Origin of the sequence: Actinoplanes sichuanensis (assembly GCF_033097365.1) — a bacterium.
Classification (GTDB): Bacteria; Actinomycetota; Actinomycetes; order Mycobacteriales; family Micromonosporaceae; genus Actinoplanes; species Actinoplanes sichuanensis.
Genome location: NZ_AP028461.1, coordinates 6,774,256 through 6,830,546, shown reverse-complemented (window position 1 = coordinate 6,830,546; position 56,291 = coordinate 6,774,256). Strand labels below are relative to the sequence as shown.

Genomic DNA, 56,291 nt, shown 5'->3' with positions numbered 1-56,291 from the left:
ATGGCGTCTCAGCCCTCCCGAACCGCGTCGACGACGCGTCTCCGGTCGTCGTCGGTCAGAGCGGAACCACTGGGCAGGCACACCCCGCGGCGGAACAGATCGGCGCACACCCCGCCACCGCGGGTCACACAGTCCTGGAAGACCGGCTGCAGGTGCATCGGTTTCCAGGCCGGCCGGGCCTCGATGTCGCGGCTGTTCAGTGCGGCCAGCAGCCGGTCCCGGTCGCCCTCGCCGCCGGTCAGCACGCAGGTGAGCCAGTAGTTGGGTTCGCCGTAGCGGGCGATCGGCATGAAGGTGAGATCGGGCATCTCGGAGCGGTAGAAGTCGAACGTCGCCTTCCGGGCGGCGATCATCCGGTCCAGACGCTGCAACTGGCCCCGGCCCACCGCGGCGAGCAGGTTGCTGAGCCGGTAGTTGTAACCGACGGCCCGGTGCTCGTAGTGCGCGACCGGCTCGCGGGCCTGGGTGGACAGGTGCCGGGCCTGCTTGGCGACCCGGCCGTCGTCGGTGACGAGCATCCCGCCGCCACCCGTGGTGATGATCTTGTTGCCGTTGAAGGAGAGCACCCCGGCCAGCCCGAACGACCCGGCCGCCCGCCCGCGATAGGTGGCACCGAGGGCTTCGGCGGCATCCTCGATCAGCGGTACGCCGTACCTGTCACACGCTTCGAGAAGGGGGTCGTAGTCGGCGCACTGGCCGTACATGTCGACCGCGATCACCGCCCGGGGCAGGTTCCCGCGTTCGGCCCGGGCCCGTAGTTCCTCGGCCACCAGTGCCGGGTCGACGTTCCAGCTGTCCGGGGTGGAGTCCACGAAGACCGGCCGGGCGCCCAGGTAGACCACGGCGTTGGCGGTCGCGGCGAACGTGAACGACGGCACCAGCACGGTGTCGCCACGCCGGACTCCGGCCGCGATCAGGGCCAGGTGCAGCGCGGCCGTGCCACTGCTCAACGCCACCGCGTGCCGTACGCCCACCCGCTCGGCCACCTGCTCCTCGAAGGCGTCCAGGTCCGGGCCGACCGGGGCCACCCAGTTCGAGTCGAAGGCCGCCAGCAGCAGTCCGCGCTCCAGGTCGGTGACGTCGGGCGGGGACAGGTAGATCCGGGTGCCGGTTCGGGTGTCAGTCATGGACGCGGGTCCTCACGGCCAGGATCGGCCAGGCCGGGTGCAGACCCTGCCGGCGGATACACATCGGGGAGTCGCCGGCGTGCATGGCCGGGCGCAGGGTGCTGGAGAAACTGCGGTACCCGGCCTCCCGGGCGACTGTCACGTCGCGTTCGCGGAAATCGACCGCCGGGTGGCCGTACGGCGCCGCGAAGTCCCGGACCTCGACGCCGAGCTCGTCCTCGATCTCCCGTTTGGAGTCGATGATCTCCCGGGCCGCGGCCTCGTCGTCCTGATCGGACAGCCGGTGGTGGGTGACCGTGTGCGAGCCGAAGTCGAACCCGGACGCCACCAGTTGCCGGCAGTCGTTCCAGCTCAGGTTCCCGGGCCGGCCGACCATGCCGGAGGTCAGGAAGAACATCGCCGGCACCCGCATCTCCAGCAGCATCGGCGCGGCCACGTCCCGCCAGGTCAGGTGGGCGTCGTCGAAGGACAGGCAGAACACCGGTCCGGTCAGCGGCTGGGCACCGGACAGGTATCGCATCGCCTCGTCCCAGCCGACCATCGGGCCGATCCGCTGCAGGGCGCGCAGATGGTTGCGCAGGTCACGGGCGTACTCGGCGGGCACGTCGTGATAGAAGGGGAAGTAGAGGCCCGGCGCGCTGGGCAGCCGGCGGCGCAACCCGGCCGGGGCCAGGATCCGTCCCTGCAACCGGGGCCGGGCCCGTAGGCGACTGCGTAGCCCCAGCTCGTTCAGGCGTCGTCTGATCGCCGTCTGCATGCGATCGGCACCCTCCCGCTCGTTCGACAGGTCGCGGCCACGGGACGTCGTCCCGTGGCTCCCACCCACCTTCGCAAATACGTGTGGGGAAGCATCAGTAGCAATTGTCATAAGGAACGCGAGTATTATTCGCGTCAATTGTGAATAGCCCGATCGGCTTCTTGCGGAATGGACTTATGGTTGAGCATCATCAGGCCCGCCGGGCAATGATTCGATCGGGGACCCTTCATGTTGCGACTGCACCGGGTGCAGCCTGACGCCGCTCTCTGGGCGGACCGGGCGACCTACCCGGATCGGCTGATCTTCCACACTCCCGAGTGGCTCCGGTTCGTCGCCGAGTGCCAGAACGCCGAGCCGCTGCTCGCCACGGTCACCGCCGACGGTCAGCCGGTCGGACACTTCACCGGGCTCCTGAGCAGGCGTTTCGGAATGCGGATCCTGGGCAGTCCGATGGCCGGATGGACTACGTCGTACCTCGGATTCAATCTGCGACCGGAGGTTCCCCGGCGAGCCGCGCTCAGTGCCCTGATGCCGTTCGCCTTCGGTGAGGCGGGCGCCGCCCACCTCGAGATCCGCGACCGGGGCCTGACCCCGGCCGATCTGGGCGGCCTCGGCCTGCGCTGGGACTCCGCGCCCACCGCGGTGATCGATTTGAATCCGACCGAGGACGAGTTGTTCGGCGCGATGGCGAGTGCATGCCGCAGAAACATCCGCAAGGCCGAGAAGTCGGGCGTCACGATCGAGGAGGCGGACGCCGATCCCGCATTCGCCGACGAATTCTACGATCAATTGCGGGACGTATTCGCCAAACAGAATCTGGTACCCACCTATTCGGTGGAAAGGGTTCGGTCGTTGATCCGTCACCTCGGGCCGGCCGGGCGGATCCTGCTGCTGCGCGCCCGGGACGCCGAAGGGCGGGGGATCGCCACCGCGGTGCTCCCGTGGCATCACCGCGCCATGTACTTCTGGGGTGGCGCCAGTTACCGCAGCGGGCAGCATCTGCGGCCCAACGAGGCGATCATCTGGTACGCCCTGCGGTGGGCCAGGGCGCGCGGGGTCACCGAGTTCGACTTCGTCGGTGGTAACGCCTACAAGCAGAAGTACGGCACCACCGAGGTCGCCGTCCCGTGGGCCCGCCGATCCCGGTCGCCTCTGGTCGCACATCTTCGGGACGCCGCGAAGCAGGGTTTCGCCCTGAAGCAGCGGACCGTCGCCCGCCTCACCGTCGCTCGCTGACGTCCGGTGAAACAGGCGCAACTTCTTTCCGAAATAGGCCCGCAATCGTTCGATGATTGAGCAGGTAGTCAGCGGTGTGAGCGGGCCGCGAGTAGGTGCTTAACTGCTGATATCCGCTCTTCGGCAACATTGACATCGGCTGGAAACACTTTGAAAGAACTGCAAGAACTTGCAGTCGATCATCGAAATCAATAGTGTCCGAAACCGTGGTCCGGCCGGCCATGCCCGCGGTGATCTCCGTTCCCGGCGGAGTTCGCCGCGGCATTCGACCCGCATTGAGGCGACCCGGAGGAAGACGTGAACCAGGACCGGAGCGGCCCGAGTTCGAGAAGATCGCGGAGGTGGGCGGCGGGCGCGAGCCTCGCCGTTCTCGCGCTGACATTGTCCACATTGTTCGGTGTGTCGGCTGCGGCGGCGGACGCGAAGGCGGCGGCCGATCCCCGGGCCGCCGCCGATGTGAAGATCGACGCCGCGGTGACGACGGCCGTCCAGGGCGGAAAGGAGACGTCGTTCTGGGTGCTGCTGCGCGGCGACACCGACCTCACCCCCGCCACGAAGGTGACGGGCAAGGCCCGCGCCGCGGTGGTGCTCCAGACCGCCCGCGACGGAGCCACCCGTGACCAGCGCGGTCTGAAACAGCTTCTGACCAGCCGGAAGGCCGATTTCGACACGTACTGGATCGCGAACACGGTCCGGGTGACCGGGGACGCCGGTCTGCTCGCCGAGGTCGCTGCCCGCCCCGAGGTCAAGGCGGTACTGCCGGACACCCCGATCACCCTGCCCGCCCCGACCGCGGGCGCGGTGCAGGCCGCGGTCGACGCCGTCGAATGGAACGTCGACCGGATCGGCGCACCCCGCGTCTGGACCGACCAGGGTGCCCGCGGTCAGGGCGTCGTGATCGCCAACATCGACACGGGCGTGCAGTTCGACCATCCGGCACTGGCCGCGAACTACCGCGGGCGGCAGGCCGACGGCACGTTCGCGCACGACCACAACTGGTACGACCCGACCGGCCTCTGCACCGGCGGCGCCCCCTGCGACAACAACGGGCACGGCACCCACACCATGGGCACGATGGCCGGAACCGGCGGCATCGGCGTCGCGCCCGGCGCCACCTGGATCGCCGCGAAGGGCTGCGAGACCAACTCCTGCTCGGTCGGCGCGCTGCTCGCCGCCGGCCAGTGGATCGTCGCCCCGACCGACCGCGACGGCCGGAACCCGCGCCCCGACCTGGCGCCCGACGTCGTCAACAACTCGTGGGGCGGCGGCGCCGGATTCGACCCGTGGTACTCCGACGTGATCCGGTCCTGGGTGGCCGCCGGCATCTTCCCGGCCTTCTCCAACGGCAACGCCGGGCCGGGCTGCAACACCTCCGGCACCCCCGGGTCGTACACCGACACCTACGCATCGGGCGCCACCGACGTCAACGACGCGATCGCCCCGTTCTCCAGCCGCGGCACCGGCCAGGACGGCGGTGTCAAACCGGACCTGACGGCGCCCGGCGTGGACGTCCGGTCGAGTGTGCCCGGTGACGGTTACGCCGCCTACAGCGGCACCTCGATGGCCTCACCACACACCGCCGCGACGGTCGCGCTGATCTGGTCGGCGGCGCCGGCACTGCGTCGGGACATCACCGCGACCAGGACGATCCTGGACGAGACGGCGATCGACACGAACGACACCGCCTGCGGCGGAACGGCCACCGACAACAATGTGTACGGCCAGGGCCGGCTCGACGCGTACGCGGCGGTCCGGCTCGCCGTGAGGCCGTCCGGCAGCCTCAGCGGGATCGTGCGCGCGGACGGCGTACCGCTGGGGGGTGTGCCTGTGGAAGTGACCGGAACCGCGTCGCGGACGGTGACCACCGCGGCCGATGGCGCCTATCGTTTCGGCCGATTGCCGGCCGGCGCCTACCGGATCCGGGTCGCCTCGTTCGGCTACGGGACGTTCGAGACGGACGTGACGATCACGGCCGGTGACGCGCTGACCGTCGACCCGGTACTGACCGGCGGCCCCTCCGGAATCGTGTCCGGCCTGATCAGCGGGGCCGAAAGCCCGCTGTCAGGGGTGACCGTAGCGCTGACCGGAACCCCGGTCACGGTCACCACCGGTACCGACGGGCGATTCCGGCTGGCCGCGCCGAACGGCGCCTACGAACTCACCATCCGCCCGACCGGCGGTTGCTTCGCCGCCGAAACCCGATCACTCACGGTCAGCGGCGACGTCACCGTTGACGTTGCGTTGCGCCAGATCATCGACGGGTACGGCTACCGCTGCACGCCCGCGGCCGAGGAATACCGCCCCGGCACCGACCGTCTGGCGATCACCGGCGACGACGCCGTCACCGAGATCGCCCTGCCGTTCCCGGTGACCCACTACGGCGTCGCCCGCACCCGCGCCTGGATCAGCACGAACGGCGTGCTCGGGTTCGGCCCGGTCAGTGCCGTCTACCAGAACACCACCCTGCCGGACGGCGCCGAGCCGAACGACGCGCTCTACGCCTTCTGGGACGACCTCGCCGTCGACGAGCAGGCCGGCATCTACACCGCGTCCACCGCCGACACGTTCGTGGTGGAGTGGCGTGACGTGCGGTTCTTCGGCTATGCCGGACGCATCTCGATCAGCGTGATCCTGCACCCCGACGGCACCGTGACATACCGCTACCGGGGCCTGTCCGGCGACCGGGCCGCGGGTGTCGGCGCCACCATCGGCGTGGAGAACACCACCGGGACGGCGGGTCTCGCGTACTCGGTGAACACCGCCTCGGTGACCGACGGCCTCGGTGTCACCTTCCGGCCGGACCCGGACCGGATCGCCGCGACCTTCAACGTCACCGCGGAGACCTGGTGGGGCCAGCAGGTGTACGTCGTCGGCAACCGGCCCGAACTGGGCGGATGGGATCCGGCGCGGGCGGTCGCGCTCGACCCCGGCGGCTACCCGGTGTGGTCCGGCGGGCTGAGCCTGCCACCGAACACGGCTGTCGAGTTCAAATACCTGAAGAAGGATCCGGACGGCACGGTCACCTGGGAACAGGGCGACAACCGCACCACGATCACCCCGCCGACCGGTCGATACGTCACCCACGACACGTTCCGCTGAGACCGGCATGGCACGGCCCGTCCGCCAACGGGCTGTGCCATGCCCCTCGAGCGATTGGCTTCTCGCCGCAGGCTTCGTTAGTTTCCTGGAAAGGTTCCGGAGAATGGGACGAGGCGATGTCCGGCCCATCGGTCACAGCCATGGTGGACGACGAGACCTGGGTCGTCGAGTTCACCGTGCGCGGGGTCTGGGAGCGCACTCTCTGGATGGCCACGTTCGGGCTGCTCAACAAGTGCATGTCCCACCATCCGGCCGGGCTGCTGCTCGACCTACGCGGCCTGCACGACCCGGGCGCGATCAGCGCTCCACTGTGGCTGACCGCCGCGACCCACGGCGAACGGATGGAGCCGATGGTGCGGGTCGCCGCCTGCCTGCCCGACCGGACCGACCTGTCCGCCCGGCTGGGCAGCGTCGTCGCCAGCCGGCTGGTGCCGGCCTTCCCCTCGGTGCGGCTGGCCCGCTCGTTCCTGACCAGCAGCCGCCCCCGGATGGACCAGGTCCGGCTGCACCTGCCACCGGATTCGGACGCCGCCGCCCGGGCCCGCCACATGGTGACCGCCGCCTGCGAGGAGTGGGGGATGGACCCGCTCGTCACCCGGGCCCGGCTGGTCGTCTCCGAGCTGGTGGTGAACGCGGCCGAGCACGCCGCCACCCCGATCGACGTGCTGATCTCCCGCCGTGACGCGGGCGCGCTGTTGCATCTGGCCGTGGTGGACGGTTCGCCGGTGCTGCCGGCGATCCGCCTGGAGCTGGAGAATCCGTTGACCGAGCGGGGGTACGGCCTGCGCATCGTCGACGCGGCGGTCAACGGCTGGGGTGCCCTGCCCACCAGAGCCGGGAAGATCGTGTGGGCGCTCCTCAGATCCTGAGAAATCCGGCCGGCACGTAGAGACCCTGCCGGTCGGCGCGCACCGCCGCCGCGGTCCGTGACTCGGCGCCCAGCTTCACCATGATGTGCTCCAGATGCCCGACCGCGGTCCGCGCCGTGATGTGCAGGGCACTGGCGATCGCCGCGTTGCTGCGCCCCTCCACCAGCAGCCCGAGCACCTGCAACTCCCGCGGGGTCAGACCGTGCGTGTCCGGCGGCGGCCCGAAGAGCACCATCGCCCGATGGTGGCCGGGCGGCTCCGGCGGGCAGGCCAGCGCCGTGACCTGCAAGAGTGTGCCCTGCCCGGGCGGATCCTCACCCGGCACCAGGAACCGCGCCCACGTCCGGCCCGGCGTCAGCAGCGTCCCGACCAGACGCAGCACGGCGGTGGTCACCCCGAGTTCCCGGGCACCGGGCATCCCCGGCATCTCCTCGACCCGCCCGGACCGGGTCAGCACCACCCCGGCGTGCGCGTCGCGGACCATCCCGGCCAGCGTGGTGAGTGTCCGCAGCGGATCGACGACGTGCGCCATCAGCGGCGTGAGCATGACCATCAGGTCCAGCGCCTCGTCGCCGAGCGGCTCCGGGGACTCGGTGTGCGCGCCGAGCAACCCCAGATAGCGGCCGTCCGCGGTGACCAGCGGGATCGACACGCCCTCGGAGAGTCCGGCCGGTGCGAAGAAGTCGTTCCACACCGGCAGATCGGTCACCGGCACCGGTGAGTCGAACACCCGGATCGGCCGGCGCCCCTGATGCATGCCGACCCGCATGACGTCGGCCATGAACGCGGTGCTCGCCAGATGACGCAGCAGCCGCGGCTGATGGCCGGGTGCCGCGACCGGCTCCTGCACCCAGCGCTCCGGATCGAGCAGGCTGAGCCAGGCCGCGTCGTGCCGCAGCACCGGGCGAAGCACGTCGATCAGCGCCTCCGCCCGCTGCCGGACGCCGGACGGCATCGCCGCGATCCGCAGGATCTCGGCCGCGATCCGTCCACTGCCGGGAGGAAGCCCCACACCTCCATCATGGTCCGTGTCGCGTACGGCGGACAGGCACCGGGCGGGTATCGGTCAGCCGGCGCGGGCCGCGGTCGGGTATCGGTCAGCCGGCGCAGGCCGCGGCCCCCGCCACGTGTCCCAGGAACGTCCGGAGCCCGCACAGTCGCAGAATCATGTCGACCGACGGGTGAGCGGCGACGATGCACACCCGCCCCGCCCCGGCCGTCATACCCAGTGTGTTCAGCGCCCGAAGCCCCGCGTGATCGCAGAACTCGACCCCGGACAGATCCAGCCGGATCAGCTCCAGACCGTCGTCGCCGACCAGCCCGCCCAGCGTCCGGAGCATCGGCGAGACGGTCCGGATGTCCAGCTCTCCGGACACCCGGGCCACCACCTCGCCGGGACCCGTCAGCTCCACGGTGACGGTGAGGTCTTCCTGTTGGTCCTGCACGCGTCCTCCCCACCCAATCGACGCCGCCTCCCGCGACGCTACCGAGACAGGCCGGCCCGGGACATCGGAAGAAACTCCCACCCGATACGGGTCGGTCGGCGGGGCAGGACGCCATCAGTACGAGTTCACGCGGCGTTCACCAGATCGAGAATCGTCTTCGCGGCGGCCGGCGAGCCCACCTTGTCCCCGTACGCGCCGTACGGCACCACGTAGACCGGGGTGTCCCGCTGGGTGCGCCGGTTCTCGGCGAGCGGCCCCACGTCGACGGTGTCGTATCCGAGGCTGTCGAGGAGGTCGGTGACCGTCTTCTTGGCCGCCGCGTCGTCTCCCGCGATCGGCAGCGCCGACCGGTCCGCGGCCCCCGCCGGCCGGGCCAGCGACCGCAGATGCTCGAACCAGATGTTGTTGAAGGCCTTCACCACGCGCGACTCGGGAAGATGCCCCTGAAGCAGCTCGCCGGTCGTGGTGGAGCCGTTCTCCAACTCCTCGAAGGTGCCGTCGCGCTCCGGGTAGTAGTTGTTGGTGTCGATGACCACCTTGCCGGCCAGCGCATCCACCGGGATGTCCCGGTAGGCCCGCAGCGGCACGGTCACCACCACGATGTCACCGGCCGCGGCCGCCTCGGCCGGAGTCGCCGCCCGAGCCCGCGGGCCCAGCTCGCCGACCAGTTCCTGCAGCGTCTCCGGCCCGCGGGAGTTGCTCAGCACCACATCGTGCCCGGCCGCCACAGCCAGTCGCGCCACGGTGCCACCGATGTTCCCGCTGCCGATGAGTCCGATCGTCGTCATGTCTGTCGCGAACTCCGGAACCCGCCCACCAGATTCCGGCGAACCCCGTTTTCGTGACGGTCGGCACGTATCGCTTGCCTCTGGGTATGACCATGGGATAGCACGTCGGCCAGCGAGGAGAAGTAAGTTGTTCGTGTTGTTCGGACTGCGAAGCAAGGACCACCCGATGGGCGCGCGGGTGGCCAACTGCGAGATCTGCGGCTGGCAGGCCCCACAGCACCTGCTACGCCGAACCACCAAGTTCACCCTGTTCTTCATCCCGCTGTTCCCGGTCAAGCCATCCAGCTACTACGTGGTCTGCGGCCACTGCCAGGGCTTCCGAAAGGCCGACCCGAGACTGGTATCCGCCTGATCCAAGCCCCACCAGCAACACGAGCCGCGTCCCGAGGTGCCGGAGCGGGCGCAGCCGCGGGTGCGGGTGGGTCCGCTGCCGCGGGCAGGGTGCGGATGCGGGCGCAGCCGCAGGGCGCGGTTGTGAGCCCAGCCGCAGGCCCGGGCACAGGTAAGGGTCCGTAGGACCAGCCGCGGGATGCCGGTAGGGGTGCGGCCGTTGCCTCAGGCGAGGGTGTATTCCCAGCCGCGGGTGTGGACGGGGATCCAGCCGTTGGCGTGGACGCAGGCACGGACGCGGAATCAGCTGCTGGTGCAGGCCCAGGCGCTGGCGCTGGCGCGGACCCGGGAGCAGGTGCTGGCGCGGGCGGGTGTGAGTGCGGGCATTTGTGTGGGTGCGGGCCAAAGTGCGGCTCGGGGGCGGGGCCACGCGCGGGCCCCGCCGCGAGCCCGAATCTCGCCCGCCCCGATCCGGGCAAATGGTCGAAGAAAATGCAATCCTGAAACAAGTAAATGATTCCAAAGCCGATTTGACGTCGATCACCGATCGGTGACCACTGAAAACACGGACCCTCGCGACGACACCGAGTAAAACCGTGCCCACCATCCTGCGACGACCACCCCCATTCATTAAATTTCCACCGAGAGACGAACGAGACGGCCGCCAATCGCCATTTCCGTTCGCCGGCGATTGTGGCCACCGATCCGATGCACCTCCCAAAGGCACAAAGGACGCCGCAGGGCCTGGCCGCCGACGAGGTGAAGCAGGCGATCCACCGACCGGGTTTGCCGGATCCGGCAGCCGAAGGATTGGGGCCGACAGCGGAGGGATCGGGGCCGAAGGCGGATGCGTGGGGTTCGACGGTGGATCGGTTCGGTTCGACGGTGGATCGGTCGGGCTCGTCGGTGGAGGAGTGGAGGACGACGGCGGACGCGTCGCGGTCGACCACGAAGGACCTGGGGTCGACCGCAAAGAAGCTCGGGTCGAAGGCGGAGGAGTGGGAACCAGGGGTGGACGCGTCGCGGTCGACCACGAAGGGGCTGGGGCCGACGGCGAAGGAGCGGGGGTCGGCGGTGGCAGGGCTGGGGTTGACGGCGAAGGAGCGGGGGTCGGCGGTGGCAGGGCTGGGGTTGACGGCGAAGGAGCGGGGGTCGGCGGTGGCAGGGCTGGGGTTGACGGCGAAGGAGCGGGGGTCGGCGGTGGCAGGGCTGGGGTTGACGGCGGAGAAGCGGTGGCCGACGGTCGTTGGGTTGAGGGCGACGGCGAAGTAGCTCGGGATGACGGCTGTTGGGTTGTGGCCGACGGCGAAAGGGGCGGGTTCGACGGTGGACCGGCTGGGGCCGACGGAGAAGGAGATGGACCTGACGGGGGAGGGGTTGGGGCTGACCGCGGAAGGGCTGGAGCCGAACGGTGAGGCTGTTGGGTTGCCTGGATCTGCGGCAATCCGGCAGGTGTCGCGCATCGGGGAGTCGCCCGCCGCGCCGGCACGGTCGGGCTGTCGGATCCTGCTGAAGCCTCGGGGTGTGCGACGGCCTCTCGCCGTGTCGTGGCCTCGGAGCCGACGCATCCTGAGGCAGGTGCGTTTCCGCGAAGCCGCCGCAGCTTTTCAGAATGACGGCGCTGCAAGCCCCACGCACGGTGTCTCTCATGTTCGCGGCGAAACTCTTCGGCCGCCGGAGAATATTTCCGAGACTGGGTCCGGTCACGCATAGAAGCAATTTCCGACCTGCTGAACAGTGAACCCTGCCCCATGCATGAATTCTTCCCCCTCTCGCTCCGAAAGTGTAAGAAGTCGATCATGCCAACCTGCCTTCGAGTGTCCTCGCCGTCAGTTCTTGACATGATTCTCATTCGAATCGACAACGAGAATCGACAACGAGAATCGCATGATCGATCTTGGTCGTGGTTCATCGAAACTGAGAGGTCTCGGCCCAGGGTCATTGCATGTTCCGGTAGCTGCTGGTCACGGCCGTGATGAGGTCGTTTGAACGGCGGTCGGCGCGGCGGTTGGCGCGGGCGATGTTGGTTTCGCCGTTGATGCGGTGCCAGCCGATCGCGGTGTTACGCAGTGTCGCCATGACGGCGGGTCCGGTGCCGGTCCGGGCTTGATGAAGATCTTCACGGAACGTGACATCTCGGACGTTGTGGACCTGGTTCTCGATCAACCACTCCGATCTGGCCCACTTCTGCAGGTCAGCGGGCTGAGCGTCGGCAGCGGGAAGGGACGTGACCAGATAGGCGGTCTCCCGGCTGGTCTTGCCGCCGGTGGTGCGGGTCCGGGTGATCCGGACGGCTTGCCGGGCGTGCGGGAACGCGATCCCGCCCGGGGTCTGCAGGGTGACGGCCTTGACCGTGCGGGTCTCCTTGCGGCCGTGACCACGCTCGCGGGTGCGGTCACCGACCGGGATCTGCGCCCAGGGAACGACTTTGAGCTGGGCATGAAGGCCGGGCTGGTTGCCTTTGGCCTGCAGTAGCAGGTGTGCGCCGCGGCGGGTGATCTGCTCGGCGTGGCCGGTCTGGGTGTGCAGGGCGTCGGCGACTATCAGCACCCCCGGTAAGGCTGCCCAGCAGGTTCTCCACGGCGTCGAGCAGTGGTGTGAACGACGGGATCTCGTTGCTCTTCGTATCGACCGTGACCTGGGCGAGGACGATGCCGGTGCTGGTGTCCAGCGCGGACAGCAGATGCGTTTGACGGCCGTCGGGCAGACGGGCGCCGCGCAATGTCTTGCCGTCGACGGCGATCACGGTCCGGTAGCGGCGCGGCCGGGGAACGGCGAGCGGTGGTGTGCGGGTGCGGAGCCAGCCCGCCAGGACGCTGCCGACCAGGGCATCGTCGAGTCGGGTCAATAGTCGCCATACCGTGGTGCCGGCAGGCAAGCCCCGGTCGAACCCGAGCCGTCGCTGATCCGGCTCGTCCAGGTCGTACAGCCAGTCGGCGATCGCCGTGAACGAGGTGGCGCCGGCCAGGACGGCGCAGACCGCGACGGCGAGCAGCGCTGCCAGCGGATATCGCACCCCGCGAGGATTCCGCGGGTCCGGGACCAGGCTCGCGGCGGCCAGGAGCCCGCCGTGTTCACCGTCGGTGACCGGCGGCGGTGGCGTGTCGATGCCAGGGGTTGTCACGGTCAGTACGCAGATCAGAGATGATGCCATCGGCGGGTGGAGTCCTCGGTGGTCGTGCAGCGTCAAGAACTCCATGATCACCTTGGGGGCTTCACCCGCTCCATCCGCCTCCATATAGGCCGATCACTCGACATCATCCCAGCTCAGAGCGCCTGCCCGCGAGAACGCAACGGCCCTGGGTCTCGGCCTCCGGCCCCGCTCGGCCTGAGCACGGTGTGGTCTGGTTCGGCCGCGGGCCGGTTCGGGCTTGGTCCGGGTCTGGTTCGGTGCTGGCCCGGTTTCGGTGCCGGCTCGGTTCGGGTTGGCTTCGGGGCGGTTTGGCGCGGTGTGGCCTGGTTCGGTGTCGGCCCGGTTCGGGGTGGTTTGGGCCGCGGTGTGATCTGGTTCGGTGTCGGTCTGGCTCGGGTGTGGCGCCTGGAGGTGTGGGTGTCGAGTTCGGCGCTAGGGCTGGATCCAGTCGAAGGTGCGTTCCACGGCTCGGCGCCAGTTCTTGTACTCCAGGTCTCGGACCGCCGGATCCATGGCCGGCATCCACTGGCCGGCGATGTGCCAGTTGCGGCGTAGGCCGTCCAGATCCGGCCAATAACCGACGGCCAGGCCGGCCGCGTATGCCGCGCCCAACGACACCGTCTCCACGGCCAGTGGGCGGACCAGCGGCACGTCGAGGACGTCGGCGATCATCTGCATCAGCAGGTTGTCGGCGGTCATTCCGCCGTCCACCTTCAAGGTGGTCAGGGTGAGGCCCGAGTTGGCGTTCATCGCGTCGACCACCTCTCGGGTCTGCCAGGCGGTCGCCTCCAGGACCGCCCGGGCCAGGTGGCCCTTGGTGATGTACGAGGTCAGGCCGACGATCACGCCACGGGCCTCGCTGCGCCAGTACGGGGCGTAGAGGCCGGAGAACGCCGGGACGATGTAGCAGCCGCCGTTGTCGGCGACGGTCCGGGCCAGGGTTTCGATCTCCGGTGCGCTGGAGATCAGCTCCAGCTGGTCGCGGAACCACTGGACCAGCGAACCGGTGATCGCGATCGAACCCTCCAGGGCGTAGACCGCGGGGGCGCCGGCGATCTGGTAGGCGACCGTGCTGAGCAGGCCGTTCTCTGAACGGATCAGGTCCGGGCCGGTGTTCAGGAGCAGGAAACTGCCGGTGCCGTACGTGCACTTGGCCTCGCCCGGGGTGAAACAGGTCTGCCCGAACAGCGCTGCCTGCTGGTCGCCGAGTGCGGCGCCGATCCGTACCCCCGGGAATCCCTCCGACGCGGTGCCGAAACCGCCGATCGACGGCCGGACCGCCGGAAGCATCGCGCGGGGGATGCCGAAGAAGTCGAGTGCCCGCGGGGACCAGTCAAGAGATCGGACATCGAGCAACATGGTACGGCTGGCGTTGGTGACGTCGGTGACGTGCTGGGTGCGGCCGGTCAGGTTCCAGATCAGCCAGGTCTCCATGGTGCCGCAGAGGACCTCGCCGCGGTCGGCGCGTTTCCGCAGGCCGGGGGTGTGGTCGAGCATCCAGCGCAGGCGAGGTCCGGAGAAGTAGGTCGCCAACGGCAAACCCGATATTTCGGAAATATCGGAGGAGCCGGGAGCGTCGGTGAGGGCGTGCACCAGACCGTCGGTCCGAGTGTCCTGCCAGATGATCGCCCGCCCCACGGGAGCCCCCGTGCGCCGATCCCAGATGACAGTCGTCTCCCGCTGATTGGCGATGCCGACCGCGGCCACCTGGTCGAGGCCGATCCCCGCGCGGGACAGGACCCGGGGCGCGAGGCGTTCGACATTGCGCCAGATCTCCATGGCATCGTGCTCGACCCACCCGGGCCTGGGGAAATACTGCTTGTGTTCCTGCTGGGCGAGCGACACGAGCTGCCCCCGCCGATCGAAGACGATGCACCGCGTGGAGGTGGTGCCCTGATCGATGGCGACTACGTATCTGTCGGTCATGAGGAGTCACCTCCGGGTAGCGGGAGGGCACGGGTCGCGGCGAGGCCAAAGGGGAGTGCGGGAGGCGGCGGCGCGGTGGTGTGGGAAGGGCGAGGCCGCGGCGAGGCCGAAACGGAAGCGGAAAGCTGCAATCCGAAACGGAAGCGGAAAGCCGCAGGCGGCAGGGCGGCGGGAGAGCGCACGCCGACCAGACGGGAAGCGGGCGATCATCGGGTCGCTCCCAGGTCTCGGGAGATCGCGCGGGCGGCGTCGCGCACATACCCCACGAGGTGGGCCCGGGGCCGGTACCGGCTGTCGCAGACCCGGTCGACCGGCCCGGAGATGCCGATCGCGCCGACCACCAGCCCCCCGTACCCGCGGATCGGCGCCGCCACGGCCGCCTGCCCGAGCAGGAACTCTTCGACCTCCTGAGCCCAGCCGGCGTCCCGTACCCCCTCCAAGGCGGTGGTGAGCGCACGCGGATCGGTGAGGGTGAGCCGGGTGAAGGTCTCCAGGTCGGGCACCGGGCCACCGGCCCGGTAGGCCAGCAGTACCTTGCCGAGGGCGGTCGCGTGCAGCGGCAGCAACGCGCCCACGTCGAGGGTCTGGAACGTGTCGTCGGGCCGGAACACGTGGTGTACGACGAGGGCCCGGCCTTCCAGGACGGTGCCGATCCGGACCGCCTCCCCGCTGCGGGCGGCGAGCGGGTCGGCCCAGTTGATCGACCGGGACCGCAGTTCGTTGATGTCGAGGTAGCTGGTGCCCAGGTGGAGCAGGGCGCCGCCGAGCTGGTACTGCCCGGAGACCCGGTCCTGTTCGACGAACCCGACCAGTTGCAGGGTGCGCAGGATGCCGTGGGTGGTGCCCTTGGCCAGGTCCAGGGTGCGGGCGATCTCGGTGAGCCCCAGGCGCCCAGGCCCGCCGGCGAGCGTCCGCAGGATCGCGGCCGCTCGTTCGATGGACTGCACCGTCCCGGGCATGTTTCGGACTCTATGCCACTGTGTGACGACCCGCTGTAATTGATGTTCGACAATGCCGACCGGCGTTCGTTGCTCCCCGCCGAACCCCTCCATAGCGTCCGGCGGTGAGGGTTGGCGACTTCCTCGCCCGGCCATCGGGGCCGAGACGGGTCGTGAACACCCTCGATCGGATTGGAGGGAGCATGGCTACACGACTCAAGACACCTGGACTCGTCGGTGAGCTCGCGGCGGAGTTCGCCGGCACGATGATTCTGATCCTGTTCGGCGTGGGGGTGGTGGCGCAGGTCGCCGCGGCCGGCATCGGCGACCACGACAGCATCGCCTGGGCCTGGGGCCTGGGTGTGACACTCGGCGTCTACGTGGCGGCGCGGGTCAGCGGCGCGCATCTCAACCCGGCGGTGACCATCGCGCTCGCCGTCTTCAAGGGCTTCTCCTGGCGGAAGGTGGCCCCGTACTCGCTGGCGCAGACTCTCGGGGCGTTCGTCGCGGCGCTCATCGTGCGCTGGAACTACACCGAGGTCCTGAACGCGGCCGACCCCGGCCTGACGATCAAGACGCAGGGCGTCTTCTCGACGCTTCCCGGCAACGGGACGCTTCCGGTGAGCGAATGGGGCGCTTTCCGGGACCAGATCATCGGTACGGCCATCCTGCTCTTCGTCATCCTGGCGCTGACCGACATGGCCAACACCGCACCGGCCGCGAACCTGGGCCCGGTCGTGATCGGCCTGCTCGTGGTCGCGATCGGGATGGCCTGGGGCACCAACGCCGGTTATGCGATCAACCCGGCCCGTGACTTCGGCCCGCGACTCGCCAGTTTCCTGACCGGCTACGGGGGCGCGTTCCGCGACCAGACGGGGTATCTCTACTTCTGGATACCGATCGTCGCGCCGGTCATCGGTGGGATCGTGGGCGCCGGGCTGTACCAGACTCTGATCGGGCGTTTCCTGCCGTCGGCCGAGGAGCCGGAGGTGGGGCGCGTCCCGACACCGAGGGACGAGGCAGAAGTGGAGGCGACCCGTGGCTGACTTCGTGGGCGCAGTGGACCAGGGCACCACCAGCACGCGGTTCATGATCTTCGACCATGGCGGCAACGAGGTGGCCCGGCACCAGTTGGAGCACGAGCAGATCCTGCCGCAGGCCGGCTGGGTCGAGCACAACCCGATCGAGATCTGGGACCGGACCGTCACCGTCGTGCGGACGGCGATGCAGAAGGCGAACCTGAGCGCGAGCGACCTGGCCGCGGTCGGGATCACCAACCAGCGCGAGACCACTGTGGTGTGGGACCGGCGGACCGGCCGGCCGTACTACAACGCGATCGTGTGGCAGGACACCCGTACCGACCGGATCGCCTCTGCCCTTGATCGTGATGAGCGTGGGCAGACGATCCGGCGCAAGGCCGGGCTGCCACCGGCCACCTACTTCTCCGGCGGCAAGATCCAGTGGATTCTGGAGAACGTCGACGGGGTGCGCGAGGCGGCCGAGCGCGGCGACGCACTGTTCGGCAACACCGACAGCTGGCTGCTGTGGAACATCACCGGCGGGAAGGACGGCGGCAACCACGTCACCGACGTGACGAACGCCAGCCGGACCATGCTGATGAACCTGGAGACCCTCGACTGGGACGATGAGTTGCTGTCGTTCTTCGACATCCCCCGGCGGATGCTTCCGGAGATCCGGCCGTCGTCCGATCCGAACGGCTACGGGACGGCGCACATCAGTGGCCCGCTCGGCGGCGACGTCCCGCTCACCGGCGACCTCGGCGACCAGCAGGCGGCCACCGTCGGGCAGGTCTGCTTCAGCCCCGGCGAGGCCAAGAACACCTACGGCACCGGCAACTTCATGCTGCTGAACACCGGTACGAACCTGGTCCGCTCGGAGAACGGGCTGCTCACCACGGTCTGCTACAAGTTCGGCGACGCGGCCCCGGTCTACGCCCTGGAGGGTTCGATCGCGGTCACCGGCTCGGCCGTCCAGTGGCTGCGCGACCAGCTGCACATCATCAAGTCGGCGGGCGAGAGCGAGTCGCTCGCGTCGCAGGTCCCGGACAGCGGCGGGGTCTACTTCGTCCCGGCGTTCTCCGGCCTGTTCGCACCCTACTGGCGGTCCGACGCCCGAGGCGCGATCGTCGGGCTGTCCCGGTTCAACACCGACGCGCACATCGCCCGGGCCACCCTGGAGGCGATCTGCTACCAGACCCGGGACGTGGTCGACGCGATGGCCCAGGACTCCGGCGTCACCCTGGACGTGCTGAAGGTCGACGGCGGCATCACGGTCAACAACCTCTGCATGCAGATCCAGGCGGACGTGCTCGGTGTGCCGGTCAGCCGTCCGGTCGTCGCCGAGACCACGGCACTGGGCGCCGCCTACGCGGCCGGTCTCGCGGTCGGTTTCTGGAAGAACACCGACGAGCTGCGGGAGAACTGGAACGAGTCGCAGCGCTGGCAGCCGCAGTGGTCGGCGGAGCAACGCGACCAGGGCTTCAGTAGGTGGAAGAAGGCGGTGCAGCGAACCCTCGACTGGGTGGACGTGGACTGATCATGACTGCTCTCTCTCCTTCCCACCGGGACGCCGCACTGGAAGCCCTGGCGGCGACCGAGGTCGACGTGCTGGTGATCGGCGGGGGAGTGGTGGGGGCGGGGTGCGCGCTCGACGCGGTCACACGGGGATTGACCGTGGGGCTCGTCGAGGCGCGTGACCTCGCCTCCGGCACGTCCAGCCGGTCCAGCAAACTCATCCACGGCGGTCTCCGCTACCTGGAGATGCTGGACTTCGGGCTGGTGCGCGAGGCACTGCGGGAGCGGGGACTGATCCTGCAGCGCCTCGCGCCGCACCTGGCCCGGCCGGTCCGGTTCCTCTATCCGCTCAAGCACCGCGGCTGGGAGCGGCTCTACGCGGGTGCCGGCGTCACCCTCTACGACACCATGGCCGGCTTCGGCAACCTGCCGCGGCACCGGCATCTCACCCGGCGCGGTGCGCTGCGGGCCTGCCCGGCGCTTCGTAGGGACACCCTGGTCGGGGCCCTGCAGTACTACGACGCGCAGGTGGACGACGCACGGCACACCATGTTCCTGGCCAGGACCGCGGCGTCCCACGGGGCCCACGTCGCGACGCGGGCCGAGGTGGTCGGTTTCCTCCGGGAGGGCGAAAGAGTCACCGGGGTACGGGTACACGACCTGGAACACGACCGGACGTACGAGATCCGCGCCCACCAGGTGATCAACGCGACCGGGGTGTGGACCGACGACACCCAGTCCCTGGTCGGCGAACGGGGCCAGTTCCACGTCCGGGCGTCGAAGGGCATCCACCTGGTGGTGCCCCGGGACCGGATCCACTCGTCGACCGGCCTGATCCTGCGGACCGAACGCAGCGTGCTGTTCGTCATCCCATGGGGCCGGCACTGGATCGTCGGCACCACCGACACCGACTGGGCCCTGGACAAGGCGCATCCGGCAGCGTCCGCGAAGGACATCGACTACCTGCTCACCGAGGTCAACAAGGTGCTGGCCCGGCCACTGGAACGGGCCGACGTGGAGGGCGTCTACGCGGGCCTGCGGCCACTGCTGTCCGGCGAGTCCGAGTCGACGTCGCAGCTGTCCCGGGAACATTCGGTCAGCAGCCCGGTCCCGGGGCTGGTGGTGGTGGCCGGCGGCAAGTACACCACGTACCGGGTGATGGCCAAGGACGCCGTCGACGCCTGCGTGCACAGCCTGGGCCGAAACGTTCCGCGGTCGGTCACCGATCGGGTGCCGCTGCTCGGCGCGGACGGCTACCCGGCACTGTGGAACCGGCGGGGCCTGCTGGCCGCCGAGTCGGGCCTGCACGTGGCCCGGGTCGAGCATCTGCTCGGCCGGTACGGCTCGCTCATCCACGAACTGCTCGACCTGATCCGCGACGACCCGGACCTGGGGCGCCCGATGGAGGGGGCCGACGACTACCTGCGGGCCGAGTTCGTCTACGCGGCCGCCGCTGAGGGCGCCCGGCATCTGGTCGACGTGCTGGCCCGGCGTACCCGGATCTCGATCGAGACCTTCGACCGGGGGGTGGTGGCGGCCCCGCACGCCGCCGAACTGATGGGCCGGGTCCTCGGCTGGACGGAATCCCAGCGCGAACGGGAGGTGGAGAACTACCGCCTGCGGGTGGAGGCGGAACGGGCCTCGCAGGAGCAGCAGGACGACGAGACGGCCGATGCCGCCCGTCTCGGCGCGCCGGACGTGGTCCCGGTCCGCGTGGTCTGAGGTCGGGGTGTCTCCATCGCGGTCCCGGCCACCACCCCGCTCGTCCTCGGTCAGGACAGCAGCTGCCGGACCGTTCCGGCGCCGTCGCCGAGCCAGTCGGCGAGGGTGCCGATCGGGCCGGACAGGGCCTGGCCGGCGTGGTCGAGCGCCCCGGCGGCGGCGAGCACGAGCGTCAGGCGCTCCAGGGTGCCGGCCAGCCGTCGCCTGTCGGGTTCCTTCTCGAGCAGCAGGACTTCGGCCTCACCGAGGTCCCGGTGTGCCGCCGACGCGGTCTGCTCGGGGAGCGGCAGGACGTCGAGGACCTCGCGGATCCGGTGGAGTTCGGCCACCAGCCAACCGGTCGCCCGGGTCTGCTCATTCGTTGCGTTGGCCATGTTTCCCCTCACTTCGTCCGTCCGGTCGGTTGGTGCCGAGTCTATGGACAAAAAGGGCAAAAGGCGGCCGTTCCCCGGGTTCCGGGGAACGGCCGCCGCCGTCAGATCACTTCCAGGCGTCGCTCACGGTGTACGCCGTGGCGGTACCCGTCGTGTAGGAGCGGTTGCTGCCGGACTCCCAGGTCACGTTCCCGGCGGCGTCCTTCTTGATGTACTTGTAGGTGAACGTCGTGCTCTGCGGGACGATCACGACCTTCGACCAGGTCGGGTAGCTCGCCGACGAGAGCGGGATGGCGTTCGTGGTGTTCCAGGCGCCCAGCGCGTCGATCGAGCCGACCACGTAGACGTTGGTGCCGGTCGTGGTGGTCGCGGTCTCGTTGAAGGTGACCGCGGTGGCACTGGCGTTCGCCACGTTCCAGCTGTTGGTGTAGGTGATCGCGGCGCTGCCGGTGCTGACCGCCCGGTTGGCGTTGCTCTCCCAGGTGACGTTCCCGGCGGCGTCCTTCTTGATGTACTTGTATTCGAAGCCGGCGTTCGACGGGACCGTGACCGTGGACGACCAGATCGGGTATCCGGCCGACGACAGCTTGATCGCGTTCGCGGTGTTCCAGCCGCCCAACGCGGCGTTCGAGCCGACCACGTAGACGTCGGTGCCGGTCGTGGTGGTCGCGTAGACGTTGAAGGTCGCCTGCACCGTACCGGCGCTGGTGGTGACGCTCGGTGACGGGGTCGGAGAGCTGGAGGTGCTCGCCGACGGTGACGGGCTGCTGCTGGTCGACGAGGCCGAAGGCGAGGCGGTGGGTGAGGTCCCGCCGCCGGACCTGGCGTTGACGTCGATCGCGACCGCGCTGTTCGCCGGGATGGTGACCGACGCGGTGCCGCCGGAGACGGTGATCGAGGTGCCGGCGCAGCCGCTGGTCGTCGCGCCGCCGGTGATCCGGTCACAGTAGGTGCCGTCGGCGAGGCCGGTGGTGTACGTGGCGGTCGAGGCGGTGGACGAGTTGTTCAGGCCGAACCAGCCCAGCGAGCCGCGGCTGAAGCCGATCACGTTGCCGCTGGTGGTGGTCCAGTTGGACGCCGTGGTGACGGACTGGGTGGCGTTGCGCCAGCCGACCATGCCCTTGAGCCCGGTGGTCTGGGTGAGGCACTGCCAGGCGCCGTTGGTGCAGTTGGTGTCGGTGACGAAACCGCTCGAATCGGCGGGCGGCGACTGGCCGGTGCTCGACGTGGAGAACGTGAAACCGTCGTAGACGAACGGCTGCCCGTACGGGTAGGCCAGCAGGAAGTAGTTGGCCAGCGTGTACTTGGTGCCGTCCTGGTAACGCAGCGTGGTGCCGTCGCGCTCCAGGTCGTGGTTGGTGACCATGGCCGCGGTCTGCGCGCTGGTGGCGTCCAGGCTCCACGACGGGATCGACGACAGGTTGCCCAGGGTCCCGTTGTTGAACTGGCTCTTCAGGCCCATCGCGTAGGAGAAGCCCAGCACGTCGCCGTTGGAGGTGAAGGCCGACGGCAGCAGTTCACTGTTGGACGCGCCGGTGAAGATCTCCTGCGCGATGTACGGCTTGACGCCCTCAGCCGTGGTGGTGTTGAGCTTCGCGATGATCGCCGCGAAGTCGACCTTGGCCACGTGCTTGGCCGCGTCCACCCGGAAGCCGTCGACACCGAGGCCGACCAGGTCGTTCAGGTAGGTCGCGATCTTCGTCTGGACGCCGCTGTCCTGCGTCTTCAGGTCGGACAGCGACAGCAGCATGCAGTTCTGGACCTCGGAGACGTTGTTCCAGTCGTCGATCACCGCGTCGTCGTCGGAGCAGTAGCCGTCGTTCGCGTGGTGGAAGTCGCTGTAGCCGTACGGCACGGCCGGATAGGTGTAGCCGGACGGGCTGAACGTCGAGCCGCCGTACGTCGTGGTCAGCGAGTTGTTGGCGCCCGCCATGTGGTTGACCACGGCGTCCACGTAGACCCGGACACCGGCGTTGTGACAGGCCGTGACCATGCTCGAGAACTGTGCCCGGGTGCCGAACCGGCTGGTCAGGTTGTAGGAGACCGGCTGGTAGATCTCCCACCACGGGTGCACGCCGGAGTCGCTGGTGGCCAGGCTGACCGACTCGGCCGGCGGGGCGACCTGGACCGCGCCGAAACCGGCCGGGCCGAGGTGGTTGGTGCAGGCCGCGGAGACCGAGTTCCAGTTCCAGGACCACAGGTTCGCGGTGACGTCGCTGCTGTTCAGGGTGACGGCGGCCGAGGCGGTGCCGGCGACCGACACGGCGGCGATGCCGGAGGCCAGGGCGGCAAGAGTGGTGACAGCTCCGACGAGGAGTCTGCGAGATCGCTGTCTCATGGGGTGCCTTCTTCTGCGGGGGCGAGAGCGAAGGGGAACTTTGTTTGCAAGTTCTTGCAAGCAATTTCAGGAAGTTACCAAGCTGTGTCGCGTTGGTAAAGAGGTACCTGCCTATGAAAAGAAGCCCCGGCGGAGACCCGCCGGGGCTTCTGTGTGCTGGCTGTCAGAGTGCGGCCAGTCTCCTGTGGAACGTCCTGGTAGTGGTCCAGAGCTTGTAGATCAGCAGGGCCTCGAAGGCCAGCAGCAGCACACCGGACACGATCGTCACCGGGATGATCTGGTTGATCAGCGGGCCGACGATGAAGACGAACATCATGAACTCGATGCCGCTGAACAGGTGCACGCGGATGCGCTGCCGCAGCAAGAAGTTGCGAACTTGCAGAAAGAGGCCGAACCGCTTGCGGAAGTCACCGTGCACGTCGACCATGGCCTTCTCCGGGTCGTCCTGCTCCACCACCTCGTCGTCGGTCTCCTCCACGTAGTCGGTGGCGGCGATCCCGGTCGACTCCAGCAGCTTCTCCTTCATGCTCAGCTTGACCTTCTGCATCTGCAGCGCGTTCAGGTAGCGGAACATGTCCAGGAAGATCACCAGGGTGGCCAGCCACAGGTAGACCGTTTCACCGGTCAGGTGCCACTGCCCGCCGAACAGCGCCAGCGAACACGTCACCACCCGCAGCCGGTCGAAGACGTAGTCCAGCCACGAGCCGAAGATCGACCCGGTCCCGTTCAGCCGAGCGATCTTGCCGTCCATGCAGTCGAGCACGAAAGCCAGGTGAAAGAGCAGGGCCCCGGCCAGCAGCCAGGTGTATTCGCCCTGCCAGAAACACGCCGCCGCACCCAGGCCCACCACGAATGCCGCCAGTGACAGGAAGTTCGGGGTCGCCCACTTCCAGGGCGCCACCAGGCGAACCAGCGGGCCGGCCAGTGGATCGACCAGCCACACCGTCCACCAGGCGTCCCGGCGTTTGTAGGTACGCTCGCGGACTTCCGCGAGCGAGGGGCGCTGCGCCATCGTCATGACTCCTCGAGGGGTGTACAGCGCGGGGATGCACGGGTGAATGACACGTGCATATCAGGGGTCCCCGCCCTGACCGGCATTCAACTACGGAGCGTCAAGCATCCGCCATCCCCCACGCCGCTCGTAGACCGCCCCTCCGGATTCCCGTCGACTTTCTCAGGCTTCGCGTAGGAGGAAGGTCACCGCGGCGGCCGCGACGACCGCGGCCGCCCAGACCGGTGCCGGCGGCAGCGCGACCTCCGGCAGGTTGGCGCGGATCAAGGGCACCACCATCTGGTACGCCGTGAGCAGCGCGGCCGTGGCTCCCACCGGATGTCGCACGATCGTCGCCACCCCCGCCGCCAGCAGCAGATCCACCAGCAGACCGCCGGTCGCTCCCGGTGCACCGGCGAGCAGCGCCGCCACGAACACCGGCGGGCCGGCCGTCACCACCAGAGCGAAGCACTTCGCCGCGATCAGCAGCGGCCGGCGCGGCACCGCGAGCAGCGTCGACCGGACCTGGCCGCCGCTCTGATACTCGTGGCCGGCCGCCAGCACCCCCAGCACGAGCACACCGACCTGGCTGTACCGCACCACCCCGCCCGGTGGGTCGACCAGCCGCAGCAGCACGGTGACCGCCCAGGTCAGCGCCACGGTGAGCCGGACCGACGGCAGGGTGACCAACTTGATCACCTCGGCCGTGACCGCCGGGATCACGGGTCGCGCCGGTCGAACAGCCACGCGCCGACGGCGAGCAGCGCCAGCACCCAGGCGGTCATCACCACACCGGCGGTCACCGGGGCGATCCGCACGTCACCCACCCGGTTCAGGAACATCTGCGGCCCGACGATGTCCGGCAGGTAGGCGGCCAACGGCGTCACCTTCGTCAACAGGTAGGACACCGACACCACCGAGATGTTCACGATCAGCACGGTCAGCGTGACGATCCCGTTCTTGAAGATCAATGTCAGGGCGTACGCCAGAAGCCCCATCAGCACCCAGTAGAGGACCGCGGCGGCCGCCCGCCCGGGCGAGGGCGCCGGGACCAGGTCACCGAGCACCATCCCGGTCAGCGCCAGGGTCGCCGTCGCGGTGATCACACCCTGCACCGCCACGATCAGGCTGAGCGCCACCGCCTTGGCGACGACCAGCCGCCCCCGGCGGGGCATCGCGGCCAGCGTGGCCTGGAGTTGCCGCGATCCCGGCGAATCCTCCCCGGTCGACGTGTACTCGCTGCTGATCACCACCACCCCGAGAATCAGAGCGCCCAACAAACCGATCCCGAGGGGTTGAAAAGCCGCATCCGACGCATCCGTGAGCAACCCCTCCTCGACTGCCCGCCGTGTCCCGCCCGCGCTGAGGAACACCAGCCCCGGCGCCGCGACCAGTCCGAGCACCATCCCCACCCACGCGGTCGGCAGCCCGAACAGCTTCCGCACCTCGGCACCGACCAGGCTCACCACGACGCCCCCTCGCCCGCGGTGCGGGCCAGGAACGCGTCCTCCAGGGTCGGATGCTCGCCGACCACCTCGGCCAGCGTCCCGTCCGCGACCACCACGCCGCGGTCGATGATCACCACATCGTCGGCCGTCTCCGCCAGCTCACCCATCAGATGACTGGAGAGCAGCACGGTTCGGCCCTCGGCGGCGCTGTCCCGCAGGAACGTCCGCATCCACCGGATCCCGGCCGGATCCAGCCCGTTGATCGGCTCGTCCAGGATCAGCACCGGCGGATCACCGAGCAGCGCCGCGGCCAGCCCCAGCCGACGGCTCATACCCAGCGAATACCGCCCGGCCCGCTTCCCGGCCTCCGCGGCCAGCCCGACGATCTCCAGAACCTCGTCCGCCCGCCTTCCCGGCAGCCCGTTACTCGCCGCCATCCAGCGCAGATGAGCCCTCGCCGTCCGTGACCGATGTGCCCCGCTACCGTCCAGCAGAGCGCCGACCACGGTGAGCGGCCGGTCCAGATCCACATAGCGTCGGCCATCGATCAGGGCCCGGCCGGACTGCGGCCGATCCAGCCCGAGCAACACCCGCAAGGTGGACGTCTTCCCGGCCCCGTTGGGCCCGAGAAACCCGGTGACCCGCCCCGGCCGGGCCTGGAAACCGACCTCGTGCAGAACCCGGACCCGTCGCCGAACCCGGCAGACACCCTCAACAGCGATCATGCCGCCAGTCAAGCCGCCCCGGCCGTCGAGCACATCGGACCGTGCTCCGTCTTCCCGCACACACCTACAACCCAGGTCCGAGCGACCCGGCTGGTCGTGAGTGCTGTCGCGGGCCCGTCCCGACAGCCCTCACGCCCGGCTGGAGTCGATCTTCGGGGGTACGTCTACGACTCTGGTCTGAGACTTACAGTCGTAGTGGTGAGTGCGTTCGAGCGGCCGGCGTGGCGCAGTCGGGCGGTACCGGTCGTCCTGGTGGTCGTCGCTGTCCTGATCATGGCGATGTGCACGGTCGGGGCCGAGGGCCCGGCGGCCCGGGTGATCCCGGTGCTGATCTGTGGCGGGGCGGCGACCGCGGCGGCGTGGGCGGTTCGGCGGTGGCGGGCCGACCGGGCCGAATACGAGCGTCGCCTGACCGCGTGGGCGGCTACCGAAGCGGTTCTGGCCGAGCGTCTGCACATCGCCCGGGACCTGCATGACCTGGTTTCGCACGGGCTCGGGTTGATCACCGTTCGGGTCGCGGCGACACGCTACGAACCGGAGCCGGCCCAGATGCGGGCGGCGCTCGACGACATCGAGGCGGTCAGCCGGGAGACCACCGCCGAACTGCGCCGGATGCTGACCGTGCTGCGTGATCCGGCCTCGCCCGGCCCGCGGGCTCCGCTGGAGGGTCTCGACGCGTTACCGGCGATCGTCGGTTCGGCCCGGACCTCGGGGCTGCGAGCCGAACTCACCGTCGGTGACCTGGGCGAGGTCACTCCCGGCGTGCAGGTGGCGGTCTGTCGCACGGTCCGGGAGGGTCTGGCCAACAGCGCCCGGCACGCGGGGCCGGTCGATGTGGTGGTACGGGTACGCCGGGACGGGCCGCACGTGATCGTCAGTGTGTCCGACAGCGGCCCCGCCGCCGGTTGGCGTGCCACTCCGGGAGCGGGTCACGGCCTGGCCGGCCTACGGGAGCGGGTCACCAGCCTGGGCGGAACCCTGACCGCCGAGCCGGTCGACGGCGGCTTCCACCTGGTGGCCCGCATTCCGGACGAGCCCCGATGAGCCGGCGCGCCGCACGATGCGCGCAGGGCGACGGCGGTGTGGTGGGGATCGGGGCGTGACGGTGATGGGGGACGGCTGGGTGCGGGCTTGGGAAGGAGCGGGGCGGGGCGATGGTGGGCGGTAGCGGCGCAGCCGGGGGCGGGGTGGTTGCGGGTGCGGGCGGGGTGGCCGTACCGCTGAGGGTTCTGCTTGTCGACGACCAGCCGCTGCTGCGGCGCAGTCTCGCGGTCGTGATCGGACATCAACCTGATCTTGAAGTTGTCGGTCAGGCCGGCGACGGTGCCGAGGCGGTGTCGCGGGCGCGGGCCACCAGGCCGGATGTGGTGCTGATGGACGTCCGGATGCCCGGTCTGGACGGGCTGGAGGCGACTCGGCGGATCTGTGCCGATCCGGCGCTGGCCGGGACTCGGGTGCTGGTGCTGAGCATGTTCGAACTGGACGAATACGTGTACGAAGCGCTACAGGCCGGGGCGTCCGGATTCCTGCTGAAGGACGCGCAACCGGAGGATCTGGTCGACGCGGTCCGGCGGACGTGCCGTGGCGAGTCGCTGTTCGCGCCGTCGATTCTGACCCGGCTGGTCGCCCACTACGTGGCCGCGCCCCGGCCGGAACGTCCGGCCGGGGCGCTGCGACGGCTCACCCCGCGCGAGGTAGAGGTCCTCGCGCTGATCGGAAACGGTCTCGCCAATGACGAGATCGCTGCCGCCCTGGTCATCTCGGTGAAGACGGTGAAGACGCACATCACGCATCTGCTCGCGAAACTGTCCGCCCGCGATCGTGCGCAGCTGGTGATCGCCGCCTTCAACGCCGGACTGGTCCGTCCTCGTTGAGGATCAGTGCGGGCATTCCATCCAGGCAACCCGGTAGATGGTGTCCAGGTTGAGGTCGGACGAGTCCATGGTGATGAAACTGGTGGTCGTCGGGTCGGACGAACCGCGATTGACCTTGAGTTCGGTATTGATGTTCAGATACCGCGAGGAGCCGCACGGCAGCCATGTGATCGCCTCCACCTCGACCTCGTCGGTGACCTGCCACGTGTCGTCCATGAATCCGTTGAACTGGTACTTGCTGACGCCTGTCTTCGACATGCCCTGGAAGTAGTAGTACGCCGTCTCGGAGCCGTAGGAGCCCTTCTCCAGACGGGCGTATCCGCGGTAGTCGGCACGCGCGATCCCGTAGGTGTAGCCGGTCGGGATGTTCACGTTCAGCGCGATCTGGCACTGCTTGCGGTAGTCGAGCGGCCCGGAATCCGGCCCGACCTGGGCGACGAACTTGCTGTACGAGATGGTGAACGCCTTGTTGTCCGGCGATACCTCGACGACGGCGCTGCCCTTGGGACACCCGGACCCGTTCGCGGACACGATCGAGATGGTCATCTCGTCGGGCGGTGCGACGGTATGCATTCCGGCGGCGGGCGCGCCGAGGGTGGACAGCAGCATGGTTCCGGCGGCGATCGTGTTCAGCATCGGGTGCCTCCTGAAAGGTGGGCGGAAATGGGTACGGAAATGCGCGCTGCGGGCAGACTCCCGTCCGTGACATGCGCTTGAAGAAACGTACGATTCACCGGTTGGACAGCGCAGGAGATAGCGCTAGGGAAACGCCTGCCAGTGGGGGGCGGAACGGGTAAATTGCCCATCCGGGCGCACGCGGCCCGGCCTTCTGGGCAGACTTTCGCAAAGCGGGCACGAATCGATCGGATCAATGCTAGGAACCTCGACAGCGGACCGTGCCCGATGCCACCGTGAGGGCATGACTGACATCGACCCCGCTGAAGAGAACAAGAGACGGTTCCTCGATGCGTTCGGCCGGTTCGCGGCCGGGGAGATCGAGGTGCTCCGCGAGATCATCCGGGAGGATTTCGTCTCGCACACCGTCGGCGCCCCGCCCGGACGGGACGCCTGGATCGAGTTCATCGTCAACTCGCCCATCGCGACCGCGCAGATCGAGATCCAGCACGTCATCGCGGACGCCGAGTTCGTGGTGGCGCACTACACCCTGATCCCGGCCGAAGGGCCGAACGAGGACGTGGTCGACATCTGGCGGTTCGAGGACGCCCTGATCGTCGAGCACTGGGACGTGAGCCGGCCGGTCGCCTGAGGTGTGGCGGGCCGAACCGAGGCTCGCCACCCATATCTCCTATGTGTTTGATAGGTTATGCTGGTCGCATCCTTGACGACTGGAGACATCATGACGACCGTGCATGACCTGCGACGGGTCGACGACGAGGCGTTCCGGCGGCTGCTCGACCGCAACGCGATCTGGAAGCGGATGGTGGCGGTGGGCGACCGGCTGCCGGTCCAGCCGCTCTACGAGGTCGACCTCGGCCCGATCCACCTCGACCGGCTCCTCGACACCGGCCCCCTCGTGCTGGTCTTCATCCGCTACGCCGGTTCGCCCTGGTGCGAGGATCTGCTCCGGGCCTACGCCGCCGAGCTTGAGCCCGCCCTCACCGACCTCGGTGCCCATCTGGTCGCGGTCAGCCCGCAGGCGCCCGGCCGGCTCGCCGGTCTCAAGCACCGCGACGACCTGCCGTTCCTCGTCGCCTCCGACCCTCGGCACGTGCTCATCGACGCCCTGCGGATCGGCTTCTCCAGCCCCGGCGCGGACAAGCCGCTCGGCACCGGCCGCTCGGTGCTGCCGTTCTCGTCGGTCGTCGTCACCGACCGGACCGGCCTGGTCCGGTTCGCCGACATCCGGCCCAACTGGCTCGATCCGCTGCCGGCCGGCCGGATCGTCGAAGCGGTTCGCGGGCTCAGGGTCGCATCGATGCCTTGACATGTCCCAGGCCTGCTGAAACGCTCGCCGAGGTGGGCATCATCGATCGGCTCGAGGCCGACCCGAGTCTCTGGAAAGAGATCACCGCCGATGGTACGCCGGTGGTCGAGCCGTGGGACGACGACCACGTCCTGGTCACCTTCCTGTGGCGCGGCGACGCCGGCCGGGTCCGGATCTGCTGGGGGGTCTGGGACGATCTGGCCCGCCTGCCCGGCACCGACATCTGGCACCTGTCCCGGGTGATGCCGGCCGCCACCCGGACGGTCTACTACCTGGCCCACGGCGACGACGACGCGATGCCCCGGGACCGGTCCGGCACCGGGGCCGCGCACGTCGACCCGGGCAACCCGCGGCACCAGCACTTCCCGGCCGACCCGCTGGACCCGACCGACCACGACGTGTGGGCGTCCGTGCTGGAGCTGCCGGCGGCCCCGCCCGAACCCTGGATCGGTCGGCACCCGGGTGTCGTCCCCGGCAGCCGGGAGACGCACGTCATCCGCAGCGCGGCGTTCGGCGGCGACCGGCACATCGTCCTGCACCGACCGGCCGGCGTGCCGGAGACCGGGCTGCCCGCCGTCGTCGTCTTCGACGGCTACAACTCACGCGAGGTGCTGCGGGTCCCGGAGACCCTCGACAACCTGGTCGCCGCCGGGCGGATCCGGCCGCACATCGCGATCTTCGTGCACCTGCCGGACGCGACCCGGGACGACGAGCTCGGCGCCGTCCCGGCGCTGCGTGACTTCATCGCGTCCGAGGTGATGCCGTTCGCGCGTACCAGATGGGGAACGCCTGCGACCGGCGGCCGCAACGTCGTCGCCGGTGCCTCCCGCGGTGGCCTCGCCGCCGCCTATCTCGGGCTCGAACTGCCGGAGCTGTTCGGTGCGGCGATCTGCCAGTCCGGCAGTTTCTGGTGGGGGCCGGACGGCGAGCCGGAATGGCTCACCGCGCAGGTGGCCGCCCGGCCGCGGGCCGATGTCCGGTTCTATCTGGACGTCGGCGCCGGTGAGACGAGAGCCGACGCGAACGGGCTGACCCAGGTCGACGTCAACCGGCGGATGCGCGACGCGCTGCTGGCCCGCGGATACGACCTGCACTACACCGAGTACGCCGGTTCGCACGACTATGTGAACTGGCGCCGCACCTTCGCCGACGGGCTGCTGGCGGTAATTCGGTCGCGCTGACGAACCGGCCGCCCTAGTACGGCAGCCGCCGTTCGTGAGGTGACCTCGGATCCTGCGGGAACAAGGACGGCCACCGCATGATCGTCTGTGCGTTGTGGACACAACATCAGACCTTGCGGTGGCCGAGAGCCACAGCGTAGAGCCTGCTCGGTGGCGACGAACCATCGACCTGGTGATCGACTCGTTCGCGGGCCGGTTCTGCCGGGTTGAGCCCCGCCGGGCGGCGGCCGGGTTCGTCACCGGGCTGCTTGCCGACCTGGAGGTCAAGACGTGTTGGCAGGTGGCTGAGCAGGCCGGACATGCCCGACCGGATGCGATGCAACGGCTGCTCTACCGGGCCAAGTGGGACGCTGACGCGGTGCGTGACGACGTTCGCAAGGTCGTCGCTGACCGACTCGGTGACCCTGACGGTGTCCTCGTGGTCGACGAGACCGGCGATCTGAAGAAGGGCGTGCACTCGGTCGGTGTCCAGCGTCAATACACCGGAACCGCCGGGCGGATCGAGAACGCCCAGGTCGGAGTGTTCCTCGCCTATGCGAGCAGGCACGGTCACACTCTGATCGACCGCAGGGTTTACCTGCCGAAGTCCTGGACCGATGACCGTGACCGGTGCGAGCGGGCCGGCATTCCGCAGGACGTCACGTTCGCCACCCGCTCGGAGTTGGCCGACGACATGATCAACGCCGCGGTGAATGCCCTGGTCCCAGCCCGGTGGGTCGCCGCGGACGAGGCCTACGGCAATAACACCCGGCTCCGCAGTGAACTGCGCAAACTCCGCCTCGGCTACGTGCTGGCAGTCTCCTGCGATCACCTCGTGCCGATCGACGCAGGCAAGACCCGCTGCCGCGTCGACCGCCTCGCCGAGAACCTGCCCGCCACCGCCTGGACCCGGCGCAGCGCTGGTGACGGCTCGAAAGGACCACGGTTCTACGACTGGGCCTGGCTGGCCGACGTCGGCGCCGACGGTGACCCCGACGACGATGGCCGGCACAGCCTGCTCATCCGACGTAACACCACGACCGGTGAGCTGGCTTTCTACCGCTGCTGGGCACCGGGGCCGGCCACCCTCGCCCAGTTCGTGCGGGTCGCGGGAGTTCGCTGGATCGTGGAGGAAAGCTTTCAGGCCGGAAAAGGCCAAGTCGGCCTTGACCAGCACCAAGTCCGCCGGTGGACGTCCTGGCACCGGTTCACCACCCTGGCCCTGGCCGCCCTCGCCGTCCTCGCGATCTGCGCCGCCGACGCCCGCACCGCAGATCGTCGCGGTCAGCCCGACATGATCGACCTGACCGTCAACGAAATCCGCCGTCTGATCAACGTCCTGCTGATCCGGCCAACCCGCAGCATCGCCTACCGTCTGCGCTGGTCAAACTGGCGACGCCGCCACCAGGCACGAGCCAGACGAGCCCACTACGCCCGCCGCCTCACCCTCGAACTCCAACCATGATCACGAATGGCGGCTGCCGTACTAGATTCGACGACATGTTCACGCCCGGTCTGCAGCTGCCCCTCGCGGTGGCTCCCGTGCGTGCTGATTCGCGAATCTGACCCCTTCCCGTTGGCAGCAGAACCCGGGGGAGGGGTCGCTGCTCCGTGCGTGGTTCTGGCGCGACCCGGCTGGCATCGGGCCCGCGCGTCACCCTTCTGCCTCGCATCCAGTGAGGAATATCCACGATGGCCAAGAGCCAGTTCGTCCGTGACAAGCCGCACCTGAACATCGGCACGATGGGTCACGTCGACCACGGCAAGACGACCCTGACCGCCGCGATCACCAAGGTCCTCGCCGACCGCGACCCGGCCTCCAACCGGTATGTCGCGTTCGAGGGGATCGACAAGGCCCCGGAGGAGGCGGCCCGCGGCATCACCATCACGATCGCCCACGTCGAGTACGAGACCGAGTCCCGCCACTACGCCCACGTCGACATGCCCGGCCACGCCGACTACGTGAAGAACATGATCACCGGCGCGGCCCAGGTGGACGGCGCGATCCTGGTCGTCTCGGCCCAGGACGGTTCGATGCCGCAGACCCGGGAGCACGTGCTACTGGCCCGGCGGGTCGGTGTGCCGTACCTGGTGGTGGCGCTCAACAAGAGCGACGCCGTCGACGACCCGGAGCTGCTCGACCTGGTCGAGCTCGAGGTTCGTGAGCTGCTGTCGCAGTACGGCTTCCCCGGCGACGACGTGCCGGTGGTCCGGGTCAGCGCGCTCAAGGCCCTCGAAGGCGACCCGCGCTGGGTGGCGTCGGTGGTCGAGCTCCTCGACGCGGTCGACGGGTATGTGCCGATCCCGCCGCGGGAACTGGGCGAGCCGTTCCTGATGCCGATCGAGAACGTGCTGTCCATCTCCGGCCGCGGCACGGTCGTCACCGGCAAGGTGGAGCGGGGCGAGCTGCGCGCCGGCGAGCCGGTCGAGGTCGTCGGCCTCGGTCCGACCGTGGCCAGCGTCGCCACCGGCCTGGAGACGTTCGGCAAGGTGCTCGAGTCGGCGCAGGCCGGCGACAACGCCGCCGTCCTGCTCCGCGGGGTCAAGCGCGAGCAGGTGCAGCGCGGCCAGGTCCTTGCCGCGCCGTCCAGTGTGCGGCCCCACCAGGTGTTCACGGCGAGGATGTACGCGCTGACGAGCGCCGAGGGAGGCCGGCACACGCCGTTCGCCGCCGACTATCGTCCGCAGTTCTACTTCCACACGACCGACGTGTCGGGTGGGATGGACCTGGGCGGGCTCGACCTGGTGATGCCGGGCGACACCCTGGACGAGGTGACGGTCACCCTGGGCAAGCCGATCGCCCTCGAGGTGGGCATGGGCTTCGCGGTCCGTGAGGGCAACCGCACGGTCGCCGCCGGCACCGTGCTCGCCGTCCTGGACTGACACGTGCGACCGGCACGGGGACTCCGCTCAGCGGACCCCGTGCCGGTCGGCCACCTGCTGATCCAGCACCTCACGTACGGCGCGCATGGCGAAGAACAGGTCCGACTTGACCCTCGCGATCGGTACCCGTCGGTCGGCCGCGAGGTCCTCCAGGGAGGCACCGCCGTAGAAGGTCTGCACGATCAGATCCCGGTCCTCCGGGCTGAGTTCCCGCATCGCCGCGACGACCGTGGTGGCGGGCACCTGAGCCCGACGGTCGCCGCCGCGGAGGACGTTGCGGGCGGTCAGCAGCAGCCACGGCCGGACCCCGAGGGCACGCCGCGGCTCCTGCGCGGCCCGGAACAGGATCTCCTCGAGAACCCGGTCGGTGGTCGACTCGTCACCCCCGGTGTGCCGCAGCACGTAGGCGTGCAGGGCGGGCAGGTGCGGCGCGACCATCCGCTCGAACTCCTCCGCCGCACGGTTCGACGCGGCGGCGTGGCGGCCCATGCCGGACTCCTTTCCGATCGAGGACGCGTGCAGCCGCCCATGGTGCTCGACCGGGACCGCAGGGAACACGGGGAAAGTACCCGGATCACTACGTGGATCTCCCCGGCCGACCCACTACCGTGCCTCTATGGGTACCGCCACGTCCGCGCGCGGCACGGCCGGAAACCTCCCCGCCGAACTGACCAGCTTCGTCGGCCGGCGGCAGGAGGTCACCGGGATCCGGCGCATGCTGTCCACCAGCCGGCTGGTCACGCTGACCGGCCCCGGCGGAGTCGGCAAGACCAGGCTCGCCCAGCGGGTCGGCGCCGACCTGCGTCGCGCCTTCCCGGACGGGATCTGGTTCGTCGGGCTCGCCGAGCTGCACGACCCGGACCTGGTCGCGGTCACCGTCGGCGAGACGCTGGGCCTGCACGAGGACATGACCGGCCTGGATCCGGCCGGGCTGGCGCGTTTCCTGGCCGACCGGCAGATGCTGCTGATCCTGGACAACTGCGAGCACCTGGTCGCCGCCTGCGCCCAGCTCGCCGAGACGCTGCTGCGGTCCTGCGCCGACCTGCGGGTCCTGGCCACCAGCCGGGAGGCGCTGCGCGTCGACGGCGAGGCGGTCCTCTCCGTGCAGCCGCTGTCGGTGCCCGGCCCGACCGACGCCTGCAATCCCGGCGACCTGCAGAAATACGAGTCGGCGGGCCTCTTCGTGGACCGGGCCACCGCGGTTCTGCCGGGGTTTCGGGTCACCGAGGACAACTGCGCCACGATCGTACGGCTGTGTCGCGCCCTGGAGGGTGTGCCGCTGGCGATCGAACTGGCCGTGGCCCGGCTCCGGGTGCTCTCCCTGGACCAGATCCTGGACCGGTTGACCGACCGGTACCGGCTGCTCACCACCGGCGCCCGGACCGCACCGCCGCGGCAGCAGACCCTGCGTGCGCTGATCGACTGGAGCTGGGACCTCTGTTCGGAGCCCGAACGCATCCTCTGGTCCCGGGTGTCGGTCTTCTCCGGTGGCTTCGAGTTGGACGCCGTCGAGGCGGTCTGCGCTGACGACCGGCTGCCGGTCGAGACGGTCCTCGACGTGCTCGGCTCGCTGGTCGAGAAATCGGTGCTGATCAGGTCCGGGAACGGTACCGCCCGCTACCAGATCCTCGAGGTGACCCGCGAGTACGGCGCGGCCGAACTGGCCACCGCCGGAGAGCACGAGGAGATGACCCGCCGGCACTGCCGATGGTTCGCCGACCTGGCCGCGCACGCCGACCGGATCTGGGTCGGCCCGCAGCAGACCGCCGTGATGGAACGGCTACGTCACGAGCGCGCCAACCTGCGGGTGGCCCTGGAACACGCGACCACCCAGGGCCCGCCGGAGACCGCGCTGCGGTTCGCCGCCGACCTGCAGAACCACTGGTTCGTCCGGGGCTACTTCTCGGAGGGCCGGCACTGGCTGGACCGGGCCCTGGCGATGCCGGCGCCCCGGCACTGGACCCGGGTGAAAGCCCTGCGGGTCGCCGCGTGGATCGCCGGCATCCAGGGTGACGCCGACCGGGCCGGGCCGCTGCTGGCCGAGGCGGTGGCACTGGCCGGTACGTTGCCGGCGTCGCCCGAGCGGGCGTACCTGCCGCTGATCGAGGGCGTCTTCAAACTCTGGCCGGGCGACTACGAGCAGGCGCTGCCGCTGCTGGAGCGGGCGCTCGCCGCGTTCCGTGAGCTGAACATCCGCAACGGCGAGCTGTGGACACTCATCGTCCTCGGCCTGTGCCGTGGTCTCGCCGATCAGCCGTCCAGCGGCTACCCGGACCTGATCGCGGCCAGGGATCTGGGCGCGGCCACCGGTGAGGTGTGGTGGCAGTCGTTCGGCCTGTGGGCGCTGAGTGTGCTGCGCTGGCGCGACGGCGACCACGCGGGCGCCACCGCAGCGGCCAAGGAGTGCCTGGCCGTCGGCAAGGCGGTCGACGGTGAGCAGTTCGCCGTCGGGCTCGGTGTCGAGTCACTGGCCTGGATCGCCGCCCACCGGCATCGGGACCAGCGGGCGGCCACCCTGCTCGGGGTCTCCCGGCGGATGTGGCAGGAGATGCACACGTCGCTGGCGCCGTTCCGGGTCCTGCAGAGCTGGCACGACGAGGTGGTGGAGCAGGTGCGGTCCAGGCTCGGGGCGGACGCGTTCTCGGCCGCCGTCCGGCGCGGTTCGGAACTCTCCACCGCCGACGCGATCGTGCTGGCCGTGGAGGGGCGGGCCCGGGCACCGGAGCCGGAGCCGACGGACGACGTCACCGCCGGTCTCCGGCTGACCAGACGGGAGCGCGAGGTCGCCGCGTTGATCGCCGAAGGGCTGAGCAACCGGGACATCGCGACCCGCCTGGTGGTGGCCCAACGCACCGCCGAGGGGCACGTGGAGAACCTGTTGAGCAAGCTCGGGTTCACCTCACGGACCCAGGTGGCCGGCTGGCTGGCCGGGCAGAAGCAGCCACCTCCGGACTGACGCCGGTCAGCGCAGCCCGGGTACGTCGATGACGATCAACTCGGTGTCGTCGGCGCGGCCCGGGATCCGGCCGTCGTTGCCGGGGAAGTTGTTGTCGTTGGCGACCAGCACCCGGCTTCCGCCGAGCGGCGACACCGACTCGACGGACTGGAGCGGGAACGAGAACAGCTCGCCGACGCCGTACTCACCGGCCCGGGCCGGGGTGGAGACGCCGCGCGGGTCGGCGACACGCATCAGGTCGACGACGGTCCGGCGGGGCAGCGTCCGGTCCGCGGCGGCCCGGTCCAGGTCGGTGACGACGAGACGCTTGACCACCGACTGCCGTCCCATGCCGTTGTCGCGTTCGATCAGCAGCAGCCGCCGCCCGTCGAGCACCGCCGCGTCGCCGACCAGCAGCGACGGGTCGTCGACCAGGAACGTCCAGGTCCGGCCGGTGTAGCGGTTCGTGCGTACGTCGAACTCGTAGACGAGTCGGCGGCGCTGGTTCGGGTCGTCGGTGCGGGCGCCCTCCAGGATCGGGTAGAGCGTCAGCCCGTCCCGGCTCGCGGCGAGCGCCTCGAAACCACGGCTGGCCGGCACGGTCGCGGTCTCCCCGGCGGCCAGGTCGGGCGACTGCGGCGACTTCCCGCCGTCCGGCAGCGGGATCGGCGCCTGCAGCACCTTCCCGGTCCGGTCCACCTTGATCAGGTACGGTCCGAACTCGTCGCCGATCCACAGGTTGCCCCGCGCGTCCCGGGCCAGCGACTCGATGTCGAAGTCGGCACCGGTCAGCAGCCGCTCCGGGGTGTTCTCGTTGACGATCGGGAACGGCACCTTCCGGTCCGGGTCCCGGAAGCCGAGGAACCCGTTCACCCGGACCGTGTGCCGCCGGTAGTCGGGGGTGATGTCGTAGGCCCGCAGCAGGAAGTCGGCCGAGTTGTTCTTCGCGCCGAACCCGTTGTCGGGCATGGCGAGCAGCCGATTGCCGGCCAGCGGCAGCACCGCCGAGAACCCGGGGACGGGCTGTCCCGGGAACGGCGCGCTGATCCCGTTCACCGGCGCCGTCGACAGCTGGGTGCCGGAGACCGGCCCCGGCTGGTAGGCGGTCGCCGACAGGATGGCCCGGCTCTCCAGCGTGGTCTCCGGCCGGATCGTCACGGCCAGCGTGTAGAGCCGGGTGATCTGGGTGGCGCTGCCGTTGTCGTCGGAGAGCAGGCGCAGCACCCGGCGCCCACCGGGCAGTGTGCCACCGAGCGCGGCGGCCTCGATGTTGTCGAGCAGCGGGTTCGGCTGCGGCTGCTTCGCCGTCGCGCCGCCGGACGGGCAGGTCGCGATGTCGGCGATCAGTCGCTTGCCCAGCCAGGTCCGCGGGTCGGTGACCGTGGACAGGGACGCCACCCCGGTGACGTCGGGAGCCCCGGTGGCCGACACCTGGTAGATCCGCACGGTGTTGCCGACCCCGGCGGTGAAGCCCCGCTCGACCGACAGCAGCTGGTCGCCGCCGAGCGATACCAGCTCGACCAGGCCGAGCCCGGCGTCGGTGCGATAGGCGAGCTGTCCGGCGACCGTGTAGGAACCACCGGCCCGGCCCTGGTAGCGGATGATCCGGTGGTGGCCGGCCCCGTCGCCGGCGAGCGCGCCCTCCATGCCCGCGAAGATCACCTGGTGGTCGGGGGTCGCGGTCAGCGCCTCGAACGTCTGGTTGACCGCCGCCTCACCGGCCGGCGTGACCTGGAACCGCGACGGCACCGGCAGCGAGCCGATCTCCCGCCCGTCGGCCAGCCGGAACCGCCTGATCGACGGCTCCTTCTCCGAGCTCGCCAGGATCGTCCGGCCACCCGGTTCCGCGATCAGACCCTCACCATCGAAATCGCTTCCCGTGTACGCCGTACCGTCCGCCCTGGTCAGCAGGGTGACCCCGGTGATCGCCGGCTTGTCGAGGCGCACCGAGTAGACCCGCGCCGGGGTCGTCCCGATGTTGTCCACGAGTGCCAGCCCACGGTCGCGCCCGGTGACCGCCAGCGCCGAGAGCCCGGCCACCGGGGTCCCCGCGAACGTCGTCTTGTCCAGTGCGTCGGAGAAGCCGAGCAACGAGGCCTCCGTGGAGCAGGCCCGGTCGGCGGAATGGTTTGCCGCGTTCGCCGGGACCGCCGGAACCAGAAGGATCACGGCGGCCGCGGACGCGAGGATCGCTTTGTCAGCCACGTCCCGCACGATGCGGAACCGTTCCGAACAGGACATGAACACCGGCCCCAGACACAGTGACAAAGAACCGGCCGGCAGCACCCCGACGATGCACACCTGGGCTTCGATGACCGCGACCAGTATACATATACCCGGTAGGGGTACTCGGTGGGCGGTTGTAGCATGGTCGTCATGACCGACCCCGCCCCGACCCGCGGATACACGGCGACCAAGGACAATCTGCAGTCGCGGCTGCGCCGCATCGAGGGCCAGGTGCGCGGCATCGAGCGGATGGTCGACGAGGACCGCTACTGCATCGACATCCTCACCCAGATCTCGGCGATCCAGGCCGCCCTCGACAAGGTGGCACTCGGCCTGATGGACGGCCATGCCCGGCACTGCATGCACGAGGGCGCCAAGGAGGGCCGCGCCGACGAGATGGCCTCCGAGCTGATGGCCGCGGTGGGCCGCCTGATGAAGCGCGGGTGATCTGCGCCATATCTCCTTGGCGTCCCTCCTCTCCGGCCCGAAGAGTGCTGTCCACCGGCCGGTAACCACAGCTGAGGATCGATATGTCACAGCCTGCCCCGCTCGTTCTCGTGTCGTCCGCCATGGGCATCGGCTCTCGGTACTACCGGCCGCTGATCGAGGCGTTCGAGGCTCGTGGCTGGTCGGCCCGGGCCCTGCCCCGGCGCGGGTTCGAGCCCGACGGGCCGGTCGCCTCCCGCGCGCACGACTGGTCCTACGGCGACGAGATCGCGGTCATCGCCGAGGCGGTCGCCGCGGCCCGCGCCGAGTCACCGGACCGCCCGGTGATCCTGCTCGGCCACAGCCTCGGCGCGCAGCTCGCCGCCGGGTACCAGCTCAACCACCCGCCCGCGGAGGGTCTGGTCTCGGTCGGCGGCAGCCTGCCCCACCACCGCGACTTCCCGCTGGCCGGCCTCCCACTCCTGATCCAGGCCGGCGTGATCATCCCGGCGCTGACCGCACTCTTCGGCTTCCTGCCGAAACCGGCCTTCGGCGGCCCCGGCGCCCGCACGCAGATGCGCGAATGGGCCCGGATGGCCCTGACCGGCCGCACCCCGTTCCCCGCCCCGGCACCGTCCGGCACCCCGGCACCTTCCGGCGGTACCGCGGTGCGGTCTGGTAGCGCCTCGTCGTTCCCGGCGGTGGCGCCCATCCGTACCCCGGCCCTGGTCGTCGCTCTCGAAGGGGACCGGCTCGCTCCGGAGAAGCCGGTCCGAAGCTTCGCGACCCGCCTCTTCGCCGAGGAGGCGGTGACCATCTGGCACTACCGGCACGCCGACGTGCCCGCCGGGGCCAGCAACGACCACACCGGCTGGGCCCGCCACCCGGAGCCGGTGGTGGACCGGATCGTCGCGTGGTGGGCGGCGAACAGGGTTGACGAGGTACCCGCTCCGGACACCATGCGGGGATGACCTTCGCGGACGGGCGCGCCGGGATCGACGCGGCGCTGGTGAGACGGCTGATCGAGGCGCAGTTCCCGCGGTGGGCCGGGCTACCGGTGTCACCCGTCGAGGTGGACGGGTGGGACAACCGCACCTACCGGCTCGGCGACGACATGACCGTCCGGCTGCCGACGGCGCCCGGCTACGTGCCCGCGGTCGCCAAGGAGAACACCTGGCTGCCCCGGCTGGCGCCGCACCTGCCGGTCGCGGTGCCGCCGATCCTGGCCACCGGTGAACCCGGGGAGGGGTATCCGTACCCCTGGTCGGTCCGGGGTTGGCTGCCGGGCGAGACGGCTCTCCGGGCGCCGGTCGCGGACCTGGACCGATTCGCCGGTTCGGTGGCCGGATTCATCCGGGCGTTGCAGGGTTGCGACGCCGGTGGCGGCCCGGCGGCCGGCGACCACAGCTGGCACCGGGGCGCCCCGCCGGTCTTCTACGACGCCGAGGCCCGGCACTGCCTACGGCTGCTGGACGGCCGGATCGACACCGCCCGCGCCGCTGAGACCTGGGGCGCCGCGCTGGTGATGGAGCACCGCGGCGACCCGGTGTGGTTCCACGGCGACATCGCGGCCGGAAACCTGCTGGTCGTCGACGGGGAACTGACCGCGGTGATCGACTTCGGCACGTCCGGGGTCGGAGATCCGGCCTGTGACCTGGTGATCGCCTGGACCATGTTCACCGGCCCGGCCCGCGCGGCGTTCCGGACGGCGGTCGATCAGGACGAGGGCACGTGGGCGCGGGCCCGCGGCTGGGCGCTGTGGAAGGCGATGCTGATCCTGGTCGGCGCGATCGAGAGGGACGACGCGGCCGGCGCCGCCGAACAGGAACGGGTGATCAGCGAGATCCTCGCCGACCATGACCGCCGCGGACCGTGGGCCGGCTGATCAGGCTGTTCCGTGGATGGGCGCGGTCATGCCGGTGAGCGGGACACCCGAACCGCCCCAGGACAGCGCGACGATCTCGGCCGCGATGGCCACCGCGGTCTCCTCCGGGGTACGGGCGCCCAGGTCCAGCCCGATCGGCGCGCGCAGCCGGGACAGCGCCTGCTCGCTGACGCCCGCCGCACGGAGTCGCTGGACCCGGTCCTCGCAGGTGCGGCGGCTGCCCATCGCGCCGATGTAGCGGGCCGGGGTCCGCAGGGCCACTTCGAGCAGCGGGATGTCGAACTTCGGATCGTGGGTGAGCACGCACAGCACGGTCCGCTCGTCGACCTCGGTCGACTCCAGATAGCGGTGCGGCCACTGGACCACCACCTCGTCGGCCTCCGGGAAGCGGGCCGCGGTGGCGAAGACGCCACGCGCGTCGCAGACGGTCACCTGGTAGCCCAGGAACTTCCCGATCCGCGCGACCGCGGCCGCGAAGTCGATCGCCCCGAACACGATCATGCGGGCCGGGGTGGCCCAGGACTGGACGAACACCTCACGTTCGCAGGCGGTCACGATGGCACTGCGGCCGTGCGCGAGCAGCCCGCGCGCCTGCTCCCCGGCGATCCGGTCCAGCTCGTCGTCGCCCAGGGTGCCCTCGATCCGGTCCGGCCAGACGACCAGCTGCGAGTCGGGCAGCGACACGGTGGCCACCGGGCGTCCGGCGGCGACCGCGTCCAGCAGATCGTCGAGCGAGGTCAGCGCGACATCCGGCTGGATCATCACCTCGATGGTTCCACCACAGGTCAGGCCCACCTCGAGCGCGTCGCCGTCGCTCACCCCGTAGGTATGCGTCTGTGCCTTCTGAAAAGCGATGACCTCCTGTGCGGCCGCGTAGACGGCGCCCTCGACGCAGCCGCCGGAGACACTGCCGATGACCTCGCCGTGCTCGTTGACGGCCATCGCCGCGCCCGGCTGCCGGGGCGCCGACCGCCAGGTGTGCACCACCGTCGCCACGGCGAAGGCGGTCCCGGCGGCGCGCCAGGCCAGCAGGCCGTCCACGATCTCGCGCATCCCAGCACCATCCGTGATCGCCAACCGGTCGTCAACGGTGAGTTAAGACATCCCTTAGGTCGCTGTTGACATTGGATCCCGACAGCGGGAGGGTCTGCGCGACTTCACGGGAGGTGCAGGGTGCAGGTGCCGGCTCCGTTCGAGTACGAACGTGCCACAAGCGTGGATCAAGCCATCGGACTGTTGGAGCGTCTGGGCAGCTCAGCACGGTTGGTGGCCGGGGGCCACAGCCTGCTGCCGATGATGAAGCTCCGACTCGCCAATTTCGAATATCTCATCGACATCAACGATCTGCACGCCGAGCTCGGCTACATCAGGCTCAGCGACGACGAAGTGCGGATCGGGGCCATGACCCGGCATCGGGAACTTCTCGAGTCGGACGTCCTGGCCGGAGTGTTCCCGATCTTCTCCGATGCCGAGAAGGTGATCGCCGACCCGATCGTCCGCAACCGCGGCACGCTGGGCGGATCGCTCTGCCAGGCGGACCCGTCGGAGGACCTGTCGGCGGTCTGCACGACCCTCGACGCGAGCTGCGTCATCCGCGGCCCGGGCGGGTCCGAGCGGGTCGTCACCATGGAGGAGTTCCACGTCGGGCCGTACGAGACGGCGGTCGCCGACAACGAGATCCTCACCGAGATCCGGATCCCCCGGAAGAACTTCAAGGTAGGCAGCGCGTACGCCAAGGTCGAGCGCCGGGCCGGGGACTGGGCCGTGGTCTCCGCGGGCGCCGCGGTGTGGCTGGACCAGGGCCGGATCGTCGACGCCCGGGTGGGCCTGGCCGCGGTCGGCCCCAACACCACCGGCATCCCGGAGATCTCGGCGGCGCTGCGCGGTCACGAGCCCGACGAGAGCCTCTACGAGCTGGCCGGCGCGATCGCGGCCCGCAGCTGCGACCCGGCCACCGACACGCGCGGCAGTGCGGACTACAAGCGTCACCTGGCGGACGAGCTGACCCGGCGCACCCTGCGTAGGGCCGTGGAACGGGCGAGGAGCTGAGCATGCAGGTCACCATGACGGTGAACGGGACCGAGTACACCCGTGAGATCGAAGCCCGCATGCTCCTCGTGCACTTCCTGCGCGACGTGCTCAGCCTGACCGGTACCCACTGGGGCTGCGACACCAGCAACTGCGGGGTGTGCGTGGTGTGGCTGGACGGCGAGCCCGTCAAGTCGTGCACCGTGCTCGCCGCGATGGCCGGGGGCCACGAGGTCCGTACCGTCGAAGGTCTCGCCAACGGCGCCGAACTGGACCCGATCCAGGAGGGCTTCCGGCAGTGCCACGGCCTGCAGTGCGGTTTCTGCACGCCGGGCATGCTGATGACCTGCCGGGCGCTGCTCGACAAGAATCCGGACCCGACCGAGGGCGAGATCCGCGAGGCCATCTCCGGCCAGATCTGCCGCTGTACGGGATATTCGTCGATCGTCCGTTCCGTGCAGTGGACCGCGGCGCACGAGGCCGCTGCTGCGGCTGCGTCCAAGGAAGAGGCGGTGGCGCCGTGACCCAGGTGTTCGAGAACAACGACCTCCAGCCCGTCGGCTACGGCCGGATGCTGCGCAAGGAGGACGCGCGCCTGCTCCGCGGCCGTGGCCGGTTCGTCGACGACGTGCAGCTGCCCGGCATGCTGCACCTGGCGATCCTGCGGTCGCCGTTCGCGCACGCGAACATCGTCAGCATCGACACCTCCGCCGCCGAGGCCTCGCCCGGGGTGAAGGCCGTCATCACCGGCGAGACCCTCAAGGGCCTCGGCCTGGCCTGGATGCCCACCCTCTCCAACGACGTGCAGGCCGTCCTGGCCACCGACCGGGTGCGGTTCCAGGGCCAGGAGGTCGCGTTCGTCGTCGCCGAGGACCGCTACCAGGCCCGGGACGCGCTCGAACTGATCGACGTCGAGTACGACGTACTCGAACCGGTCGTCGACGTGCGCAAGGCGCTGTCCCCGGACGCCCCGGTGATCCGCACCGACCTCGAGGGCAAGACCGACAACCACGTCTTCGACTGGGAGACCGGCGACGAGGCGGAGACCGACCGGGTCTTCGCCTCGGCCGACGTGATCGTCAAGGAGGACATCGTCTACCCGCGGGTCCACCCGGCCCCGATGGAGACGTGCGGCTCGGTCGCCGACTTCGACCCGGTCGAGGGCAAGCTGCGGCTCTGGTCGACCACCCAGGCCCCGCACGCGCACCGCACCCTGTACGCGATCGTCGCCGGCATCCCCGAGCACAAGATCCAGGTGATCGCGCCGGACATCGGTGGCGGCTTCGGCAACAAGGTGCCGATCTACCCCGGTTACGTCCACTCGATCGTCGGTTCCATCGTCACCGGCCGGCCGGTGAAGTGGATGGAGGACCGGTCGGAGAACCTGATCAGCACCGGCTTCGCGCGTGACTACATCATGCGCGCCGAGATCGCCGCGACGAGCGAGGGCAAGATCCTCGCCATCCGTACGAACGTGCTGGCCGACCACGGTGCGTTCAACGGCACGGCCGCCCCGGTGAAGTACCCGGCCGGCTTCTTCGGCGTCTTCACCGGCAGTTACGACCTGCAGGCGGCGCACTGCAAGATGACCGCCGTCTACACCAACAAGGCGCCCGGCGGTGTCGCGTACGCCTGCTCGTTCCGCATCACCGAGGCCGTCTACCTGGTCGAGCGGATCGTCGACGCACTCGCCTACGAACTGCAGATGGACCCGGCCGAGCTGCGGCTGAAGAACTTCATCCAGCCCGAGCAGTTCCCGTACACCACCAAGACCGGCTGGGTGTACGACTCCGGTGACTACGAGCCCACCATGCGTCTGGCCATGGAGATGGCCGGCTACGACGAGCTCCGCAAGGAACAGGCGGAGAAGCGGGCCCGTGGTGAGCTGATGGGCATCGGCATCGCATTCTTCACCGAGGCGGTCGGCGCCGGTCCGCGTAAGAACATGGACATCCTCGGCCTGGGTATGGCCGACGGCTGCGAGCTGCGGGTCCACCCGACCGGCAAAGCGGTCGTCCGGCTGTCGGTGAAGACCCAGGGGCAGGGCCATGAGACCACGTTCGCGCAGATCGTCGCCGAGGAGCTGGGCATTCCGCCGGCCGACATCGACGTTCTGCACGGCGACACCGACAACACGCCGTTCGGTCTGGGTACCTACGGGAGCCGGTCCACACCGGTCTCCGGTGCGGCTGCCGCTCTGGTCGCCCGAAAGGTGCGCGACAAGGCGAAACTGATCGCCTCGGCGATGCTCGAGGTGTCGGTCGCCGACCTCGACTGGGTCAAGGGCTCGTTCCAGGTCAAGGGTGACCCGGGGCGCTCGGTGACGATCCAGGAGATCGCGTTCCGGGCGCACGGCGCGGGTGACCTGCCGGACGGCGTCGAGGGTGGCCTCGAAGCGCAGATCTGCTACAACCCGTCGAACCTGACCTACCCGCACGGGGCGTACATCTGCGTCGTCGACATCGACCCGGGCACCGCCGAGGTCAAGGTCCGCCGCTTCATCGCGGTCGACGACTGCGGCACCCGGATCAACCCGATGATCATCGAGGGGCAGGTGCACGGCGGCCTCACCGACGGCGTCGGCATGGCCCTGATGGAGATGATCTCCTTCGACGAGGACGGCAACTGCCTCGGCGCCTCGCTGATGGACTACCTGATCCCGACCGCGCTCGAAGTGCCCGACTGGGAGACCGGATTCACGGTCACCCCGTCGCCGCACCACCCGATCGGCGCCAAGGGCATCGGCGAGTCCGCGACCGTCGGCTCCCCGCCGGCGATCGTCAACGCGGTCGTCGACGCGCTCAAGCCGTTCGGGATCCGGCACGCGGACATGCCGCTCACCCCGTCCCGCGTCTGGGACGCGATGCGCGGCCAGGCCACCCCGCCGATCTGAGTCCGCGGCGTTCGAGGTTCGGGCCGGCTCCGCGCCGCCCGAGCCTCGTCGCAAGACCCTTTGGGAGCACATGATGACGACGAGCACCGCCGAGCGGGCGCGCGAACTGACCGCCGCGCGTTGCCCCTTCGTGCACGCCACCGTGGTCCGGGCGCAGGAACCCACCTCCGCCCGGGCCGGCGACGACGCGGTGATCCTCGCCGACGGGTCCATCGAGGGCTTCGTCGGCGGGGTCTGCGCCGAGACGTCGGTACGTGCCGCGGCCATGGAGACGCTACGCAACGGTGACTCCATGCTGCTGCGGGTGCTGCCCGAGGACTCGGCCGAGTTCCCGGAGACGCCAGGCGCGCTCGTCGTCGTCAATCCCTGCCATTCCGGCGGGGCGATCGAGATCTTCCTCCGCCCGGTACTGCCGAAACCCCTCATCGCGGTCGCTGGTGAGAGCCCGATCAGCCGCGCCGTCACCGAACTCGCCGGATTCCTCGACTTCGAGGTGATCCCCTCGACCGCCTCCTCTTCTGCGGCTTCCCCTTCCACGGCCTCCTCTTCTGCGGCTTCCCCTTCTGCGGCCTCCTCGGTTGCGGGCGTCACCGAAGTCGCGGGCGTCACCGCGGTCGTCGTCGCCGGGCTCGGTCGGGATGAGGAGCGGGCCATCCGGGCCGCGCTCGACGCCGGGGTCGGCCTGATCGCTCTGGTCGCCAGCCACACGCGCTCGGCGATCCTGCTCGACGCCATGGACCTCACCCTGGACGAGCGCGCACGGATACGTCCGCACGCCGGAATCGACATCGGCGCCCGTACCCCCAAGGAAATCGCTCTGTCGGTTTTGGCAGAAATTGTCCGTGAGATGCGCACGGGCGGCCTCATCGCCTCGCCTTCCTCGACACTTTCCGCCGCGGCGCCGCCTTCCTCCGCCTCGCCGCTTTCCGCACCCTCGGCCGTGTCGTCCTCCGCACCCTCGGCCGTGTCGTCTTCCGCGGGCTCGGTCGTGTCGTCTTCCTCGGTCCCGATCGTGTCGTCGGGCTCGACCTCCGTTTCGCAGCCGGTCTCGCCCAAGGCCGCGCCCGCTTCGCATGCCGAGGCCGCCGCTTTCGCGCAGGCCGAACCAGAGTTCGTGGCCGGCCCGACCCTGCCCGTTGGGCCGGCCACGTTCACCCCCGCCGCCACCGCGATCGACCCGATCTGCGGGATGACCGTCGTGGTCGGCGCCGACACCCACCATGCCGTCGTCGACGGCCAGGACTTCTGGTACTGCTGCCCCGGCTGCCTGAAGAAGCACACGCGCGGCCGAAACTCATGAGCGTGACGGGCCTGGTGCTCGCGGCGGGCGGCTCGCGGCGGCTCGGCGAGGCCAAGCAACTGCTGCCGTTCCGCGGCCGCACCCTGCTCGACGCCACGCTGGACATGGCCCGGTCCTGCCATCTCGACGATCTGGTGGTCACCCTGGGCGGATCGGCCGCGGAGATCCGCGACAAGGTCGACCTCTCCGGGGTACGAGTCATCGAGAACCCCTCCTACCAGGACGGATGCGGATCGTCGATCCGGACGGCGATCCCGCACATCGACACCGACCGTCTGATCCTGCTCCTCGGTGACCAGCCGCTGGTGTCGCCGTTCGACGTGCGCCGGGTCGCCCTGGTCGACGCCCCGATCGGGGTGTGCCGCTACGCCGACGGGCTCGGGCATCCGTTCGTCTTCCACCACCAGGTGTACGACGATCTGTCCACCCTGCACGGCGACAAAGCGGTGTGGAAGTTGCTGCACTCGGGCCGGTACCCGGTGACCGAGATCGCCACCGCCGGTACCGTGCCGGTCGACGTGGACACCCCGGAAGACTATGAGCGGCTACTGGCGAATGAAGAATCCTGAAGAGGTCGTCCAGCGTCTGGACGCCGTCGACTACCTGGCCGACGAGGGCCTGGCCATGGCCGTCTTCCTGGCCCTGCGCCTCGGTAAACCGCTGCTGCTCGAGGGCGAACCCGGTGTCGGCAAGACCGCAGCCGCGAAAGCCCTGGCCCAGGCCCTGGATACGCCGTTCATCCGCTTGCAGTGTTACGAGGGCCTGACCGCCGGTGAAGCCCTCTACGAGTGGAACTACCAGCGGCAGCTCCTGCACATCCGGCTCGGCCAGGCCACCGACGACGCCTCCCTGTTCACCGACGAGTTCCTGCTCGAACGGCCGATCCTGCGAGCCGTCCGCCACGACGGGCCCACCCCGCCGGTGCTCCTCATCGACGAGATCGACCGGGCCGACGACGAGTTCGAGGCGCTCCTCTTCGAATTCCTCGGCGAAGCCGCCGTCACCATTCCGGAGCTCGGCACCTTCGCCGCCACCCGCCCCCCGGTCGTGGTCCTCACCTCGAACCGGAGCCGCGACCTGCACGACGCGCTGCGCCGCCGATGCCTCTACCACTGGATCGACTTCCCCTCTCCGGTTCAGGCCGCCGCCATCGTGCGCCGAGCCGTCCCGGAAGCGTCCGCGCCACTGATCCGCGACGCCACCGAGTTCATCGGCCGGGTCCGCGCGCTGGACCTGGACAAGGCCCCGGGCCTGGCCGAGACCATCGACTGGGTGTCCGCGCTGGCCGCTCTCGGCGCCACCGAGCTCGCCCCGAGCGACACCCTGCGAACTCTCGGCACCATCGCCAAAACCCCGGACGACCGCCACACGATCGCAGCGGCCGTTCCCGCGGCCGCCTCCTCCGCCGGCGTCCCTTCGGTTTCCGCCGCCACTTCCGTTTCTGCTGCTTCTGCCGTTTCTCAGGAGAACCCCCAATGAAGATCACCAACGAGTTCACCGTGCAGATCCCGGTCGACCAGGCGTGGAAGGTCCTCACCGACCTCGAAGGCATCGCCCCGTGCATGCCCGGCGCCCAGCTCACCGGCGTGGAGGGTGACGTCTACAAGGGCAAGGTGAAGGTCAAGGTGGGCCCGGTGATCTCCGAGTTCACCGGAACCGCCCAGTTCACCGCCATGGACGAAGCCGCCTACCGAGCGGTGATCGACGCGAAGGGCCGAGACGCCCGCTCCGCCGGAAACGCGGCCGCAGTGGTCAGCGCCTCCCTCACCGCCGAATCTCCGACCACCACGAGGGTCTCGGTGGACACCGATCTCAAGATCAGCGGCAAGCTGGCCCAGTTCGGTAGCGGCATGATCAAGGAGGTCTCCTCGAAGCTGCTGACCCAGTTCGTGACCAACCTGGAGTCCAAGCTGGCCACCGACGCCGCGGCCGCCGCCACCCCCACCGCATCCGCTGCCCCTTCCGTGGCCGCCACGCCCGCCGCATCCACCGCCCCTTCCGTGGCTGTCTCTACCGAGCCTGCTGCGGCCACACCCGTCTCAGGCGCTTCCGATGGCGCGGTCACCATCGCCTCCGACGCCGCGGCAACGACCGCTTCGGACGCTGGGGCGACGACCGCCTCCGACGCCGCGGTCGCCACCGCGCCTGATTCCGCGGTAGCGATCGCCCCTGACTCCGCCGTGGCTCCGGGTGAAAGCACTCCCGCCGTGCCGGAGAACAGCGACGTCACCGCTCCGGCGATCGCCCCGGACCCGTCCGCCGGCGAAGTCGACCAGTCGGCCGGTCGCCTGCGGACAGCCGAGGGCACCCTCGAGCCGGTCGCCCCCCTCCGTACTCCCGACGCCGACCTTGCCGCCGTGTCCCCGGCGCCCGCGGCCGCCGATGCGGCGGCCGGCTCGTCGGCCGCGCCGTCCGCCGAGCGCACCCTTCAGACCGCCGAACCGGAGGCAATCGATCTGCTCGCCGTCGCCGGCAGTTCGATCTACAAGCGGGTCATCCCGGTCGCCATCGGCGCTGTCGTGGTCGCCGCCGTGATCGTCTGGTTCGTTGCCCGCGGCTGAACCCGCCCCGGTCCTGCTGCGCGGCACGGACCGGGCCGCGTTCGCCGTCGCGTTCGCGGCCCGTCTGCGTCGCGCCGGCCTGCGTGTCGGCATAACCGAGACCGGCGACCTGGTCCGGGCCCTCGGCGCCAGCCCTCCGACGTCCCGGACCGTCCTCTACTGGACGGCCCGGGTGTCGCTGGTCCGCCGTCATGACGATCTCGCCCTCTTCGACCGGGTGTTCGCCACGGTCTTCGATGACACCCCGCCGCTGCCGTTGAGCCGTTCCGCGGTACCCCCGAAGAGCCGCGACAACACGGTCCACGTCCCTGTTCCGGGAGCCGGCGACGAGGCCGCGGCCGGCGGCGAAGGCCTGCCCTGGGCGACCCTGCCGACCGCCGTAGCCGCCGACGAAGACTCTGGCGACGATGGCCTCGACCTGCCCGAACTGCGCCCCAGCGCTCTCGCCGCCCTGGCCGCGGTCCCGTTCGAGGACCTCGACCAGCCCCAGACCGAGGCATTGGGCGCTGCGTTGCGGGCCGCCCTCACCGACTGGCCACACCGCCGTGGCCGCCGCCACCGGGCTGACCCGGCCGGCCGCCGGGTGGCGCTGCGCGCCACCATCGCCCGCGCCCGCCGGACCGGCTGGGAGGCGATCACCGTGGTCCGCGAACGACCGCTGCCGAAACCCCGCAGGGTCGTGATGCTCTGTGATGTCAGCGAGTCGATGCGCGCCCAGGCCGCCGCGTATCTCCAGCTGATGCGGGCTTTCACGACAGTCGCCGACGCCGAGGTGTTCGCTTTCGCCACCCGCCTGACCCGGCTCACCGTCCCGCTGCGGCACACCTCCCCACGGGAGGCCGTCGACCAGGCCGGCGCTGCCGTGGACGACCGTTTCGGCGGCACCCGGATCGCCACGAACATCGCCACCCTCCTCGACTCCCACCATGGCGACACAGTCCGCGGCGGGGTGGTCATCGTGGCCTCCGACGGCTGGGACAGCGACCCTCCGGAAGCGATGACCGCCGCGATGACCCGCCTGCGCCGCCGCGCCCACAGCATCCTCTGGCTGAACCCCCGAGCCGGCACACCAGGCTGGGCCCCGAGGGTGGGAGCCATGGCCGCAGCCCTCCCGTTCTGCGACCACTTGCTGCCGGCCGCCACGTTCACCGACCTGACCGAAGCGATCCATCATCTACGCCACCTGACCCGCCCGCCGGCATTCCGCTCCGACCTGACGGCCCTTCCTCCGAGTGCGGTCTGACTTCCCGGTGTCGCCCCGCCGGTTGCGGGGTCGCGTTCTTGCGAGACATTGACGAATACTGCGGACATGCCGCGTGCACGCCGGACGACTGCCATCGCTGCCACGCTGCTGCTGTGCGTCGCCGGATGTGAGAGCCCGCAGCCCGGGCCACCGGATCCACCCGCGCCGTCGGCTTCCGCCTCACTCGTCGTCCCACCGTTACGGCTGCCCGCAGTGGCGGCCGGTGCCCCGTGCCCGGTCGCCACACCGAGCCCTTGGTCCGGTCCGGGCGAGGCCGGTCGGGTGCTCGGCGACGGCCCGCTCTACCCGATCGCCGACTACTTCCGCGGCGGCGCCGTCCTGGAGTTGCGGACCGACGACCGCCGGCCGGACGGAACCTACGAGAAGAAGGTCCGCTGGATCGGCGTCGGCTATTCCGGTCCGGTCCTGGTGCGGGCCGCGCGCATCGATGCCCCTGGAACGGCCGCCGCAACCTTCTCCTACGTCGGCGAGGAACGCGACGGCGGCCATTACGCCTATCTGACCAGGGAGAACAACGATCTGCCCGCGACGACGACGGTTGCCGGACCGGGTTGCTACGCCTACCAGGTGGACGGTGCCACGTTCAGCGTCACCATCGTCTTCGGCGCCGCGCTCTCCGACGGATAGGTAGCCAGAGCCCCGCGCGGGCCGGGTGCTCCTGGGCTTCACCGCGGCGGAGCGCCGGTCGGTGGGCAGAGCCCCGCGCGGGCCGGGTGCTCCTGAGGAGACCCGGCAGCGCAGACGAAGCCTGGTCAGAGCGCACCGAAGAAGTCCCGTACGTCGTCGCTGAAGAGCTTGGGCTGCTCGGCGGAGAGGAAGTTGCCGCCCGCCGGCAACTCCGTCCAATGGGTGACGGGCGCGTCCCGTTCGGCGAAACGCCGGATCGTCACGTCGGTGACGCCGAGCGCCACGCCCAGTGGAACCGTGGACTTCGGCTTCGGCGCCCACGCGGCCGGGTCGTGTGCCATCTCCCAGTAGAGGTTGGCGGAGGACCCGGCCGTCCCGGTGAACCAGTACAGGCTGACGTTGGTCAGCAGCAGATCGCGGTCGACGGCATCCTCGGGCAGGTCTGCGGCCGGATCGGTCCACTCCTTGAACTTCTCGATGATCCAGGCGAGCTGGCCGGCGGGCGAGTCGTGCAGACCGTGCGCCAGGGTCTGCGGCCGGGTCGACTGGATGACGTTGAAGCCCATCTTGTCGTCGCGGAACTCCTGCAGCCGGCCCAGGCGGCCCTGCTCGGCCTCGGTGAGATCGGCGAAGTCGGACGGGTCGTCGGAGGGGAAGGTGATGTGCCCGTTGACGTGCACGCCGATCACCTTGCCGGGCTGCTGACGGCCCATCTCGACGGCGGTGGCGGCTCCTCCGCCGGTGCCCTGAACGCCATACCGCTCGTAGCCCAGGCGGGCCATGACCTCGTGGAACGCCGCAGCGGTCCGCGACGTCGTCCAGCCGGCTGTGGTCAGCGGGCCGGAGTAGCCGACGCCCGGATTACTCATCAGCACGAGGTGGAAGTGCTCACGCAGTGCCTCGACCACGGGTAGGTAGACGGCGAACGAGGCGGGCCAGTCATGGGTGATCAGGAGCGGAGTGGCCGTCGGGTCGGCGGCGCGGACGTGCGCGAAGTGCAGTGTCTGCCCGTCCACCTCGGTGAGGAACTGGGGGAGCGCGTTGAGCCGGGCCTCGGCCGCACGCCAGTCGAACTCGCCCGCCCAGTAGGCGGCCAGGCCGCGCAGGTAGTCGACGGGGACACCGCGCTGCCAGCCCTGGCCGGGAATCTCGGGGGTCCAGCGGGTACGGCCCAGCCGGTCACGCAGGTCCTCGAGGTCGGTGTCGGAGATGTCGATGCGGAAGGGGCGAATCGCGGTCATGCCGGTTTCCTCTTTCCGGAAGGAACGGAATGCTTCGTTCCGTTCGACCGTAACAGATCGAGGCCGGATGCGGAACAGAGTATTCCGCTCCGCTATAGTCGACGGCATGACGAGCCCGACGTCCGGCCGAGCCCGCCAGGCCGCACGCAACGACGTGACGATCCTGGCCGCGGCCAAAGAGGTCTTCCTGGCCGACAAACGCGCCCCGGTCGCCGCGGTCGCCGACCGTGCCGGCGTCGGCATCAGCGCCCTCTACCGGCGCTACGCCGGTAAGGAGGACCTGCTGCGCAGGCTGTGCCACGACGGGCTGCGCACCTTCATCGACCAGGCCGAGCGGGCGTCCGCCAGGACCGACGACTGGGCCGCCTTCGAGACGTTCGTGCACGGTGTCGTCGACGCCGATGTGCACTCGCTCACGGTGCATCTGGCGGGCACGTTCACCCCGACCGAGGAGATGAGCGCCGATGCCGTCCGCGCCGATGAGCTTGCCACCGCACTGTTCGAGCGGGCCCGACCACAGATGCGCCCCGAGGCGGTTCCGGCCGACCTGACGATGCTGCTGGAGATGTGCGCCGCGGTCCGCGTGCCCGACCCGGTCCGCACCACCTCACTGCGTCGTCGCTATCTGGCGATGCTGCTGGATGGCCTCCGTGCCGGCGTGGCCCTGCCCGGACCGGCGCCCACCTGGCCTGAGCTCAACTGGCGCTGGCTGCCCCGGCCGGAATGATCCGGCCGTCAACTCCAGAGGGTGACATGAATCGACGGCTTGAAACGGGCCACGTTGACCCCACTACCGCGCATCATCGCCTGGATGGCCCGCGGCGTCGACGCGAAACGGGCCAGCTCGGCGGCGGCCGACGGCTTGCCGGCCTCGGCCAGCGTCAGCGAGTGCCACACTTCCTCGAGGGCCGCATGCGGGCCGCAGAACTGGACGAGGTGTCCCTTGCGTATCTCGGGCGCCACGGTGAAGGACAACGCCGCCGCCACCCCGCGGCCGCGTTTGGCCTCCTCGATGGCGGCCGCGTGGCTCTGGAAGATCTGCTGCCGGTCGTCCGGCACCCCGAGCCGTCGCAACAGAGTCGGGATGGCGCCGCGGTCGGCGGCGGCCGACGGGCCGAGGAGCCACGTCTGGTCGCGCAGCTGCCGCGGTGTCGGCTGGGTCCCGGCGAGTGGATGATCAGGCCCGGCCACGACGACGACCTTGTAGTACATGACCGGCCGGCACCGCACTGCCGGGTCCGGGAGCGTCGGCGGCGGCCCGATCGCGATGTCGATGCTGCGTTCGATCAGCGCCTCCACGAACGAGCCCGGGTTGCGCACACTCAACTCGACGTCCAGGTCGGCGGCCCGGCTCGCGAAGAGCTCGATCAGCCCCGGCGCGGCGTGCTCGGCGAACAACGACGACGCGCCGACCCGCAGCAGTCGCCGCCCCTGCCCGGCGGAGCTGACCTCCAGCACCGTGATGTCCTGCAATCCGAGCAGTTCGGTGGCCCGGCTGGCGAGCCGCAGCCCGCCCGGTGTGAAGGAGAGCCCGTTCGCCGTCCGCGAGAAGAGCTGATCGCCGAGTTCTTTGCGGAGTTGTCCGATGTGCAGCGACACCGCGGATTCGGAGACCTCGAGCTGCGCCGCCGCCTGCTTCACCGAGCCGCATCGGACGACGGCGGAGTAGGCACGCAACTGTGTGGGGGTCACAGCCGGAAATGTATCGCGATCAACATCGGTAGTGCTCCCCGCGTCGCACATGGTGACCACACCGGCGATCTCACCGATACCGCAGACGCTTTCCGCGCATACGCTGTCGTGCGCCCGAGCTGAACTGGAGAGGAATCCGCCGATGCCGACCTTCGAGGCCACCGACGGTGTGGAGATCTACTGGGACCAATGGGAGGGTGATTCCGACCTGCCACCGGTGCTCCTGCATCACGGTTTCATCGCCAACGGCCAGACCAACTGGGTGCTGCCGGGCATCGTCGCGGCTCTGACGGCCGGCGGTCGCCGGGTGATCGCGATCGACGCCCGCGGTCACGGCCGCTCCGGCAAGCCACACGACCCGGCGGTGTACGGCGAGACCCGGATGGCCCAGGACGTCATCACGCTCCTCGACCTGCTGAAGGTCGAGCAGGTCGACGTGGCCGGCTATTCGATGGGCGCGATCGTCTCCCTGATCTTCGCCACCCGCGATCCCCGCCTGCGCCGCCTCGTCATCGGCGGTGTCGGTTCCGCGGTCGTCGAGCTCGGCGGTGTCGACACCCGCGTGATCCCCGCGGAGGCGTTCCGTGAGGCCTTCCACACCGACGACCCGTCCACGATCACCCATCCCGCGGCGGCCGGTTTCCGGGCGTTCGTCGACGCGGTGGGCGGCGACCGTACAGCTCTGGCCGCTCAGGCCGCCGCCATCCACGCCAGCCCCATCCCGCTGGACACGATCGCCGTGCCCACACTGCTGATCACCGGCCGCGACGACGTCCTGGCCACCCGTCCGGAGTTGCTCGCCAAGGCCATCCCGAACGCCCAACTGGCCGTCATCGACGGCGACCACCTCGGCGCGGTCCGGCAACCGGCCTTCGCCGAAGGACTGGTCACCTTCCTGAACACGCGAGGCTAGCCGTCATGGGCCGGCCGTGGGCTTGTCCAAGACATCGGGGACAGCGTCCACGGCCGGCGTCAGCGGCGCGGGATGGGTTGACCGGGAGCGCAGACTAGACGGCCGTTCACGGCCTGGCAGGAGGTCTGGTAACCGTGGGTGTAGAGACCGGCGCCCAGCCATTCGTAGCCGACCGCCGGCTCACGAGAAGGGACGATCGGGACGAAGTCAGCCGCGTTGTCGGTGCTACCGGAGCCGTCGAAGCGGGCAACCGCCGGATAGGGGTAGACCGGCCGGCTGCGGGTGCCCTTGGTGGCGATCACCGAGGTCGGGGCGACGCCGTTCTCCACCCAGTTCAGCAACGGTGTGAGGATGTCGAAGGTGTCCGGTCCGAGTCCACCGGAGCAGTGCGCCAGCCCGGGGAAGAGATAGAGCCGGCTGAAGTCGTCGACCACCCGCCCGCCCATCGTGGCCCGCATCGCGTCGTAGTAGCCGAGCGTCGCCTGCGGGGAGATATGCTGGTCGGACCAGCCGTGCCAGAGGATGAGCTTGCCGCCGCCACGACGGAACCGGTTGAGATCCGGGTCGGTGGCCGACAGGTACTTCGAGGTCTGCACCGTCCGCCAGAACGACGACTCGGTGAACCGCAGATCGCTGAGCCGATAGTCCGGGTCGGCGA

Annotated in this window: 52 protein-coding genes and 1 pseudogene (2 of these 53 only partly in view); 30 read left to right on the top strand and 23 right to left on the bottom strand. The window is 69.9% G+C overall.

The window, feature by feature from the left end:
* The 3 genes in view from Q0Z83_RS31615 to Q0Z83_RS31605 are tightly spaced (at most 6 nt apart) and all read right to left on the bottom strand, a layout consistent with a single transcriptional unit that may run on beyond the window.
* A protein-coding gene (locus tag Q0Z83_RS31615) for a glycosyltransferase family 4 protein (RefSeq protein ID WP_317786893.1) crosses the window boundary here: on the bottom strand, window positions 1-2 show a 2-nt sliver of it. 1,225 nt of this gene lie to the left of the window's left edge; only 2 of the gene's 1,227 nt are visible here; the start codon is cut by the window's left edge — 2 of its three bases fall inside, at window positions 1-2; its stop codon lies off the left edge, out of view.
* 6 nt (window positions 3-8) lie between these two features.
* Window positions 9-1,127, bottom strand: a complete 1,119-nt coding sequence (locus Q0Z83_RS31610) for a DegT/DnrJ/EryC1/StrS family aminotransferase (protein WP_317786892.1) — start codon at window positions 1,125-1,127, stop codon at window positions 9-11.
* Complete coding sequence (locus Q0Z83_RS31605; protein WP_317786891.1) at window positions 1,120-1,884, bottom strand: polysaccharide deacetylase family protein; 765 nt, start codon at window positions 1,882-1,884, stop codon at window positions 1,120-1,122. Before Q0Z83_RS31605 ends, Q0Z83_RS31610 begins: the two co-directional genes overlap by 8 nt.
* Before the next feature lie 228 nt (window positions 1,885-2,112).
* On the opposite strand from Q0Z83_RS31605, the gene Q0Z83_RS31600 reads away from it, so the two are divergent.
* The 3 genes from Q0Z83_RS31600 to Q0Z83_RS31590 all read left to right on the top strand — a co-directional run bounded on the left by Q0Z83_RS31600 (window position 2,113) and on the right by Q0Z83_RS31590 (window position 7,088).
* On the top strand, window positions 2,113-3,120 hold the full coding sequence (locus Q0Z83_RS31600) for a lipid II:glycine glycyltransferase FemX (RefSeq protein WP_317786890.1): 1,008 nt from the start codon (window positions 2,113-2,115) through the stop codon (window positions 3,118-3,120).
* A gap of 399 nt (window positions 3,121-3,519) precedes the next feature.
* The gene (locus tag Q0Z83_RS31595) at window positions 3,520-6,219 is read left to right on the top strand and encodes a S8 family serine peptidase (protein WP_317786889.1); all 2,700 of its coding nucleotides are present in this window, start codon (window positions 3,520-3,522) and stop codon (window positions 6,217-6,219) included.
* A 140-nt stretch (window positions 6,220-6,359) separates the two neighbouring features.
* On the top strand, window positions 6,360-7,088 hold the full coding sequence (locus Q0Z83_RS31590; RefSeq protein WP_317786888.1) for an ATP-binding protein: 729 nt from the start codon (window positions 6,360-6,362) through the stop codon (window positions 7,086-7,088).
* Here Q0Z83_RS31590 and Q0Z83_RS31585 read toward each other — a convergent pair.
* The 3 genes from Q0Z83_RS31585 to Q0Z83_RS31575 form a co-directional block, all read right to left on the bottom strand.
* Complete coding sequence (locus tag Q0Z83_RS31585) at window positions 7,078-8,100, bottom strand: LuxR C-terminal-related transcriptional regulator (protein WP_317786887.1); 1,023 nt, start codon at window positions 8,098-8,100, stop codon at window positions 7,078-7,080. The two genes, Q0Z83_RS31590 and Q0Z83_RS31585, sit on opposite strands and share 11 nt — an antisense overlap.
* An 85-nt stretch (window positions 8,101-8,185) precedes the next feature.
* Window positions 8,186-8,533: an STAS domain-containing protein gene (locus Q0Z83_RS31580; RefSeq protein WP_317786886.1), complete on the bottom strand. Its 348-nt coding sequence runs from the start codon at window positions 8,531-8,533 to the stop codon at window positions 8,186-8,188.
* Between the two features lie 125 nt (window positions 8,534-8,658).
* Window positions 8,659-9,321: an NADPH-dependent F420 reductase gene (locus Q0Z83_RS31575; protein ID WP_317786885.1), complete on the bottom strand. Its 663-nt coding sequence runs from the start codon at window positions 9,319-9,321 to the stop codon at window positions 8,659-8,661.
* 133 nt (window positions 9,322-9,454) lie between these two features.
* Here Q0Z83_RS31575 and Q0Z83_RS31570 point away from each other — a divergent pair, with 133 nt between their 5' ends.
* On the top strand, window positions 9,455-9,673 hold the full coding sequence (locus tag Q0Z83_RS31570) for a zinc ribbon domain-containing protein (protein ID WP_317797167.1): 219 nt from the start codon (window positions 9,455-9,457) through the stop codon (window positions 9,671-9,673).
* Window positions 9,674-10,515: 842 nt separating this feature from the next.
* Window positions 10,516-10,923, top strand: coding sequence for a hypothetical protein (locus Q0Z83_RS31565; RefSeq protein WP_317786884.1), 408 nt, complete (start codon window positions 10,516-10,518; stop codon window positions 10,921-10,923).
* Window positions 10,924-11,589: 666 nt separating this feature from the next.
* Here the strand turns inward: Q0Z83_RS31565 and Q0Z83_RS31560 are convergent.
* The 4 genes and pseudogenes from Q0Z83_RS31560 to Q0Z83_RS31545 form a co-directional block, all read right to left on the bottom strand.
* Window positions 11,590-12,201 (bottom strand): ISAs1 family transposase, encoded by a 612-nt coding sequence (locus Q0Z83_RS31560; RefSeq protein ID WP_317786883.1) that lies wholly within the window; start codon window positions 12,199-12,201, stop codon window positions 11,590-11,592.
* Window positions 12,202-12,289: 88 nt separating this feature from the next.
* Window positions 12,290-12,805: pseudogene (locus Q0Z83_RS31555) on the bottom strand (transposase family protein); the annotation flags it as partial.
* 411 nt (window positions 12,806-13,216) lie between these two features.
* Entirely contained in the window at window positions 13,217-14,710 is a 1,494-nt protein-coding gene (gene glpK / locus Q0Z83_RS31550) for a glycerol kinase GlpK (RefSeq protein ID WP_317786882.1), read from the bottom strand.
* A 206-nt stretch (window positions 14,711-14,916) separates the two neighbouring features.
* On the bottom strand, window positions 14,917-15,669 hold the full coding sequence (locus tag Q0Z83_RS31545) for an IclR family transcriptional regulator (protein ID WP_317786881.1): 753 nt from the start codon (window positions 15,667-15,669) through the stop codon (window positions 14,917-14,919).
* Between the two features lie 182 nt (window positions 15,670-15,851).
* On the opposite strand from Q0Z83_RS31545, the gene Q0Z83_RS31540 reads away from it, so the two are divergent.
* From Q0Z83_RS31540 to Q0Z83_RS31530, 3 genes are read left to right on the top strand one after another with little or no spacing between them, the layout of a single operon-like run.
* Entirely contained in the window at window positions 15,852-16,694 is an 843-nt protein-coding gene (locus tag Q0Z83_RS31540; protein WP_317786880.1) for an MIP/aquaporin family protein, read from the top strand.
* Window positions 16,687-18,204: a glycerol kinase GlpK gene (glpK, locus tag Q0Z83_RS31535; protein WP_317786879.1), complete on the top strand. Its 1,518-nt coding sequence runs from the start codon at window positions 16,687-16,689 to the stop codon at window positions 18,202-18,204. Before Q0Z83_RS31540 ends, glpK (Q0Z83_RS31535) begins: the two co-directional genes overlap by 8 nt.
* Window positions 18,201-19,904: a glycerol-3-phosphate dehydrogenase/oxidase gene (locus Q0Z83_RS31530; protein ID WP_378078828.1), complete on the top strand. Its 1,704-nt coding sequence runs from the start codon at window positions 18,201-18,203 to the stop codon at window positions 19,902-19,904. The genes glpK (Q0Z83_RS31535) and Q0Z83_RS31530 overlap by 4 nt, the downstream gene beginning before the upstream one ends.
* A 50-nt stretch (window positions 19,905-19,954) precedes the next feature.
* On the opposite strand, the gene Q0Z83_RS31525 is transcribed toward Q0Z83_RS31530, so the two are convergent.
* The 6 genes from Q0Z83_RS31525 to Q0Z83_RS31500 all read right to left on the bottom strand — a co-directional run bounded on the left by Q0Z83_RS31525 (window position 19,955) and on the right by Q0Z83_RS31500 (window position 25,780).
* On the bottom strand, window positions 19,955-20,278 hold the full coding sequence (locus Q0Z83_RS31525; RefSeq protein WP_317786877.1) for a hypothetical protein: 324 nt from the start codon (window positions 20,276-20,278) through the stop codon (window positions 19,955-19,957).
* 106 nt (window positions 20,279-20,384) lie between these two features.
* Complete coding sequence (locus tag Q0Z83_RS31520) at window positions 20,385-22,616, bottom strand: carbohydrate-binding module family 20 domain-containing protein (protein ID WP_317786876.1); 2,232 nt, start codon at window positions 22,614-22,616, stop codon at window positions 20,385-20,387.
* A 163-nt stretch (window positions 22,617-22,779) separates the two neighbouring features.
* On the bottom strand, window positions 22,780-23,628 hold the full coding sequence (locus tag Q0Z83_RS31515) for a CDP-alcohol phosphatidyltransferase family protein (protein ID WP_317786875.1): 849 nt from the start codon (window positions 23,626-23,628) through the stop codon (window positions 22,780-22,782).
* A gap of 162 nt (window positions 23,629-23,790) precedes the next feature.
* Complete coding sequence (locus tag Q0Z83_RS31510) at window positions 23,791-24,354, bottom strand: hypothetical protein (RefSeq protein ID WP_317786874.1); 564 nt, start codon at window positions 24,352-24,354, stop codon at window positions 23,791-23,793.
* Window positions 24,327-25,076 carry a hypothetical protein gene (locus Q0Z83_RS31505; protein ID WP_317786873.1) on the bottom strand — a complete coding sequence of 250 codons (750 nt, stop codon included), beginning with the start codon at window positions 25,074-25,076 and terminating at the stop codon, window positions 24,327-24,329. Before Q0Z83_RS31505 ends, Q0Z83_RS31510 begins: the two co-directional genes overlap by 28 nt.
* Window positions 25,070-25,780, bottom strand: coding sequence for an ABC transporter ATP-binding protein (locus tag Q0Z83_RS31500; protein WP_378078826.1), 711 nt, complete (start codon window positions 25,778-25,780; stop codon window positions 25,070-25,072). The genes Q0Z83_RS31505 and Q0Z83_RS31500 overlap by 7 nt, the downstream gene beginning before the upstream one ends.
* A 198-nt stretch (window positions 25,781-25,978) precedes the next feature.
* On the opposite strand from Q0Z83_RS31500, the gene Q0Z83_RS31495 reads away from it, so the two are divergent.
* Complete coding sequence (locus tag Q0Z83_RS31495; RefSeq protein WP_317786872.1) at window positions 25,979-26,824, top strand: sensor histidine kinase; 846 nt, start codon at window positions 25,979-25,981, stop codon at window positions 26,822-26,824.
* A 110-nt stretch (window positions 26,825-26,934) separates the two neighbouring features.
* Window positions 26,935-27,654, top strand: coding sequence for a response regulator (locus Q0Z83_RS31490; protein ID WP_317786871.1), 720 nt, complete (start codon window positions 26,935-26,937; stop codon window positions 27,652-27,654).
* 3 nt (window positions 27,655-27,657) lie between these two features.
* Here Q0Z83_RS31490 and Q0Z83_RS31485 read toward each other — a convergent pair whose 3' ends face one another.
* Window positions 27,658-28,290 carry a DUF4360 domain-containing protein gene (locus Q0Z83_RS31485; protein ID WP_317786870.1) on the bottom strand — a complete coding sequence of 211 codons (633 nt, stop codon included), beginning with the start codon at window positions 28,288-28,290 and terminating at the stop codon, window positions 27,658-27,660.
* Window positions 28,291-28,573: 283 nt separating this feature from the next.
* Here Q0Z83_RS31485 and Q0Z83_RS31480 point away from each other — a divergent pair, with 283 nt between their 5' ends.
* The 5 genes from Q0Z83_RS31480 to tuf all read left to right on the top strand — a co-directional run bounded on the left by Q0Z83_RS31480 (window position 28,574) and on the right by tuf (window position 33,642).
* A complete protein-coding gene (locus tag Q0Z83_RS31480) occupies window positions 28,574-28,921 on the top strand; it encodes a nuclear transport factor 2 family protein (protein ID WP_317786869.1) in 348 nt (115 codons plus the stop codon).
* Between the two features lie 90 nt (window positions 28,922-29,011).
* A complete protein-coding gene (locus Q0Z83_RS31475; protein ID WP_317786868.1) occupies window positions 29,012-29,599 on the top strand; it encodes a redoxin domain-containing protein in 588 nt (195 codons plus the stop codon).
* A 32-nt stretch (window positions 29,600-29,631) separates the two neighbouring features.
* On the top strand, window positions 29,632-30,780 hold the full coding sequence (locus tag Q0Z83_RS31470; RefSeq protein WP_317786867.1) for an alpha/beta hydrolase-fold protein: 1,149 nt from the start codon (window positions 29,632-29,634) through the stop codon (window positions 30,778-30,780).
* Between the two features lie 163 nt (window positions 30,781-30,943).
* Window positions 30,944-32,224 (top strand): IS701 family transposase, encoded by a 1,281-nt coding sequence (locus Q0Z83_RS31465; protein ID WP_396349889.1) that lies wholly within the window; start codon window positions 30,944-30,946, stop codon window positions 32,222-32,224.
* A gap of 227 nt (window positions 32,225-32,451) precedes the next feature.
* Window positions 32,452-33,642: an elongation factor Tu gene (gene tuf, locus Q0Z83_RS31460; protein ID WP_317786866.1), complete on the top strand. Its 1,191-nt coding sequence runs from the start codon at window positions 32,452-32,454 to the stop codon at window positions 33,640-33,642.
* Between the two features lie 27 nt (window positions 33,643-33,669).
* Here tuf and Q0Z83_RS31455 read toward each other — a convergent pair whose 3' ends face one another.
* Window positions 33,670-34,131, bottom strand: coding sequence for a sigma factor-like helix-turn-helix DNA-binding protein (locus Q0Z83_RS31455; protein ID WP_317786865.1), 462 nt, complete (start codon window positions 34,129-34,131; stop codon window positions 33,670-33,672).
* 127 nt (window positions 34,132-34,258) lie between these two features.
* Between Q0Z83_RS31455 and Q0Z83_RS31450 the strand changes: the two genes are divergently transcribed.
* On the top strand, window positions 34,259-36,598 hold the full coding sequence (locus Q0Z83_RS31450; protein ID WP_317786864.1) for an ATP-binding protein: 2,340 nt from the start codon (window positions 34,259-34,261) through the stop codon (window positions 36,596-36,598).
* A 6-nt stretch (window positions 36,599-36,604) separates the two neighbouring features.
* Here Q0Z83_RS31450 and Q0Z83_RS31445 read toward each other — a convergent pair whose 3' ends face one another.
* Window positions 36,605-38,782, bottom strand: a complete 2,178-nt coding sequence (locus Q0Z83_RS31445) for an esterase-like activity of phytase family protein (protein WP_317786863.1) — start codon at window positions 38,780-38,782, stop codon at window positions 36,605-36,607.
* Between the two features lie 171 nt (window positions 38,783-38,953).
* On the opposite strand from Q0Z83_RS31445, the gene Q0Z83_RS31440 reads away from it, so the two are divergent.
* The 3 genes from Q0Z83_RS31440 to Q0Z83_RS31430 all read left to right on the top strand — a co-directional run bounded on the left by Q0Z83_RS31440 (window position 38,954) and on the right by Q0Z83_RS31430 (window position 41,114).
* Window positions 38,954-39,250 (top strand): metal-sensitive transcriptional regulator, encoded by a 297-nt coding sequence (locus tag Q0Z83_RS31440; protein ID WP_317786862.1) that lies wholly within the window; start codon window positions 38,954-38,956, stop codon window positions 39,248-39,250.
* An 83-nt stretch (window positions 39,251-39,333) separates the two neighbouring features.
* On the top strand, window positions 39,334-40,200 hold the full coding sequence (locus tag Q0Z83_RS31435; protein WP_317786861.1) for an alpha/beta fold hydrolase: 867 nt from the start codon (window positions 39,334-39,336) through the stop codon (window positions 40,198-40,200).
* Window positions 40,197-41,114, top strand: a complete 918-nt coding sequence (locus Q0Z83_RS31430) for an aminoglycoside phosphotransferase family protein (protein ID WP_317786860.1) — start codon at window positions 40,197-40,199, stop codon at window positions 41,112-41,114. Before Q0Z83_RS31435 ends, Q0Z83_RS31430 begins: the two co-directional genes overlap by 4 nt.
* Here Q0Z83_RS31430 and Q0Z83_RS31425 read toward each other — a convergent pair whose 3' ends face one another.
* Window positions 41,115-42,167 (bottom strand): XdhC family protein, encoded by a 1,053-nt coding sequence (locus Q0Z83_RS31425; RefSeq protein WP_317786859.1) that lies wholly within the window; start codon window positions 42,165-42,167, stop codon window positions 41,115-41,117.
* Between the two features lie 120 nt (window positions 42,168-42,287).
* On the opposite strand from Q0Z83_RS31425, the gene Q0Z83_RS31420 reads away from it, so the two are divergent.
* From Q0Z83_RS31420 to Q0Z83_RS31380, 9 genes are all read left to right on the top strand, one after another.
* Complete coding sequence (locus Q0Z83_RS31420; RefSeq protein ID WP_317786858.1) at window positions 42,288-43,163, top strand: FAD binding domain-containing protein; 876 nt, start codon at window positions 42,288-42,290, stop codon at window positions 43,161-43,163.
* Window positions 43,164-43,165: 2 nt separating this feature from the next.
* Window positions 43,166-43,666, top strand: a complete 501-nt coding sequence (locus Q0Z83_RS31415; RefSeq protein ID WP_317786857.1) for a (2Fe-2S)-binding protein — start codon at window positions 43,166-43,168, stop codon at window positions 43,664-43,666.
* Complete coding sequence (locus tag Q0Z83_RS31410; RefSeq protein ID WP_317786856.1) at window positions 43,663-46,035, top strand: aerobic carbon-monoxide dehydrogenase large subunit; 2,373 nt, start codon at window positions 43,663-43,665, stop codon at window positions 46,033-46,035. The genes Q0Z83_RS31415 and Q0Z83_RS31410 overlap by 4 nt, the downstream gene beginning before the upstream one ends.
* A 73-nt stretch (window positions 46,036-46,108) precedes the next feature.
* Window positions 46,109-47,335 carry an XdhC family protein gene (locus tag Q0Z83_RS31405; protein ID WP_317786855.1) on the top strand — a complete coding sequence of 409 codons (1,227 nt, stop codon included), beginning with the start codon at window positions 46,109-46,111 and terminating at the stop codon, window positions 47,333-47,335.
* Window positions 47,332-47,904 (top strand): nucleotidyltransferase family protein, encoded by a 573-nt coding sequence (locus Q0Z83_RS31400; RefSeq protein WP_317786854.1) that lies wholly within the window; start codon window positions 47,332-47,334, stop codon window positions 47,902-47,904. Before Q0Z83_RS31405 ends, Q0Z83_RS31400 begins: the two co-directional genes overlap by 4 nt.
* The gene (locus Q0Z83_RS31395; RefSeq protein WP_317786853.1) at window positions 47,891-48,814 is read left to right on the top strand and encodes an AAA family ATPase; all 924 of its coding nucleotides are present in this window, start codon (window positions 47,891-47,893) and stop codon (window positions 48,812-48,814) included. Before Q0Z83_RS31400 ends, Q0Z83_RS31395 begins: the two co-directional genes overlap by 14 nt.
* Window positions 48,811-49,896 carry an SRPBCC family protein gene (locus Q0Z83_RS31390; protein ID WP_317786852.1) on the top strand — a complete coding sequence of 362 codons (1,086 nt, stop codon included), beginning with the start codon at window positions 48,811-48,813 and terminating at the stop codon, window positions 49,894-49,896. Before Q0Z83_RS31395 ends, Q0Z83_RS31390 begins: the two co-directional genes overlap by 4 nt.
* On the top strand, window positions 49,883-51,139 hold the full coding sequence (locus Q0Z83_RS31385) for a vWA domain-containing protein (protein WP_317786851.1): 1,257 nt from the start codon (window positions 49,883-49,885) through the stop codon (window positions 51,137-51,139). The genes Q0Z83_RS31390 and Q0Z83_RS31385 overlap by 14 nt, the downstream gene beginning before the upstream one ends.
* A 66-nt stretch (window positions 51,140-51,205) precedes the next feature.
* Complete coding sequence (locus tag Q0Z83_RS31380; protein WP_317786850.1) at window positions 51,206-51,787, top strand: hypothetical protein; 582 nt, start codon at window positions 51,206-51,208, stop codon at window positions 51,785-51,787.
* Between the two features lie 125 nt (window positions 51,788-51,912).
* Here the strand turns inward: Q0Z83_RS31380 and Q0Z83_RS31375 are convergent, their stop codons facing one another.
* Complete coding sequence (locus Q0Z83_RS31375) at window positions 51,913-53,028, bottom strand: epoxide hydrolase family protein (protein ID WP_317786849.1); 1,116 nt, start codon at window positions 53,026-53,028, stop codon at window positions 51,913-51,915.
* 106 nt (window positions 53,029-53,134) lie between these two features.
* Between Q0Z83_RS31375 and Q0Z83_RS31370 the strand changes: the two genes are divergently transcribed.
* Entirely contained in the window at window positions 53,135-53,755 is a 621-nt protein-coding gene (locus tag Q0Z83_RS31370; RefSeq protein WP_317786848.1) for a TetR/AcrR family transcriptional regulator, read from the top strand.
* A gap of 8 nt (window positions 53,756-53,763) precedes the next feature.
* Here Q0Z83_RS31370 and Q0Z83_RS31365 read toward each other — a convergent pair whose 3' ends face one another.
* Complete coding sequence (locus Q0Z83_RS31365) at window positions 53,764-54,720, bottom strand: LysR family transcriptional regulator (protein WP_317786847.1); 957 nt, start codon at window positions 54,718-54,720, stop codon at window positions 53,764-53,766.
* A gap of 142 nt (window positions 54,721-54,862) precedes the next feature.
* Here Q0Z83_RS31365 and Q0Z83_RS31360 point away from each other — a divergent pair, with 142 nt between their 5' ends.
* Entirely contained in the window at window positions 54,863-55,633 is a 771-nt protein-coding gene (locus Q0Z83_RS31360) for an alpha/beta fold hydrolase (RefSeq protein WP_317786846.1), read from the top strand.
* 59 nt (window positions 55,634-55,692) lie between these two features.
* Here the strand turns inward: Q0Z83_RS31360 and Q0Z83_RS31355 are convergent, their stop codons facing one another.
* On the bottom strand, window positions 55,693-56,291 hold the final stretch of the coding sequence (locus Q0Z83_RS31355; RefSeq protein WP_317786845.1) for a tannase/feruloyl esterase family alpha/beta hydrolase. It continues 1,063 nt past the right edge of the window; the window shows 599 of its 1,662 coding nt (coding positions 1,064-1,662); the start codon falls outside the window, past its right edge; its stop codon occupies window positions 55,693-55,695.

Excerpts from the sequence above, each read along its gene's own strand:
- Q0Z83_RS31400 (WP_317786854.1), top strand. The coding sequence starts at position 47,332 with ATGAGCGTGACGGGCCTGGTGCTCGCGGCGGGCGGCTCGCGGCGGCTC.
- Q0Z83_RS31415 (WP_317786857.1), top strand. The coding sequence starts at position 43,166 with ATGCAGGTCACCATGACGGTGAACGGGACCGAGTACACCCGTGAGATC.
- Q0Z83_RS31490 (WP_317786871.1), top strand. The coding sequence starts at position 26,935 with ATGGTGGGCGGTAGCGGCGCAGCCGGGGGCGGGGTGGTTGCGGGTGCG.
- Q0Z83_RS31600 (WP_317786890.1), top strand. The coding sequence starts at position 2,113 with ATGTTGCGACTGCACCGGGTGCAGCCTGACGCCGCTCTCTGGGCGGAC.
- Q0Z83_RS31475 (WP_317786868.1), top strand. The coding sequence starts at position 29,012 with ATGACGACCGTGCATGACCTGCGACGGGTCGACGACGAGGCGTTCCGG.
- Q0Z83_RS31395 (WP_317786853.1), top strand. The coding sequence starts at position 47,891 with ATGAAGAATCCTGAAGAGGTCGTCCAGCGTCTGGACGCCGTCGACTAC.
- Q0Z83_RS31590 (WP_317786888.1), top strand. The coding sequence starts at position 6,360 with ATGGTGGACGACGAGACCTGGGTCGTCGAGTTCACCGTGCGCGGGGTC.
- Q0Z83_RS31480 (WP_317786869.1), top strand. The coding sequence starts at position 28,574 with ATGACTGACATCGACCCCGCTGAAGAGAACAAGAGACGGTTCCTCGAT.
- Q0Z83_RS31435 (WP_317786861.1), top strand. The coding sequence starts at position 39,334 with ATGTCACAGCCTGCCCCGCTCGTTCTCGTGTCGTCCGCCATGGGCATC.
- Q0Z83_RS31575 (WP_317786885.1), bottom strand. The coding sequence starts at position 9,321 with ATGACGACGATCGGACTCATCGGCAGCGGGAACATCGGTGGCACCGTG.
- Q0Z83_RS31440 (WP_317786862.1), top strand. The coding sequence starts at position 38,954 with ATGACCGACCCCGCCCCGACCCGCGGATACACGGCGACCAAGGACAAT.
- Q0Z83_RS31610 (WP_317786892.1), bottom strand. The coding sequence starts at position 1,127 with ATGACTGACACCCGAACCGGCACCCGGATCTACCTGTCCCCGCCCGAC.
- Q0Z83_RS31520 (WP_317786876.1), bottom strand. The coding sequence starts at position 22,616 with ATGAGACAGCGATCTCGCAGACTCCTCGTCGGAGCTGTCACCACTCTT.
- Q0Z83_RS31540 (WP_317786880.1), top strand. The coding sequence starts at position 15,852 with ATGGCTACACGACTCAAGACACCTGGACTCGTCGGTGAGCTCGCGGCG.
- Q0Z83_RS31390 (WP_317786852.1), top strand. The coding sequence starts at position 48,811 with ATGAAGATCACCAACGAGTTCACCGTGCAGATCCCGGTCGACCAGGCG.
- Q0Z83_RS31425 (WP_317786859.1), bottom strand. The coding sequence starts at position 42,167 with ATGCGCGAGATCGTGGACGGCCTGCTGGCCTGGCGCGCCGCCGGGACC.
- Q0Z83_RS31450 (WP_317786864.1), top strand. The coding sequence starts at position 34,259 with ATGGGTACCGCCACGTCCGCGCGCGGCACGGCCGGAAACCTCCCCGCC.
- glpK (WP_317786882.1), bottom strand. The coding sequence starts at position 14,710 with ATGACCGACAGATACGTAGTCGCCATCGATCAGGGCACCACCTCCACG.
- Q0Z83_RS31375 (WP_317786849.1), bottom strand. The coding sequence starts at position 53,028 with ATGACCGCGATTCGCCCCTTCCGCATCGACATCTCCGACACCGACCTC.
- Q0Z83_RS31360 (WP_317786846.1), top strand. The coding sequence starts at position 54,863 with ATGCCGACCTTCGAGGCCACCGACGGTGTGGAGATCTACTGGGACCAA.
- Q0Z83_RS31405 (WP_317786855.1), top strand. The coding sequence starts at position 46,109 with ATGACGACGAGCACCGCCGAGCGGGCGCGCGAACTGACCGCCGCGCGT.
- Q0Z83_RS31515 (WP_317786875.1), bottom strand. The coding sequence starts at position 23,628 with ATGGCGCAGCGCCCCTCGCTCGCGGAAGTCCGCGAGCGTACCTACAAA.
- Q0Z83_RS31525 (WP_317786877.1), bottom strand. The coding sequence starts at position 20,278 with ATGGCCAACGCAACGAATGAGCAGACCCGGGCGACCGGTTGGCTGGTG.
- Q0Z83_RS31370 (WP_317786848.1), top strand. The coding sequence starts at position 53,135 with ATGACGAGCCCGACGTCCGGCCGAGCCCGCCAGGCCGCACGCAACGAC.
- tuf (WP_317786866.1), top strand. The coding sequence starts at position 32,452 with ATGGCCAAGAGCCAGTTCGTCCGTGACAAGCCGCACCTGAACATCGGC.
- Q0Z83_RS31485 (WP_317786870.1), bottom strand. The coding sequence starts at position 28,290 with ATGCTGAACACGATCGCCGCCGGAACCATGCTGCTGTCCACCCTCGGC.
- Q0Z83_RS31455 (WP_317786865.1), bottom strand. The coding sequence starts at position 34,131 with ATGGGCCGCCACGCCGCCGCGTCGAACCGTGCGGCGGAGGAGTTCGAG.
- Q0Z83_RS31380 (WP_317786850.1), top strand. The coding sequence starts at position 51,206 with ATGCCGCGTGCACGCCGGACGACTGCCATCGCTGCCACGCTGCTGCTG.
- Q0Z83_RS31500 (WP_378078826.1), bottom strand. The coding sequence starts at position 25,780 with ATGATCGCTGTTGAGGGTGTCTGCCGGGTTCGGCGACGGGTCCGGGTT.
- Q0Z83_RS31545 (WP_317786881.1), bottom strand. The coding sequence starts at position 15,669 with ATGCCCGGGACGGTGCAGTCCATCGAACGAGCGGCCGCGATCCTGCGG.
- Q0Z83_RS31430 (WP_317786860.1), top strand. The coding sequence starts at position 40,197 with ATGACCTTCGCGGACGGGCGCGCCGGGATCGACGCGGCGCTGGTGAGA.
- Q0Z83_RS31605 (WP_317786891.1), bottom strand. The coding sequence starts at position 1,884 with ATGCAGACGGCGATCAGACGACGCCTGAACGAGCTGGGGCTACGCAGT.